Source organism: Streptomyces sp. NPDC032198 (genome assembly GCF_040636975.1).
Classification (GTDB): Bacteria; Actinomycetota; Actinomycetes; order Streptomycetales; family Streptomycetaceae; genus Streptomyces.
The window spans coordinates 230,189-287,859 of sequence record NZ_JBEZVL010000003.1 but is presented as its reverse complement, the minus strand read 5'-3'; the positions used below and the strand labels follow the sequence as shown (position 1 = coordinate 287,859).

The following is a 57,671-nucleotide window of genomic DNA, read 5'->3' as shown; positions in this document are numbered from 1 at the left end:
CGGAGCACGGGATCGCGGTCACGCGGCGCTCGCCGAAGTGGGCCTCGCCGGCCGGGAGGACGCCTGGCCCGCGGACCTGTCCGGCGGTGAACAACAGCGGGTCTCGCTCGCCCGATCGCTGGTCCGTGAGCCCCAACTTCTGCTCGCTGACGAGCCGTTCGGTGCGCTGGACGCGCTCACGCGCATCCGGATGCACGCCCTGCTGCGCCGCCTCTGCGAGGCGCACCGCCCCGCCGTGCTCCTGGTCACCCATGACGTCGACGAGGCGATCGCCCTGGCCGACCGGGTGGTCGTCCTGGACGCGGGGCGCATCGCGGCCGACGTACGGGTGGACCTTCCCGCGCCCCGGGGCCAGGGAAGCCCGGAGTACGCGGCGCTGCGGGGAAGGCTGCTGCGGCAGCTGGGGGTCGACCTGTCCGGCGACGATCCCGTACTGGACGACCCGCCCGGCGGCGACCACGTGCGCGCCGATGGCGCCGGCCGTGCGGCGCAGGAGGAGGTGGCCGTCGCATGAGCCGCCGCGAGCTGCACCTCAACCTCTTCGTCTACCCCGGCGGGCATCACGAGGCCGCCTGGCGGCACCACGGCTCCGACCCCGAGCGGATCCTGGACATCGACTTCTACCAGGACCTCGCACGCCGGGCGGAGGCCGCCACGTTCGACGGGATCTTCTTCGCCGACGGGCCCGCCCTCGCCGACAACGTCCGTTACGCCAGCCGCTTCCGCCTGGAGCCCTTCACCTGGCTCTCGGCGATCGCCGCCGTCACGCGGCGCATCGGCCTCATCGCGACCGCGTCCACCACCTACAGCGAGCCGTACAACCTGGCCCGCCTCTTCGCCTCGCTCGACCATCTCAGCCGGGGGCGTGCGGGCTGGAACATCGTCACCACCGGAGCCCCGCAGGCGGCTCTCAACTTCGGCCTCGACGCGCACCCGGTGCACGCCGAACGGTACGACCGGGCAAGGGAGTTCCTCGACGTCGTCACCAAGCTCTGGGACAGCTGGGAGGACGACGCGCTCGTCGCCGACCAGAAGACGGGGCTCTTCGCCGACACCGACCGCATCCACGCCATCGACCACGAAGGGCCGCACCTCAAGGTGCGCGGCCCGCTCAACACCCCGCGCACACCGCAGGGCCGCCCCGTCTACGTACAGGCGGGCTCCTCGGAGGACGGCCGTGCCTTCGCCGCGCGGTACGCGGAGGCCGTGTTCACCGCGCACCAGACCCTCGGCAACGGCCAGGACTTCTACGCGGACCTCAAGAAGCGGGCCGCGGGGCTCGGGCGCGACCCCGACAAGGTGCTCGTCCTTCCCGGCATCAGCCCCTTCATCGGCTCGACGGAGGCCGAGGCCCGCGCCCTGCACGACGAGTACAACGAACTCACCCAGCCCGAGTACTCGTTGCAGCTCCTGCACCGCATGCTCGGTCTGCGGCTGACCGCCGAGCAGTTGGACGGTCCCGTGCCCCGCGAGCTCATCGAGACCGGCGGGGAGCGCGGCAACGGCAGCCGATTCCAGGTGATCCTCGACATCATCGACCGCGAACAGCCCACCGTGCGCGCCCTGTTGCACCGCCTTGCCGGAGCTCGCGGTCACCGGGTCATCGCGGGCACGCCCGAGCAGGTGGCCGACCAGATCCAGGAGTGGTTCGAGCAGGGGGCCGCCGACGGATTCAACGTCATGCCACCAGGCCTGCCCGGCGGCTTCGACGCCTTCGCCGACCAGGTCGTGCCGATCCTGCGCGCCCGCGGCCTCTTCCGCACCGAGTACACGGGCACGACCCTGCGCGACCACTACGGGCTCTCCCGCCCGGAGAGCCAGTACGCGAGCCGGTCGGCCGAGAGGCGCGCCGGTTAGCGCAGCACGTCCGCCAGGTCGTACCGGACCGGCTCCTCCAGCTGGGCGAACGTACAGCTGTCAGGGGTGCGGTCCGGTCGCCAGGTGCGGAACCGCGCGGTGTGCCTGAAGCGCTGCCCGTTCTCCATGTGGTCGTACGCGACCTCGCAGACGCGCTCGGGGCGCAGCGGCACCCAGGACAGGTCCTTCTTGCCCGACCAGCGGCTCGGCGCGCCCGGCATCCGGGACGTCTCGTGCGCGGCCTCGTCCGCCCAGGCTGCCCAGGGGTGGCCCGCGGCCGACTTCATCAGCAGCGGCTCCAGCTCGTCGACCAGCTCCGCGCGCCGCTGCATGGAGAAGGCGGCGCAGACGCCGACGTGCTGCAGGGTGCCCTCGTCGTCGTGCAGGCCGAGGAGGAGCGAGCCGATGATGGGGCCGCTCTTGTGGAAGCGGTAGCCGGCGACCACGCAGTCCGCCGTGCGCTCGTGCTTGATCTTGAACATGAGGCGTTCGTTCTGCCGGTAGCGCAGGTCGAGCGGCTTGGCGATGATGCCGTCCAGGCCCGCGCCCTCGTACTGCTCGAACCACTCCTGGGCCAGCTCCCGGTCCGTGGTCGCGGGCGCGAGGTGGACGGGCGCCGTCACGCCCTCCAGGGCCTCGGTCAGCCGGGTGCGGCGGTCGGTGAGGGGCGTGTCGACGAGGGGCTCGTCGTCCAGGGCGAGCAGGTCGAAGGCCACGAAGGAGGCCGGGGTCCGCTCGGCGAGCGTGCGCACCCGGGACGCGGCGGGGTGGATGCGCTCCGTGAGCGCGTCGAAGTCGAGCCGGCCGTCCCGGGCGATCACGATCTCGCCGTCCAGGACACAGCGGGCGGGCAGGCGGTCAAGCAGGGCCGCGGCCAGTTCCGGGAAGTAGCGGGTCAGCGGCTTGCCGGTACGGCTGCCGATCTCCAGGTCGTCGCCGTCCCGGAAGACGATCGCGCGGAAGCCGTCCCACTTGGCCTCGTACTGCATGCCCGGCGGGATCCTCGCCACGGGTTTGGCGAGCATGGGCTTGACGGGGGGCATCACCGGCAGATCCATGACTCGATTCTGTGCCCATACGTCAGTCTTCGCCCGGTATGCGGCTCTCGTCCGTTGCGCCTAGCGTGGCCGCATGGGTGGTAAAGCGGTCGAGCTGGACGCGGGCGGGCGCACGGTGCGGCTCTCCAGCCCGGACAAGGTCGTCTTCCCGGAGCGGGGCTTCACCAAGCTGGACGTGGCCCAGTACTTCCTCGCGGTCGGCGACGGGATCGTGCGCGCCCTGCGGGACCGCCCCACGACACTCCAGCGCTTCCCGGACGGGGTCGCGGGCGAGTTCTTCTACCAGAAGCGCATCCCCAAGAACCACCCCGACTGGATCCCCACGGCCACCATCGCCTTCCCCAGCGGGCGCACGGCCGACGAGATGTGCCCCACGGAGATCGCCGCGGTCATCTGGGCCGCCCAGTTCAACACGCTGACCTTCCACCCCTGGCCGGTACGGCGCGAGGACACCGACCACCCCGACGAACTCCGCATCGACCTGGACCCGCAGCCCGGCACGGACTACGCCGACGCGGTGCGCGCCGCGCACGAGCTGCGCGCCGTCCTGGACGAGTACGGCCTCCAGGGCTGGCCCAAGACGTCCGGCGGACGCGGCATGCACGTCTTCGTGCCGATCGAACCGCGGTGGGACTTCACCGGCGTACGACGGGCCGCGATCGCCTGCGGACGCGAACTGGCCCGGCGCATGCCGGACGCGGTCACGACCGCGTGGTGGAAGGAGGAGCGGGGCGAGCGGATCTTCGTCGACTACAACCAGACCGCCCGCGACCGCACGATCGCCTCCGCCTACTCCGTCCGGCCCCGGCCGCACGCCCCCGTGTCGGCGCCGCTGCGCTGGGACGAGGTCGACGACGCGGTGCCGGAGGACTTCGACATCGGCACCATGCCGGAGCGGTACGCCCAGGTCGGCGACGTGCACGCGGACATGGAGAAGCACGCCTTCTCCCTGGAGGCCCTCCTCGAACTCGCCGAGCGCGACGAGCGGGACCACGGCCTCGGCAACCTGCCCTACCCGCCCGAGTACCCCAAGATGCCGGGCGAGCCGAAGCGCGTGCAGCCGAGCCGGGCGAAGCACGAGGACTAGCCCGCGCCACGCCCCGGGCGCGGAGAGGCACTCAGAGGCGAGACGAGGCGAGGCGAAGAGCGGCGAGGCTACGGCTCCAGCGCGGCCACCAGGCGTCGACAGTCGCGCAGCAGGGCCTCGTCACTCGCGACGTCATAGCGCATGTTGCCCTGGGCCCCGGAGTTGTTGTGCCGCCGCGGGGACGCCAGCTCACGCTGGAGCAGCGGGAGGGCGGGAGCCGCCGCCGACCCCATCTCGAGGAGGCACGCGGCCGTCTCCGGGCGGGAGTCCGGGGCCGCCGTCCACTGGTCGATGAGCACCGGCAGGACTTCCGAGACGTCCGCCCGTATGTGCCACAGGGCGATCGCCGTCTCCGTCGTCCGGTTCGCGCCGTCCGTCATCAGCTCGCGCAGGCGGGGGACGAGCGGCGCCGCCTCGGGCCCCAGCCTGCCCGCGATACGCACCGCCCGGGAACGGGTGAACCACCTGTCCGACCCGAGGACGTCGCGCAGCACGGGCAGCACGTCATCCGACGCGCCGGTCACCGACCACAGGGCGTCCGCGGCGTCCAGCCGGAGCAGGTCGCCCTGGGACGCGTCGGACGCCACCTCCCGCAGTCGCGGCGCCGCTTCCGCCGCCGCGCTGCCGTACCGCCCGACGGCCGTGCACGCGGGCCCGCAGTGGTCGCCGTACAGAGCGGCCGTGAGCAGGGGCAGCGACGCGGCGGGCGCGCACGTCCCCAGCGCGCTGATGAGGCGCGACCGGTGGTACCCGTTTGCGATCTGGCCCGGACCGGCGAGACGGCCGTGCAGGACCGGTGCGAGCCGGGCCCCGGCCGCCGGGCCCATCGCCTCGACCCAGTGGTCCAAGTACTCCGGCACGCCCCCGCCGCTTCCCAGCACCGCCGCCAGATACGGCACCGCCCGTGCGTCCCCCTGGAGTGCCAGTGCCTTCAGGGCGCGACCGAACAGGGAATCCTCCCAGTCGGAGGGGTCCCAGTCGTCCTCCCACTCGGTGAGGCACACCTCCAGGACGTCCGCCACGACATGAGCGATCGGGTGCACACACGCCAGTTCGTTCAGCGCCGCCCGGGACAACCGCTCGTCGTGCTCGATCAGTTGCCGGGCGAGCAGAACCACCGCCAGGTCGTTCGGTGCGCGCCAGCCCGTCAGAAGAAGGCCGCTCTCGTGGACCGCGGCCATGCGCTGCCCCCAGTCCGGGGCGCGCAACTGCGCGTGGAGCAGGTCGAACCGCTCCTCCGTGCGGTCGTCCAGGGCGATGTGCAGATCCCTGAGCAGGTCGTCGGCCAGGTGCGCGTCGATGCCGGCCCGGTGAGCGGCCTCCAGGTCGCGCAGGTAGGACACCATCGTGTCCGTACGGGGCCGCTCGGCAGGGGCCTCCTGGGCGCCGGCCCCGTCCTCCTCGGCGGCGGACTCGTCCTCGTGCGCGACCCGCATCACCTCGACGGCGATGTCCACCGTCTCCTCGGGAAGCAAGTCCGGCGCGCATCGGGCTAGTTGCGCAAGGACGGTCAGCCGCAGCTCCGGATCCCCGCCGCCGGATGCGAGGATCTCGGCGAGGAGCCGTCCCGCATCGGGCCGCAGCTCCACGTGGCGGACACCGAGCACACCGACCGCCCGCGCCAGGGACCGTACGGCCTCGCCGTCCCGCTCCACCGGGAGGCGGGCGCGCAGGGCGGCGAACACGCGCGCGGGGTCGGCGTGCAGGTGGGCCAGGGCGCCCGGGGCCGCGGCGCGCAACTCCGGGTCAGGGTCGGTGAGATGGCCCAGGAAGACGTCGGCCCGCCCCCGGATCAGTGCCGCGGCGTCCACGAAGTTCGCCACCCAGGCCGCGTCCTCCTCCTCGTCCTCGAAGAGCCCGCCGACCTCCTCGGGATCGGGCACCTCCTCACCCGCGATGCTCCGCAACAGGCCGACGATCGCGCCCCGGTCCCGGACCGAGGCGTCCGCGACGAGGCCGAAGAGGAAGGGGACGCAGGCGAGCGTCGAGTCGTACACATCGCCCTGGTGGTGCACCGCCCCGTACATCCCGTCCAGTGCCTCGTCACGCTCGGCCGGGTCCGGAGAGGCGAGGCCGCGCAGCAGGTCCGGCACGTCCGACGCGTCGCCGTACGCGTGGTTCATCGACGCCCAGTCGACGTCCTCGATCCCGGTGAGCGTCGTTGTCGTCATGCCAGTTCCCCCGTGCCTCGATCCCGTAGATCTCATGGATCCCGTTGATCAGAAGCATGACGCACGCCACTGACAACGGCCCCCGCGCCCCAGGTCGGGGTGCGGGGGCCGAAGCCGGTCAGGGGAGCCGGTGACTACAGCTCCTTGATCCTGATGTCCCGGTACGAGATCACATCCGTGACCCCGTGCACCTGCACCCCGACATAGCCGGACGAGTAACGCCGCCCGTCCGTGCCCGGGTCGTCGCCACGCGGCGGCGTGAACTCTTGGCCGCCCGTGTTGTCGAACTCGTTGATCAGGACGCCGTTGCGGTAGACCGAGTAGTGCTGGTCCACCACCTTGATCTCGTAGTCGTTCCACGTGCCCTTCGGGGTGACTCCGGCGCCGCCGAGGCCCACCCGGTCGAAGCCGTAGATCGATCCCGTCTTGTACATGTCGCCGTCGGGCCGGTCGAGCATCTGCACCTCGTGCCCGTACTTGATGGCGACCCACTCCGGACGAGACTCCTCCGGGTGGTCGTGGACCTGCGGGAAGCGCACGAAGGCTCCGCCGTTGGCGTTGCCGTTGCCCGGCGCGTCGTCCCGCCACTGGAGCTTGAGCGAGAAATCGCCGTACTTGCGCTCCGGGAACCACAGCATGCCCATGCCCTCGACGGTGGTGCTGCTGGTGATCGAACCGTCCGGGTTCAGGCCGAACTTGCCGCCGCCGACCTGCTCCCACTTGTCCAGGGACGCCTGGGTGCCGTCGAAGATCTTGCGGTAGCCCTCGGTCTGGCCCGGCTTGCCGATGCCGGACTGCTTGGCGGCCTTATTGATCTTGTTGTACTCGCGCTGGTCGATCTCGCCGTTCTTCAGGAGCTTGTCCGTGACGCTCTTGACATGCTTCAGGAAGAGCGCGTGGGACGTCCACTCCTTCTCGTCCTCGATCATCTCGTTGATGCGGCACCGGTTGTTGGTGACGCGGTTCGGGATGCCCGTGTCGACCGTGCCGACGATGACCGTCAACCGCTCGTCGAACTCGGCGCAGTTGGGCGCCGGAACGCCGCCGCCCTCCTTGACCGTGAACGAGACGTCCTTGGCCGCCGAGGTGTTGCCGGCCTTGTCGCTCGCCCGGTAGGCCACCGTGTGGCGGCCCACTCGGTCGACGACGACCGGGGCGGCGTACGCGAGATACGGACCGCCGTCGAGCGAGTACTCGACCTTGTCGACACCGGAGTCGGCGTCGGTCGCGGTGACCGTCACCTTCGCCTTGCCGACGTACGCGCCGTCCGAGTTCTTGTCGCCCTCGACCTTCGCGGTGGTCTCCGGCGGCGTCTTGTCCTCGACGGGCGGCGTGACCACGGTGAACTCGACGGCCTTCTCGGCCGCCGGGTTCCCCGCCTTGTCGGACGCGCGGTAGCGGATCTTGTGCGCGCCCGCCGCGTGGACCATGACCGGCGCGGTGTACGCCGTCCAGGCGCCGCCGTCACCGACCGCGTACTCGATCTTGTTGACGCCGGAGCCGGTGTCGGACGCCGTCACGGTGACGGTCGCCATCCCGAGGTACTCGCCCTTGTCGTTCTTCTCGCCGGTCACCGTGGCCGACGTCTCCGGCGGCGTCTTGTCGTCGGTCGACGGCGGGACCACCGTGAAGTCGACGGCCTTCTCCGCCGCCACGTTGCCCGCCTTGTCGCTCGCTCGATAGCGGATCTTGTGGGTGCCGACCTGGTCGACCACCACGGGCGCCGTGTACGGCTGCCAGGCGCCGTCGGCCCCGACCGCGAACTCGGTCCTGTCGACGCCCGAACCCGCGTCCGTCGCCGTCACCGAGACGGTGGCGGAACCGACGTACGCGCCGTCGGCGTTGGTCTGCCCCTCGACCTTGGCCGCGGTCTCGGGAGCCGTGGTGTCCTCGCCGCCGCCCTCGGTCACCACGAGGATGCCCTGCATGGAGCCGTGGCCGGGGATCGTGCAGTGGTAGCGGTACCGGCCGGGCGTCAGGGTCACCTCGGCGGTGTGCTTGCCGCCCTGGTCGTCGTTCGGGTTGGCCAGGATGTTCAGAGGTACGTCGTTGTTGTACTCCGGGTCCGATACGTCGAACGTCAGCGTGTGCGGCATGCCAGTGTCGTTGCCGGTCGCGGTGCTGTTCTCGAAGACGATCGTCGTCGCGCCCGCGACCGCCGTGGCGGGCGCGGAGGCGTACTTGTCGATGCCGTTGTTCGCGGTCCAGGTCAGCGTCTGGGCGGCCGCGGCACCGGGGTTGTCGGGCTGGCTCGCGGCCGTCGACGTCAGGCCGAGCACCATCAGGAGCGACGCGAGAAGCGCCGTCCAGAGTCTTCGCTTGCGTACGACTGGCATCATCCGGCCTTCCTTGCCAGGTCCTTGGCGGCCGGTGTGGCCTCGCCGCCCGAGTAAGTGACGCGCCACAGCGCCGACTTGGAGTCCGAAGTGAAGAAGCCGCGCCCGTAGTCGAGGACGTAGAGCGAGCCGTCGGGGGCGAACTTCCAGTCCATGAGATTCTTGATGCCGTCGTTGCCGATCGGGATGATCTTCTTCAGGGACTCGGCGTGCACGGGCAGGCCGCCGCTGCCGACCGTCTTCGGGTCGGTCAGGACCGCGTGCCGGGGCTGGTCGGCGTCGTAGAAGTCACCGACGAACCACTTGCCGTCCCAGTACGAAGGCCACTTGTCCGCACTGGTGCTGGCGGCGTCGAAGCGGTACACCGGGCCGTTCATCGTGGCCTGGCCGCCGCCCTTGAGCCACGGCAGGAGAATCCTCTGCTCCGCCGTCTTGTAGCTCGGGATGCCGTTCGCGTCGCGCGGGTAGTCGACGCCGCCGCCCTGCGGCGAGTACCAGATGTTGTTCGGCTCGGCCGGCGGGATGTTCACCAGGCCGTCGTTGTTGGGTGACTCGTTCTTGAGCTTCTTGCAGTCGTACCAGCCCAGCGGCTTCGTCGGGTCCGGCAGATTGCGGTCGCGGTAGGGCTGGTTGTTGCCCATGCAGTACGGCCAGCCGCGGTTGGACGCGTGGGTGATCGCGGCGAACGTGTCGTACTTCGCCGGGCCCCAGGTGGTCGACGGTTCACCGGCGTCGGGGCCGACCCAGCCCGCGTAGAGGGTGTCGGTCTTCTTGTCGACGGAGATGCGCGCCGGGTTCCTGACGCCCATCACATAGATCTCGCCGCGCGTCTTGCCGCCGCCCTCGTCCGGCTCCTTGCCGGTGAAGAGGTTGCCGTCGGGGAGCGTGTACGTCCCGTCGGCCTCCGGGTGGATGCGCAGGATCTTGCCGTTCAGGTTGTTCGTGTTGCCCGCCGTGCGGCGGGCGTCGGCGAAGGAGACGCCCTTGAAGTTCGGCTGCGGGTTGTTGCCCGAGTAGCCGCTGCTGAAGCCCGAGGAGTTGTTGTCGCCGGTCGCGATGTAGAGGTTGTTCTTGGAGTCCCAGGCCATCCCGCCGCCCGCGTGGCAGCAACTGTGGATCTGCACGGGCCACTTGAGCAGGACCTTCTCGCTCGCCAGGTCCAGCTTGTTCGTGGCCTGATCGAGCGTGAAGCGCGATACGTAGCGCTCGGCCATGTGCGTCTCGCGGTTGATCTTCGAGTGGGGTGTGTAGTGCAGATACACCCAGCCGTTCTGCTCGAACTTCGGGTCCAGCTCGATGCCGAGCAGGCCCTCCTCAACCTTGATCAGCTCGTCGCCGCCGCCCTTGTTGCCGAAGATCGTGAGCGCTCCGGCGAGGGTCGACTTCTTGGTCTTCGGGTCGTAGACGTGGATCTCGCCCTTGCCCTTGCCGATGTCGGGGTTGTTCCAGTCGGTGATGACCGGCTGCGAGGAGTCCGCGCCACCGCGGCCGATGTAGAAGACACGTCCGTCGGGCGCGGTGACCAGGCCGTGCGGCTCGCCGATCTGGTCGTTCTGGCCCGGCTGGTTGGGCTGGGTCAGCCGCGACGCCTTGTAGTTGGCGGTGATCGTCGACTTGCAGTCGGCGCGCGCGATGCGGCTCGTCCAGAGCAGGGCGCCCCGCAGGTGCTGGCGGAAGTCGGTCTCGTCGTACGAGGCCGCCGTACCGCCCATACCGGTGTAGAAGGAGCGTCCGCCGTCGTAGTCACGGCACCAGGAGACCGGGTGGTCGGCGCCATTCTTGCTCTCGCCCGGCGCGTACGTCGACTCGCGCACGCGGGCCACGGTGTGGACCTCGCCGGTCGGGTTCTTGGTCCAGTTCAGCCACTGGTCGGGGCGCTTCCACTGAAGGGGCAGGTCCTTGGTGGCCGGATTCTCCCGGTCGCCGACCTCGACGGTGGCGCGCTGCACGTTCGTCGGGCTCGAATCGGCCGGGCGTGCGCCGATCAGGCCGGTGAACCAGGTCGAGTACGGCTCGGCGCGGGCCGCGTCATGGATGCCGACGAAGCCGCCGCCCGCCTCCATGTAGGCCTCGAGGCCCGCCTCCTGCTCGGGGTCGAGGATGTCGCCGCCGCCGGTCAGGAAGGCGACCGCGTTGAACTTGCCGAGCTTGGCCTCGTTCGTGAAGACCGCCGGGTCGTCGGTCGCCTCGATCTTGAACCGCTGGGCGGCCGGGCCGGATTGGCCGATCTTCTCGATGGCCTCGATGCCGGCGTTCACGACCGGCGACTCGTCGCCGCCCGCCGCCGATCCGTGGAAGACGAGCACCCGCACGTTCGCCTGGCCGGGCGGCGAGGGAAGGGACATCGTTGTCAACGGTGGTTCGGGATAAGGCCGCGCGGTGGCGGCCTGTGTGGAGAGCGCACCGGTGACCAGGGCCCCGGAGATCAGCGCGGCGGCCCAGGCACGGCGTGAGCGGGCCCGGTTCCGGTCGTGGCGGTTCGGTCTGCTTCTGGCTCTGCTCAACCCTCGTACAGCCAAGGGCTCTTGATGCGGTGTGAGCCGCATGAGTACACCCACCCCTCGTCGGTCACAGCAACAGGCGCGGATGAAGCTAGACCTCTTTTTGCCACGCGCCAATAGGTAACACCGGAATTCCGCGAACTTTGTCCTGCGTGTGGATAAACGAAGATCCCCCCGATACCGTGTGGCCGTCTCGGGGGCCACCTGCGCCCCGTCAGTCTCCGTACCGCAGTGGGGAGTTCGGCATGGACCGACGCAGCTTCAACCGGCGGATGCTCGTGGGCGGGGTGGCCGCGACGGCGGGGGTGACATCGTTGTCGCTGGCCGCCGCGCCCGAGGCGAGCACGGCCGAAGGGCCGAAGACCGCCCCCGCGGGCGGCGAGGTGCGCCGCATCAAGATGTACGCCGAGAGGCTGCCGGACGGGCAGATGGGCTACGGCCTGGAGAAGGGCAAGGCGTCCATCCCCGGCCCGCTCATCGAGCTGAACGAGGGCGACACCCTGCACATCGAGTTCGAGAACACGACGGACGTCGACGCCAGCCTGCACGTGCACGGCATGGACTACGAGATATCCAGCGACGGCACCCGGCACACCAAGAGCCACGTCGAGCCGGGCGGCAAGCGGACCTACACCTGGCGCACCCACGCGCCGGGCCGCCGCAAGGACGGCACCTGGCGCCCCGGGACCGCGGGCTACTGGCACTACCACGACCACGTCGTCGGCACCGACCACGGGACGGGCGGCGTGCGCAAGGGCCTCTACGGTGCGCTGATCGTGCGCCGCAAGGGCGACCTGCTGCCGGACAAGACCTTCACGATCGTCTTCAACGACATGACGATCAACAACAAGGCGGGCCACGATGCCCCCAACTTCGAGGCCACGGTGGGCGATCGGGTCGAGTTCGTCTCGATCACGCACGGCGAGTACTACCACACGTTCCACGTCCACGGTCACCGCTGGGCGGACAACCGCACGGGCCTGCTGACCGGCCCCGACGACCCGAGCCAGATCCTCGACGACAAGATCACCGGGCCGGGGGACTCCTTCGGCTTCCAGGTCATCGCGGGGGAGGGGGTGGGGGCGGGCGCCTGGATGTACCACTGCCATGTGCAGAGCCACTCCGACATGGGGATGGCGGGGCTCTTCCTGGTGAAGAAGGCCGACGGGACGATCCCGGACTACGAGCCGCATCACGCGGCGGGGGCGATGAAGGAACCCTCCGGAGACGCGAAGAAGTCCTCGGGGGACGCGAAGAAGTCGGCGGACTCCGGGGAATCCGGGGCGGGCCACCACGACCACGGCTAGAGGTCGCGCAGGGCCTCGATGAGGTCGCAGAGCAGCTCGGCCCGGTCGGCGGCGGTCAGGACCTCCACGTTCGGGCGGGCCGAGTCAGGGCTCGGGCTCGCCGGGCCCGCGGCGCCGGGCGCGTCCCGGTCGGCCCAGCCGGAGTCGCGCAGGGCTTCGAGACGTTCGATGAGCGTCTTGCGCACGGAGCGAGAGGGCAGGGTGAAACCGGAGCCCGTGGGCGCGTTCATCAGCCCGGCCAGCAACTGGCCGTGGACGTAAGGGGATTCGAGCTCGGCAAGGAAGCGGTCGTACGCGTCCGGGGCGCCGCGCCGCAGGGCGTCGGCGACGCTGTGCGCCCGGATCTCCGGGTCGGCGGCGTCCGCCTGGCGCTCCAGGGCAGCGGCGCCGACGCGCGCGTGACGGTCCTCGCCGTACTCCAGCCACCGCAGAGCGGTCGCGGCGTGACGGCGGACCGAGATCTCAGGGTCGTGCTCCAGGAGGCCGACGAGTCCCTCCACCGCCCGGCCCTCCGCGGGGGAGCCCGGCGCGATCGGGTCGAGGCCTTCGGCGGCGGAGGCGCGGACGCCGGGGTCGGGGTGGCGAAGACCCTCCAGGAAGAGGTCCAGGGGCGGGGGGTCCAGGGGGAGCATCGCGTGCAGGTTGCTGTAGCAGTCCAGGATCCGGCTCAGGAGGAAAGGGTCCGGGCCCGGCGATGCGGTCGGGCGGGCGCGGTCCCGGCCGGAGTTCGGTGGGGCGTTGTGCGCGGCGCCCGGTGCGGTATTCGGTGCGGTATCCGGTGAGGGTTCCTGAGCGGCGTTCGGGGCAGTGAGGAGGCGGTCGAGTGTCTCAAGCACCTGGTCACGCCGGACCGCCTCGCCGAAGAGCAGCTTGGCCAGAGCTTCCGTGCCGAGTGTCACCGACTCCGGCTTCTCGCTCGCGCAGAGCGCCAGTGCCTCGTCGGCGCGCAGGCCCGCACGCGCGCGGTCGGTCCACGACCCCACCTCCGGATTCCGCGGGAACGGGCCCAGGAGCGCCGCCCGTTCCGGGCTGCCCGGCGCGTGGGGCAGCGCCTTCTCCAGGGTGGCCCGCGCCTCGCCGCGGACCCGGTCCGCCTCCTCCGCGGGGAGCGGCCTGTTCCGGCGCAGCACGAGGGACGCCAGCAGGATCGCGAGGTCGAACGCCAACTCGCGTGCGAAGGCGTCCGGCCGGCCGAGGCCGGAAAGACCCTGCGCCGTCCAGCCTCTGTCCCGCAGGGTGGCGAGGCGGGCTCGCATGTCGTCGCGCAGGTCGGCGGGGACCTCCCGCGGGGCAGGGGCGCCGCCGAGCTCCGCCGTCAGCCCGGTCCAGGCCCGTATGAAGCCTTCGGGGTCGTCGAGATGCGCCGCGAAGATTCGTTCCGTACGTTCGCGGACCGGATCCTCGCGGCGCAGCGCGGCGGCGAAGCCGTCCACCACCGTCTCGTGGAACTCCTCCGTCCACGGCTCGCGCTCGACCGCCTGCGCCAGCTCACGCAGGGCCCACCGCGGATCGGCGCTCACCGCCGCGGTGTCCGCCGCCTTCCGCCGGACCTCCACGTCCGGGTCCCGCAGCCCGGCGGCCAGCCCCTCGTGCAGCTCCGCCTGCTTGCGCGCTCTCCGCTCCTTGAACATGCGGGACAGCCTAAGTTCTCCGCGTCACACGCCGAGCGCGCTGCTGGCGAGCGGGCTGCCCTGCCGACTCCGACGTTCCCCCGTCGAGCCGGGGCCCGTCATCGGTGCGGTCACTTCGTCGAGGGCGCCCACGTCGCATTCGTCGCAGGCGGCTCCGTGGCGGGGGTTGCCTCGTCCATCTCGGCTACGTCCATGTCGACGGCGCAGTCTTCCGGGATCTTCTCGCTGGAAGTCTCGCAGGCCGAGGGATCGGCATCCGGGGCGACTCTGTTCGCCTGGCGCCGGCTCTCCCCCTGCTCGTCCTTGGCCGAGGTGCCCGAAGACGGGCTGCCGTCCGAGGATGACGAGCAGGCCGCCGAGCCCATCACGGTGCACAGGATCAGAACGGCCGAAGCTGCGGCAGTACGAGTACGCACGAAAGTCCCCCCAATGCGGACGCGGAGTGTCCGGCCCACCAGTCGATCAACGATGCCACCTTGAGCCGTGCAGCTGGCGTGGGAAATGTGAAGAGATCGCATGTCCGCTTGACGCGTGCGCGACTAAATCTGGGGGTCGACCCGCGATCGGCTCGGTAACGACGGCGAGCTGGACCGGTCGCGATGCGCGATCGACTCGGCAGGTGTCCCGGCGCTCAGCCCGACCAGTAGTCCGGGGGTATACGGCCGAACCTCCCCGCGTCGTACGGCTTCATCGCGCCACGTCCGGGCCTCGGTCCGTGCGCGGTGAGGAGCCAGTGGGTCTGCCGAAGGCGTCCACGGTGCTGTGCGCGACAGGGCGGTCGTGGTGGCGACGGGGCAGCCGTACGTAAGGGGTGAGCGGTGTCTTCTGCGTGCTGGGAGGCGCGTGGGGCTGCGCGGACGGCTGAGTGCTTGGCTGACTGCCGTGCCGCGTGCGCTGCCGTGTGCCGTGTTCGGCGTCACCCTTTCTGGTCGTCATGTGGAGCTCGTGCAGGACAGGCCGATCCTCGCGCCATCCCTTTACCCAGAGGTCCACGTTGGGTGTACTCCTTGTACGCCTCATCCATGCGCCGCACCGGTACGTCCCCTGTGTGCATCCCTCCGTGAACTGCCATTCAAGGGAGTCGAGTTGAGCAAGGACAGCGTGTACGACTACGTCATCGTCGGTGCCGGTTCAGCGGGATGCGTCCTCGCCGCGCGGCTCTCCGAGGACCCCGCGGTGCGGGTGGCGCTCGTCGAGTCGGGGCCACGCGACCGGAAGCCTGAGATCCGCATCCCGGCGGCCTTCCCGAAGCTGTTCAAGACGCCCTACGACTGGGACTACTCCACCGCGAAGCAGTCCGCGCTCGACGGCCGCGAACTGTACTGGCCGCGCGGCCACGCGCTGGGCGGCTGCTCCTCGATGAACGCCATGATGTGGGTGCGTGGCCACCGGGACGACTACGACGCCTGGGGCGAGGCCGCGGGGCCCGAGTGGTCCTACGACGCGTTCGAACCGTACTTCCGGCGTGCTGAGCGGTGGACGGGCGGGTCCGGCAGGTCCGGCGGGTCCGGCAGCTCGTTCGGAAGTGACGGGCCGCTCTGGATCTCGCCGCCCCGCGCCGTCAACCCGACCACCGTCGCGTTCCTGGACGCCTGCCGCGAGGCGGGCCTGTGCGAGCTGACGGAATTGAACGGGCCCGACCACAGCGGCTTCGCGCTCACCCCGGTCAACCAGCGCCGCGGGCGCCGGTGGAGCGCGGCCGACGGCTATCTGAAACCGGCAAGGCGGCGCCGCAACCTGCACGTTCTGACCGAGTCGCGCGTCCGCAGGCTGGAGTTGGACGGCACGCGCGTGGCGGGAGTCATCGCCGACGGTGTCCCCGGAAAGCTGATCGCCCGCCGCGAGGTGATCCTCAGCGCGGGCACCATCGGCTCCCCGCAGCTCCTCCAGGCCTCCGGCATCGGCGACCCGGACGACCTCGCGAAGGTGGGCATCGAACCGCGCATCGAGTCCCGGGGCGTGGGCCGCCACCTCCAGGACCACCTCGCCTACGCGATCACCATGCGCTGCCCGGAGCCCGTCACGCTGACCGGCGCGGACTCCCTCGCCAACGTCGGCCGCTTCCTGCTGCGCGGCCGAGGCCCGCTCACGTCGAACGTCGGCGAGGCCGTCGCCTTCATCAAGACGAGGCCCGAACTCCAGGCCCCCGACATCGAGTTGGTCTACGCCCCCGTCCCCTTCGTCAACCACGGCCTGACCCCGCCCGTCGAACACGGCATCACGATCGGCGTGGTGCTGCTCCAGCCGGAGAGCGAGGGCCGGATCACGCCGAAGGGCCCGGGAGTCGGCACCCCGCCCTTCATCGACCCTGGCTATCTGACGGCGGACGCCGACATCCGCACGCTCGTCGCCGGGGTGCGCCGCGCGGAGGACATCCTCGCGGGGCGCGCCCTCGCTCCGTACACGTCGGGGCCGCTCGCGCCGCATCCGGGCACGGTCGACGACGCGACCCTCGCGCGGACGATCCGCGCGGCATCCGAGACGCTCTACCATCCGGTCGGCACCTGCCGGATGGGCAGCGACGACGCCTCGGTCACGGACCCGGCCCTGCGGGTGCGGGGCGTGACGGCGCTGCGGGTCGTGGACGCCTCGGTCATGCCGCGGATCACGCGCGGCCACACGCACGCCCCCACGGTGGCGATCGCGGAGAAGGCGGCCGAGCTGATCAGGGCGGACGCGCGGAGGTGACGCGGGCAGGGGGCAGCTCACCGTCCTGACCTCCGGTCGTATCCTGACCGGCGCACCAGCCAGCCGCCCCCGAGGAGCCCCACGTGACCGAGCCGCCGAGCGCCGCCCCGCGCCCCACACTGGAGGCCGTGGCCGCCCGAGCCGGAGTCTCCCGGGCCACGGTGTCCCGCGTCGTCAACGGCGACACGGGGGTACGCGAGGTGCTCGCCGAGAAGGTCAGACGTGCGGTCGACGAACTCGGTTACGTGCCGAACCGCGCCGCCCGCAGTCTGGTGACCCGCCGCCACGACGCGGTCGCCGTGGTGATCGCCGAACCGGAGACGCGGGTGTTCGCCGACCCGTTCTTCGCCCTGCAACTGCGCGGCATCAGCAAGGAGTTGACGTCGCACGACGTCCAGCTCGTGCTGCTGCTCACGGAGGGGCGGGACGATCACGAGCGGGTTGGCCGCTATCTGGCGGGTGGCCACGTGGACGGTGCCCTCGTCTTCTCCCTGCACATGGACGATCCGCTGCCCGGCATCATTCAGGGCGCGGGCGTTCCGACGGTGTTCGGCGGCCGTCCGGGGTGGCCGGACGGCACGGTGACATCCCCGTACGTCGACTGCGACAACCGCGGCGGGGCGCGGGACGCCGTCCGCCACCTGCTCTCGCTGGGCCGCACCCGCGTCGCGCACATCACTGGCGCGCTGGACCAGACGTCGGCGGTGGACCGCCTCGACGGGTTCCGGGACGTCCTGCCGGAGGCGGGGGAGAGGTTCGTCGCGCAGGGTGACTTCACCCCGGCGGGCGGCGAGCGCGCGATGCGCGAGCTCCTGGACCGCGTGCCCGACCTGGACGCCGTCTTCGCCGCCAACGACCTGACGGCGTCGGGCGCGCTCCGGGTGCTCCGGGAGCGGGGCAGGCGGGTGCCGGAGGACGTGGCGGTGGTGGGCTTCGACGACATGCTGGCGGTGGCCGAACAGGTGGACCCACCGCTGACCACGGTGCGCCAGGACATCGAGGAGATGGGCCGACTGATGGCCCGCATGCTGCTGGCGCGGGGCGAGCTGCCGACGGAGAGCGTGGTCCTGCCGACGGAGCTGGTGCGGAGAGGGTCGGCGTAAGGAGTCGGTCGGCGTAAGGGGTGGGTCGAAGTAGGGGGTCGGTCGGCGTAGGAGGGCGGTCGGCGTAGGAGGGCGATGCCCTACCGCCGCCCCCGGGCCGAGGGGCTCCCCCGTTCAGCCGCCCCGTCCCACGAACGGGTGCCCTCGTTCCCCCGCACGGCCCACCGGTGTTTTTGTCGCACCACCGCCGGGTGAGGCTCGCTTCAGCAGTTCCCTTCAACGGAGGTAACACCATGCGCAAGCGCGCGATCCTGGCAGCAGCGACCTTCGCCGCGGTCACCGTCATCGGCGGGGCCGGCTCCGCCGTCGCCGACCCCGACCCCGGCGCCTACGCCGAGGGCACGGCTACGAATTCGCCGGGCGTACTCAGCGGCAACCTCCTGCAGGTCCCCGTCGACATCCCCGTCAACGCGTGCGGCGACTCGATCAACGTCGTCGGTCTCCTCAACCCGGCATCGAACAACAACTGCCAGTAAGTCTGCGGACGGCACACCGCCCCGTCGCGACCAGCGCGCGACGGGGCGGCGTTCGTGGGAGGCACGGGAGGGGGAGGGCCGGGAGGGGGAGGACCGAGCCCGGACGTCAGGAGCCGACGGTCACCGTGAAGCGGCGCGGGTTCCCGTCGTGCGCCGCCCCGGACACGTCGGGCTCGCCGTCCGGCCGGACATCGTCGTACGGGAACGCGTACCCGATGGGCGAGTTCGCGTGCACCACGCGGGCCCAGTGGTTGGTCACGTCACCCTTGTAGTAATCCCCGGCGCCGGCCCCGTTCGGCTGCTCGGGGTGCGTCAGCATGATGCTCCGGTTGAACCCCGCCGCGAGCCGCGCGAGCAGGCCCTTCTTGTCGTCCGGGTCGCCGGGGTTGTTGGTGAAGGGCCCGTGGTTGCAGGTGAAGATGTCCTTCGACGTCGGCTTCGGGAAGGTGTGCCCGCCGTTGAACGTCAGCGTGTCGCCGCTGACCCGGCCCGTGAACACGCCCCGGCCGCCCTGCAGGTCGATCTTCAGGTCGGTGCTCCGGTACTTGTCCCACACCTGGTCGATGTAGCTGTTCCAGACGTCGCGGAACGGCATCTCGTTGGGGCGGTCGAAGTACGGGGCCATGAGATTCTGCGGCGAGATGACCCGGAGTACGTCCCCGCCGTCCCCGCGGATGACCAGATCGCCCCAGGGCTGCCCGTCCTTCTGGCCCTGGGCGACGAGGTCGGCGGCTATCTTGCCCACGGCGCCGTCCGGCAGAGGGGCCACGGTGTGCGTGGCGTCGCCCTCCAGGGTCAGGCCGATGGGGAGGGCCGTGACGAGGTCCACGTAGCTGATGTTGGCGTACAACTGCGAGCTGTTGAAGGTGAATTCGCAGAACGACCAGGTGCGCCCGTAGTTGGCGTCCTCCTTGGTCGCGAAGGCGGGCTCGACCAGCGAAGGGCCGGGGTTCAGGAAGAAGTCCAGCTTGTCGTCCCGTACGAAGTAGACGCGGGCTCCGTACATGTGAGGCAGGGTCAGGACCTTCGGTGCCGAACCCGCCGCGCCGAGCGGAATCGCGCAGTCGACGGGCAGCGGAGTCTGCGGGGCCGACGGCGAGTCGGGCCGGTAGACGCCCCCGTCGGGCTTGAGCAGGACCCAGCGGTCGGTGCCCTGCTCGTGTCCGGTGACGTAGGCCCGCACCTGGCCGGGCAACGACTTGTTCTGGAGGGCGAGTTCACAGGTCGCGGGGGCTGCCTTGGCCCCGGGGCTGAGCGCGCTTCCCCAGACGGGATAGGTGAGGGCTCCGGTGGCAGCGGCGGCAGTGGACAGGAACACGCGGCGCGAAATCACGGAAGGTCTCCCGGGATGTGTGTGGGGGATGCCAGGCGGCGGTGGGGTGTGTGTGGGGGGATGTCACGCGGCCGTGGGGGGTGTTGGCCGTGCGGTGCGACCACTGTCGCGTCGGCGAATTCGACCGTCAAGAGTTGTGACTGAGAGCGCTCTCAGAATCTTGTTTCCTTCACAAGGTGGCAGCGTGCGCGCACTGTCAGTGCCGGGTGGGAGACTCGGCAGGACGGAAGAGGATGCGACAAAGGAGTCGATCATGCTCAATACCCGATATGTCGTGGGTGCCCCGACGTGGGTGGACCTCGGCACCCCGGATCTGGAAGGCGCCCACGCCTTCTACCGCGCGCTCTTCGGCTGGGAGTTCCAGTCGGGCGGCACGGAATTCGGTGGATACGGCATGTATCAGGCGGACGGCAAGACCGTGGCGGGCGGCATGACCGTCACCGCCGACCAGGCGGCTCCGGCCTGGACGATCTACTTCAAGACGACGGACGCCGACGCGACGGCGAAGGCGGTCGAGCAGGCCGGCGGCAGCACGGTGTACGAGGCCATGGACGTCGGCGACCTCGGCCGCATGGCGGTCCTCAAGGACGCCCAAGGCGTCGGCTTCGCCGTGTGGCAGCCGGGCACGAACAAGGGTCTTGACCTGGTCGACGCCCCGAACAGCATGTGCTGGACCGAGCTCTGCACCCCGGACATCACGGCGGCCCAGGAGTTCTACGGCTCGGTGTTCGGCTGGGGCAGCACGACCCAGGCCTTCGAGGGCGGTTCGTACACGATGGTGCACCCCGCCGACGGCACCGCGAACGACATGTTCGGTGGCCTGTGGCCGCTGGCCGACGCCCCGGAGGAAGCCGAGGCCGGGCCGTACTGGACTCCGTACTTCCAGGTGACCGACATCGACGCGGTGCTCGCCAAGGCCGAGCCGTCCGGGGGCACGGTGCGGGTGCCGCGCATGGACCTCGCGGGCGTCGGCAGCTTCGCCAAGCTCGCCGATCCGTCCGGGGCGCGGTTCGCGCTGATGCAGCCGGAGACGCCGAGCAGCGGCTGAGGGCGGTGAGCGGCGGCTGAGGGCGGCGCGGGGAGGCCGAGGCAGCGACGGCCCCGGCCTCCTCCGTCCAGCATCTGAACGCACTCGCGACGTTTCGCCATGCCCCCCGCGGGCAAGCCGAAGGTGCCCCGAAACAGCGCATGTCATGGCGTTGATCGTTCGTTGATCCCCTGTTTCGCGCGCCCTGCCAGCATCGGTGGCATGCAGATCGACATGACAGCCGAGCCGGAACTCGCCTGGCAGGAGCAGGCCCTGTGCGCCCAGACAGGATCCGAGTTCTTCTTCCCCGAACCGGGCAGCTCGGTGCGCGAGGCCAAGTACATCTGCCAGCTCTGCGAGATGCGCCCCGCGTGTCTCGAGTACGCCCTGGCCCACGACGAGCGGTTCGGCGTCTGGGGCGGTCTCTCGGAGAAGGAGCGGCTCAGCCTCAGACGCACCTGAGCCCATAACGGGTACGCGACCGCGCACTTCAGGCGTGCGCGGTCGCACCCACCTCGGGCATGGCCCACCTCAGGCCGAACCGGCACGGGTAGACGTACCGCACCCGCGCGGGCGTGACGAGGTCGTGGAACGGGTTGCGGGTCAGATAGGAGCCACAGATAGGAGCCCGGGTCGTACGAGAAGTCCGGGTTGCCGTACGCGCCGTACTGCTCGGGAGGCGTGTCGAACACCGGGCCCCAGCCGGTGTTGGTCTCCACCCGCCCTTCGTCGGGCAGATGACGCAGCAACGTCAGGCGCCGGTCGGTGATCTGGCGGCCGTTGCGGTCGTGCCGCTGGAAGCCGCTCGGCCCCGCGGGCATGACGGCCGCGCACAGCCAGCCGTCGCGCGGGCGCCCGGTCGCGCTGCCCACGGTCAGCCGGGTCACGACGAGGTCCCGCTGCCGGGGGCCGATGGCCGTCCCGAAGGTCCGCTGCACGAACTCGGTGCCGTCGGCGGTGCGGAACGTCGTCAGAACCACCGGCAGATGAGGCGCCTCCATGCGCTGGCCGACCGCTCCGGCGTCGGTGAGCTGCGGAAGGCGGACGGCGCCGGTCGACGGCGAGGAGAAGAAGAAGGACAGGCAGTACTTGTCGTAGACCGGCTCGATCTCGCCCGCCTGACCGATCAGGGAGTCCTGGCGGTGATCCTCGACGCCCACCATGTGCCAGTAGCGGTACAGGGCGTTGGAGGCGAAGGCGGCCTCCCTGGATTCGTACGTTCCCGAGTCGAAGTCGTCGCGCCAGCGCCGGAAGGCGGCCTGCGCCCACCACGGCACGGGATGGGGCACCTGGGCCCGTGCCGCCCAGCCGCGCCACATGACCTCGTAGAACATCCATTCATGGGGCTGAGCCATGGGTTCCACTCCGTGCCCACCGTTGCACCGGGGCGGACGGTCGTAAATCCGTTCGGCACACGGGTCCTCGCGCGGTTACGATCCGGGATCACGGGCGGACCGGAGTCTCCTGGTCGGCACGTGTGCGGGGTCCTGTAGAGCAGAGGCAGACTCGCCGCTATGCCATGGCGGATACGCCGGTTCGAATCCGGTCGGGACCACGGTACGGGTGGGGCGGGACGGATGACTGAGAGCGGCGGGATCAGCGAGGCGGACCTCGCCGTGTTCCACGACGTGGTCGGCAGGCTCCGCGAGCTGCCGGTCGACGACCCGGTGCGGCTGCGGGCCGAGCAGGTCGCCGCGTCCTTCGCCCGGGACGGACGGCTGCGCAGGCGGAAGGCACGCGGGGCCGAACTCTCCGCCGCCGACGCGGCCGTGATGGCCGCCACCGCCACCGGGGCCGACGACCGCCGTGAGGATACGCCGCTGGTCGCCGAGGGGGCGGCAGGGGTCTTCGTGCGCCCCCGGCCCTGCTACGTCTGCAAGGCGTCGTATCGACAGGTCGACTCCTTCTACCACCGGCTCTGTCCCGACTGCGCCGCCGACAACCGTTCCCGGCGCGCGCTCGCCACCGACCTGAGCGGGCGCCGTGCGCTGCTCACCGGGGGCCGCGTGAAGATCGGCTTCCAGCTGGCCCTGATGATGCTGCGCGACGGCGTCGAGCTCCTGGTCACCAGCCGCTTCCCGCACGACACGGAGCGCCGCTTCCGCGCGGTGCCGGGCAGCGAGAAGTGGCTCGACCGGCTCACCGTGCTCGCCGTCGACCTCCGTGACCCGCGTCAAGTGCTCGGCCTGTGCGCGCAGTTGCGGCAGGAGGGGGAGCCGCTGGACATCCTCGTCAACAACGCGGCCCAGACGGTACGACGGCCGCCCGAGGCGTACGCGGCGCTCGCGGCGGGGGAGTGGCCGGAGCTGCCCGCAGGAGCGCGCGGCGCGCCCGGGTTCCGGCCGATGGGGGCGCGGGATGAGGGCGCCGCGCGGGGCGCGCTCGCCCTGGTCCTGCCTGAAGACGACGCTTTGCGCGAGTCCGAGCTCCTGCCCGAGTCCGAGCTCGTGCCCGAGCCCGACGTCCTGCGCGTCGCCGGCCTCCTGCCCGTCACCGACGAGGCGGGCCTGCTGCGCGACCCCTCGCCGGAGAACTCCTGGTCCGCCCGGCTCGGCGACCTCGACCCCGCCGAGGTCCTGGAGACCCAGCTGGTCAACGCCTTCGCCCCGGCGCTGCTCTGCGACCGGCTGCTGCCCCTCCTGCTCGCCTCGCCGCGCCCCCGCACGTACATCGTCAACGTCACGGCGGTCGAGGGCCGCTTCGCGGTGCGGAACAAGACGGCCGGGCATCCGCACACGAACATGGCCAAGGCCGCCCTGAACATGCTCACGCGCACGAGCGCGGCCGAACTCGCCGAGCGCGGTGTGCACATGTGTGCCGTCGACACCGGCTGGATCACCGATGAGAACCCGGCCCCGCGGAAGGACCGCATCGCCGGTAAGGGCTTCCGCACGCCCCTGGACGTGGTGGACGGCGCGGCCCGGATCTATGACCCCATCGTGCGGGGCGAGGCGGGCGCGCCGGTCTCCGGGGTCTTCCTCAAGGACTACCGGGAGGCCGAGTGGTGAACACCGCTGACGACACGAGAGAGTTCGCGGGTGTGCCCAGGGTCGCCCCACGCCCTGTCGCCGAACTGACCCCCCTCCTCTACTGGTTGCGGGGCGGACGTCCGGCGGGGGAGCGTCTCGACTTCGCGGCCGGGACGGTACTGCCGGACGGGCGGCTCGACCTGTGCAAGCAGTCGCTGGGAGCGGAGGGTGCCGCGCTGGTGGCCGATGCGCTGCGGGGATCCGCCGAACAGCGGCCCGCCGTACGCCACTTGCTGCTCGGCACGGACGGCTTGGGCGACGAGGGAGCGGCGCTCGCGGCGGCGGCCACGACCGGTGAGGCGGGCCCCACAGGCGTCGAGACGCTCTACCTGGGCTGCAACGGCATCACCGCCGGCGGCGCCTGCCGTATCGCGGACCAGCTGCGGGCCTCGCCGCAGGTCGTGACCGGCGTCTGGCTCAAACGCAATCCGCTGGGCCCGCAGGGAGGTGCCGCAGCCACCGAACTGATCGAATCCGTACGTACGTTGCGCACCCTCGACCTCGTCCAGACCGGACTCGACGCGGCCGGAACCGCGGCCCTCGCCGACGCACTGCTCGCCGCGGCCGACACCGGGCGGCGCGTCGAGCGGGTCTTCCTGGGCGGCAATCCGCTCGGCCCGGACGGCGCTGCCCCGCTGGGCGAACTGATCTCCCTGGGTGGAGTGCGTGAACTATACGTATCGGCAGCGCAGTTGGGTGACGGGGGTGCGTCGCTGCTCGCGCGGGCGCTGGAGCGTGCGCCACGCGGTGCGCTGGAACGCCTCGCCGTCGCCAGCAACGGCATCGGGCCGCGGGCCGCCGCCCGGCTGGTCGCGGCCGCCGTGTCCGCCGGGGTGGAGCTGCTCGACCTCGGCCGGGTGCGCGCCGCGGGGACGCTCGGCGCGGCGGACAACCACGTCGACGACGCGGCGGCCACGGCCATCGCCGAGAGCCTGGCCGCCGTCGAGCACCGCCTGGCGCACCTGGTGCTCAGCCACACCGGCCTGCGCAGCCGCGAGGCCCACCGGCTGCTGGACACCGCCGCCCGCGCACTCACGCCCACCCGCTTCGTCCTGGGCCAGGGCATCGCGGCGAGCATCAAGCGTCGCCTCGCGGCGTTCGCCGCGGAGATCGACGGACCGGCCGTCCCGGCGGATGTCGCAGCCGTGCGCAGCGTGCATCGCTGACGACGCCCGGCCGGGGACACCAATAGGGGAGGGCGCATCGAAAACTGACGAAGTTGAGCCTGCTCGGAGCAATTGCCGCAGTATGCAGCGCTGTTCTGGCGGCCCTCGCCTTCCTCGTCCACCGGAAGACTCACTCCTGAAAACCCGCGGAGGGTACGATCCGGCCAAGGGCGGGGCGTAGCGCAGGGGCTGTCGCGCCGGTCTCCAAAACCGGAACACGCTGGTTCGATTCCAGCCGCCCCGCCCCCTCTTCCCGCACCGCCCCCTTTTCCCGCCCTGCCCTCTTCAATTCGCTGTCCCCGGGCCGGTCCCGCCAGGCAGAATCCGCGCATGGCCCAGCCCGAGAAGACCGCCGCCCGCTATCTGCTCTCCGACCTCGACCCCCTGCCGTATCCGCGGCGGATGCGGGAGATCGCCGAGAGCGCCCGGGACTTCGCGGGACGCGGTGCGCTGCGGTCCGTTCTCGAGGAGCTGGAGAGCGGCGGCCCGTACGAGCGCCAGGTGGCCATCATGCTGGCCTGTGCCGGACGGGACGCCGAGTGGACCGGGGCGCGGCTCGCCGACCCCGACGCCTTCGTGCGGGGGCACGCGCTGCGGGTCGCGGAGAGCCATGGGGTGCCGGACACCGCGTTCGAGGCCGCGCTCGACGACGCTCCCGAGGCGGTGCGGCGCCAACTGCTTCGGGCGATCCTCGCCGGGCACCGCACCGCGCTCGCCGATCGCGTCGTCGACCCGCTGCGGCAGCAGTGGGGTGACACCGAGGCGGCCAGGCTGCTGCCCGGATGCTCGGGCCCCGTGGTGGAGCGGCTGCTGCCGGAGCTCTTCCACTCCGTACGGGGATGGCGGCCTTTGGCCAGGCGGCACGCGGGCGTCCTGCTCGATGTCGCGGCGCGCGAGCTCGAAGTGCTGCCCGAGGCGCTGCGGGACGCGTGGTGGCAGCGGTACGCGACGGGGATCGCGGCCGTCACGAAGGCGGAGCCGCTGCGGGTGCTCGACCTGCTGGACCGGTTCGCACCCAGCGCGTTCCCCGTGCGGCTCCGCCCCTGCCTGGGCGTCCTGGCCGACGCGGCGCCGGGGCGCGTGCTCACGATCCTCTCCGGGCCCTGGGGATGGCCGCTGCGCCGCAGCCGTGCCCTCACGGCGTCCGTGCTGCGCAAGCTCGCCCGCTCGGGCGCGCCCGAACTCCTCACGTACGCCCGCACCGTCGCCGAGGATCCCGACGCATCGGAAGGCCTCGCCCGGCTGATGCGCGCCCACGCGCCCGCGGACCGGGCGGCCGTCCATGCGCGGGCCGTCGAGGGGCGCGGCCCGGGATTCACCGGCGTCGACGACGTCATCCTCGGCGCACTGCCCCGCGGCGCCGTGGCCGAAGAGGCGCGGCGGATGGCGGAGCGGGCCAAGGAACAGGGCGCGGAGTGGAGTGCGGTGCTGCTCGCCGAGTCCTTCCTGCCCTGTGCCGAGGTGCGCGACCGGCTAGTGGCGGCGACCCGGCGGCCCTCCGCCGCCGACCGTGCCGAGGCGTGGCCCCTGCTCGTCCGCAATGCCGCCCGGTCCGGGGAGGGGGCCCACATCACCTCTGTACTCGCGGAGATGACCCGGCTCGCGAACGAGCAGGACCCCGTGCGGGCCGCGGCCCTGACCGCGCTCGCCGAGACCCGGCCCGCCCTCTTCGGGGCCGACGCCGAACCGTTCCTCGACCGGATCTCCGCGGACGCCGTCGCGGCCCGCGACTCCTCGTACGCCACCCGCGGCGGCCTCAGCCGGCTGGCCATCGCCGTGCTGCGCGAACACGCGGCCGGCGGACGGCCGGAGCTGGTGAACTGGGCGCTGCGCACCCTCGTCCGGATCTCCGGCAACACCGGCGGCGCCGACCTCGGACGCCTCGACCACACCCTGCGCCGCGGCCAGGAGCACGACGTCTTCGAGGCACTGCGACCCTGGATCGAGGCGGGCGCGGAGAAGGCCGACCACAGCCTCACCTTCGCGCTGGCCCGCGCGGTCGGACGGCGCGCCGCGGGCATGCCCGAACTCCAGGAACTCCTCTGGCAGGCCATCCGGTTCGGCAGCAACGCCACCATGTCGAGGGCGATCGACCTGTGGCTCGAACCGGCCGCGACCCGCGACGCGCGCGTCGCGAGGGTCCTCGCGCAGGAGCCGTCGACGGGCGTGCTGGCCCCGGTCCTCGACATCGTGTGCGGCCGCCGCACGGACCTGCTCGACCCGCTCCTGTCCGGTACGCCCCCGTACGGCAGGTTCCTGGTCAAGGGCGCGGCGTGGACCGTGCGGGCGGATGCCCGGCACATCCACCGCTGGCTCCCACGTCAGCAGACGGCGTACGCACGGCAGTTGGCGCGGACGGCGGGTGACGCGGGACTGCCGCAACGGGACCGGGCGCTGGCGATCGCGCGCGGCGCCCACGTCCCGGGCCCGGGGGAGGATCTCGTGCGCCGCTGGACCGGATCGCCCGACACGGTGCTCGCCGAGGCGGCTCTCGGCGCCCTCGCCCACATCTCCCGGCCCGGTGACGCGCTGCCCGAACTGCTCGCGCACGCGGGCGGCGAGCGGGCGCGGGTCGCGGTGTACGCGGCGACGCAGGCGTCACGTCATGTCGCGCCCTCCCGGCTCGCGGCGCTGCTCCGGGAGGTCCTGTGCAGGCCGGGCAAGAAGGTGACGAGCCGCAAGGAGGCGGCCCGGCTGGCCGCCGTGCGCCTTCCGGCGGCCGAGGCCGCGGCGCTGCTCGGCGACGCCTACGAGGCGCCGGACGCCCACCGCGACGTACGGGCGGCCTGTGTGGCCTTCGCGGCCGGACTGCTCGGCGAGGAACGGGTGTGGGGGCTCCTGAGCGATGCCGCTGGGCGTGAGGCGGTGCTGCGGGCGGCCGTGCTCCGGGTGCGGCCGCTCGACCTGGCGGAGGGGCATCGGGAGCGGTACGCACGCCTCGTACGCGAGACGGTCGGCACGCGGGACGACGACGTGGCGGGCGTCGCGCTCGACGCGCTCGCCCGATGGGCCCCGTGGTCACCGGACGCGGCTGCGGTCCTCGCGGACGCGGTCGCGGACCTCGACCGGCGGGCCACGTGGCAGGTGGCCGCGCGGGGTCTGGTGACGGCGGCGGCGACCGCGCCCCGCGGCACCGAGGCCCTGTGCGGGGCGCTCGCGGCCCTCGCGGGTTCCGATGTGCCCGCGTCGCCTGACCGGGACCTGCCCGCGCGGCGGCGGATCGAGTACGTGGCGCAGACGCTGGCGGAAGGGGGCGAGGCGTACCGGGCGCCCGGTCTGGCCGCGGGCGGTCTCCTCGCCGGGTACGCGGACTACGTGCCGCAGGCCGCGGAGATCCTGGTGGCGGCGGTGGACGTGGACGGGGAGCCCGAAGAGGTGGGCGAGGCGCTGCTGCGGCTGGCCCGGTTGCACGAGGGGCGACCGGCGCTGGCGATGCGGTCCGCGACGGCGCTCACGGAGCGGCTCGCGGACACGGAGTACACCGGCAGGGCGGCCGGCTGCCTGCTGCCGGTGACCCACCGCCTCGCGGATACGGGCGGCCACGCGAACGGGCTCTTCGCCCTGGCGGTGACCGACGCGCTGGGCGAGCGGACGAACTGGTCCGAGCCGTGGCGGGGCCTGCTGATGTCCTTGCGGGCCCACGCCGTCCCGGACGTCCGGGACGCGGCGCTGACGGTGTGCACGTCGTACGAGTGACCACGGGGTGGTCGGCCGGGTGGGCGGGAGAAGATCCGCCGCTGAAGCGGCGGATCACGGCTCGCCCACCCCGCGGGGGGTTACTTCCCCCGAGCCGCCATCCGCGCCTTGCGGGTGGCAAGCTTCTCGTCGAACTTGCTGGCCTCGGTGTCGAGCCCGTTCATGTACAGACCGAGCTCCTCCTGCGCCTTGAGACCATCGGGGCCGAGCCCGTCGATGTCCAAGACCTTCAGGTAGCGAAGGACGGGCTGGATCACGTCGTCGTGGTGGATGCGCATGTTGTAGATCTCGCCGATCGCCATCCGCGCGGCGGCCCGCTCGAAGCCGGGCATGCCGTGTCCGGGCATCCGGAAGTCGACCACGACGTCACGCACGGACTGCATGGTCAGATCCGGGGCGAGCTCGAAGGCCGCGCCCAGGAGGTTGCGGTAGAAGACCATGTGCAGGTTCTCGTCGGTGGCGATGCGCGCCAGCATCCGGTCGCAGACCGGGTCGCCCGACTGGTGGCCGGTGTTGCGGTGCGAGACGCGGGTCGCGAGCTCCTGGAAGGCCACGTACGCGACCGAGTGCAGCATCGAGTGCCGGTTGTCGGACTCGAACCCCTCGGCCATGTGCGCCATGCGGAACTGCTCGAGCTTGTCCGGGTCCACGGCGCGCGACGCCAGGAGGTAGTCGCGCATCACGATGCCGTGGCGGCCCTCCTCAGCGGTCCAGCGGTGCACCCAGGTGCCCCAGGCGCCGTCACGGCCGAAGAGGGAGGCGATCTCGTGGTGGTAGCTGGGGAGGTTGTCCTCGGTCAGCAGGTTGACGACAAGGGCGATCTTGCCGATGTCGGTCACCTTGGACTGCTCGGGCTCCCAGGCCTGGCCGTCCTCGAAGTAGCCGGGGAAGTTCCGGGCGTCGGAGAACGGCACGTACTCGTGCGGCATCCAGTCCTTCGCCACCTTCAGGTGGCGGTTGAGCTCCTTCTCGACCACTTCTTCCAGGGCGAACAGCAACCGGGCATCGGTCCAGTCGTCCGTGCTGCCGAGATGAGGAGAGGTGATCGTCACGGGGGCTCCAGGGGGGACGGGAGTTTTTTTGCGGATTACGTGCGTAGGGGTTACGCGGCAGCACGAGCGGGTGCTACCTACCTACGGTGTCGTAGGTTACGTTGCCGTAGGTTAAGCCCTCCGTAAAGTGGCTGAGTCGGCGGGGCCCAGAGGCCTCTCGTGTCCCACCCGCCCCAGGACTGGTCAGGCGTACAGCTCCCTGAGCCGCACTGAGAGGCATGTCACACAGCCCTCGAGCTTCTCGAACTCGCTGATATCCACCACGACCGGATCGAAACCGAGGTCCGCGAGCAGCTCGGCGCTCTTCGGGGCGCTCGCCGCGAGCAGCAGTTTCGAGCCACCGAGCAGCACCACGTGGGCCCCGGACTCCTCGGGCACCGGCAGGAAGCGCGGGAAGAGCGAGGGGGAGTCCACGAGCGGCGGGTGGCCGATGACCGTGCCGTCCGGCAGCGCCGTCACCGCCGACTTCAGATGCAGCACCTTGCTGACGGGGACGGCCACGACCCGCGCCCCCAGCGGCTCGAAGACGGCCCGCAGCTGCCGGATGCCGTCGGCGTTCGTACGCCCGCCACGGCCCACGTAGATCGTGTCGCCGACCTTGAGGATGTCTCCGCCGTCCAGCGTGCCCGGCTCCCACACCCAGTTCACGGAGGCGCCGAGCCGGGCCACGGCCTCCTCCACGGCGGCCGTCTCCGGCCGCCGCGACTCGGCGCCCGGCCGGGCGATCAGCGCGACGTTGCGGAAGACGACGACCGTGTCCTCGACGAAGACCGAGTCCGGGCAGTCGTCGGCGGGCTCCACCTCGACCGTCTCCCAGCCGTGCGCCCGCAGCGCCCCGGCGTACGCCACCCACTGATCGAAAGCGAGCGCCGTGTCGACCGGGGTCCGCTCGGCATGCGTGACCAGGCCTTCGGCGAGGCGCGGTCCTGGCCGGCGGATCAGCGCTTTCGTGCTGGGCACGGGATGTTCTCCGTAGGGGTGGAACGGCGGGGGGCGCTCCCCGCCCGGCGTGCGCCGGGCCGGGGTGCTGTCGCACATCATGCAGCGTGGGAGGGGTCCAGGCCCAGGTCTCGTCGCAGATGATCGGCGGTGAACGAGCCGTCCGCCTCGATCAGCTGTCCCGGCGTGCCCTCGAAGACGACCTGCCCGCCGTGCTTGCCGCCGTCGGGCCCGAGGTCGATCACCCAGTCCGCGTGCTTGACGACCTCCAGGTTGTGCTCGACGACCAGCACGGTGTTCCCGGCGTCGACGAGCCGGTCCAGGAGGCCGAGCAGACCCTCCACGTCGGCCATGTGCAGGCCGGTCGTCGGCTCGTCAAGGACGTACGTGGTGCCGGTGCGGTGCAGCTGGGTGGCGAGCTTGATCCGCTGGCGCTCGCCGCCCGACAGGGTGCTCAGGGGCTGCCCGAGCGTCAGGTAGGTGAGCCCCACGTCGTGCAGGGCCCGCAGCCGGCGCCGCATCGCCGTGTCGTCGACCGCGGCGAAGAAGCCGAGGGCGCGCTCGGCCGTCATGTCGAGCACATCGGCGATGGAGCTGCCGCCGACGGTCAGCCGGAGCACCTCGTCCTTGAAGCGGCGCCCCTCGCACGCCTCGCAGGTGGTCGTCACCGGATCCATGAAGGCGAGGTCGCTGTAGATGATCCCGCGGCCCTGGCAGCTCTCGCACGCGCCACTGGAGTTGAAGCTGAAGAGCCCCGCCTCCCGGCCGGTCTCCCGCGCGAAGAGCTTGCGCAGCGAATCCATGATCCCGAGGTACGTCGCCGGGGTGGAGCGGCCCGAGATGCCGATGCCCGACTGGTCCACGACAACGGCGTCCGGGTGCTCGGCGACGAACGCCCGCGACACCAGCGTGCTCTTGCCCGAGCCCGCGACGCCCGTCACCGCCGTGAGCACCCCCGTCGGCACGCGCACGCTGACGTCCTTGAGGTTGTGCAGGGCGGCGCCCTTGACCCACCGCCCGCCGATGGCCTCGCGCGGGCTCTCCTTGACGCCCGTCGAGCGCCGCAGATGCCGGCCCGTGAGCGTGTCGGCGTGCCGCAGCTCGTCCGGCGTGCCCTCGAAGACGACCAGACCGCCGCCCGTGCCCGCCGCCGGGCCCATGTCGACGACGTGGTCGGCGACGGCGATCACGTCAGGGTCGTGCTCGACGACGAGGACGGTGTTCCCCTTGTCGCGCAGGCGCAGCAGCAGGTCGTTGAGCCGCCCCACGTCACGCGGATGCAGGCCGACGCTCGGCTCGTCGAAGATGTACGTCATGCCGGTCAGGCTGGAGCCGAGGTGCCGCACCGTCTTCAGGCGCTGCCCCTCGCCGCCGGAGAGCGTGGACGTCTCGCGACCCAGGCTCAGGTAGCCGAGGCCGATCGCCTCGATCCGTTCGAGCGCCGCCACGGCCGCCGCCGCGATCGGGCCCGCCACCGGGTCGTCGATCCGCTCCAGGGCGGCGATGAGGTCGGTGACCTCCATGCGCGAGGCCTCGGCGATGTTCATGCCGCCGATCCGGGTGGCGAGCGCCGCCGCGTTGAGCCGCGCCCCGTCGCAGAGGTCGCACGCGCCCTCGATCAGGAAGCGCTGCACGAGGTCGCGGGTCTTCTGGGAGAGCGAGGACAGATCGCGGTTGAGGTAGAGCCGTTCGAAGCGGTCGGCGAGGCCTTCGTAGTCGATGTCCCGCGCGCCGCCGGTGTTGTCGACGCTGACCTTGCGGCCGTGCTTGCCGCCGCGCAGGAGGAACCCCCGCTCCCGCGCGTCGAATTGGCCCACCGGCTTGCGCGTGTCCAGGTCGGTGGTGTGGGTGTACGTCTGGCCCTGCCAGGTCCCCGCGGCGAACGGCGGGAAGAGGATCGCGCCGTCCGCCAGGGACTTGGCGGGGTCCAGGATGCGGTCGTAGTCGGGCCGCACGGTCCTGCCCAGGCCGTGGCATCGCGGACACATGCCCGCCGGGTCGTTGAACGAGTACGCGGTGGCCGGACCGGCACTCGGTGTGCCGTGCCGCGAGAACAGCACGCGCATCACCGCGTAGATGTCCGTCATCGTGCCCACCGTGGACCGGGAGTGGCCGCCGACCGGCCGCTGGTCGACGACGATCGCGGGCGAGAGATCCTCGATGCTCTCCGCATGCGGCCGCTCGTACTTCGGCAGCCGGTTGCGGACGAACCACGTGAAGGTCTCGTTCAGCTGACGCTGCGACTCGACCGCGATCGTGTCGAACACGACCGATGACTTCCCCGATCCCGATACGCCGGTGAAGACCGTGAGCCGGTCCTTCGGGATGCGCAGGCTCACCTCCTTGAGGTTGTTCTCACGGGCTCCTGTGATGGTGATGTACTGGTGCATACAGGCGAAGCTAGTCAAAATACCCGACAGCTTCTGTCGTGATTTCCTTCATTTCTCCGTCGAGAAGCAGCCAGCGTGTGATGCCGATCGACTCCAGGAACGCCACGTCGTGACTGGCCACGATCAGCGCTCCCTCGTACGACTCCAGGGCCGTGGCCAGCTGCTTCGCGCTCGCCATGTCGAGGTTGTTCGTCGGCTCGTCGAGCATCAGGAGCTGCGGCGCCGGTTCCGCGAGCAGCAGGGCGGCCAGTGCCGCCCGGAACCGCTCGCCGCCCGACAGGGTCGCCGCCCGCTGGTCGGCCCGTGCCCCCTTGAACAGGAAGCGGGCCAGGCGGGCCCGGATCCGGTTGTTGGTGGCGCCGGGGGCGTAGCGTGCCACGTTCTCGGCCACGGTCAGTTCTTCGTCGAGTACGTCGAGCCGCTGCGGCAGGAAGCGCAGCGGGACGTGCGCCAGTGCCTCTCCTTCCATGGCCGCCAGCTCTCCGGCGATGGTCCGCAGCAGTGTGGTCTTGCCCGCGCCGTTGCGGCCGACCAGCGCGACCCGCTCGGGTCCGCGCAGCTCGAACTCGCCCTGTACGCGCGCTCCGTAACGCAGGGACAGATTGCTCAGCGTGAGGACCGTGCGGCCCGGCGGGACCGCGGTGTGCGGCAGGTCGACACGGATCTCGTCGTCGTCCCGCACCGCCTCGACGGCATCGTCCAGGCGCTCCTTGGCCTCGCTGAGCTTCTCCTCGTGCATGATGCGGTGCTTGCCCGCGGACACCTGGGCCTGGCGCTTGCGCTCGCCCATGACGACCTTCGGCTCACGCTTGGTGTCCCACATCTTCTGGCCGTACCGCTTGCGGCGTGCCAACTTCACCTGAGCGTCGGCGAGTTCACGCTTCTGCTTCTTCAGGTCGGACTCGGCGACGCGCACCATGCGCTCCGCCGCCTCCTGCTCGGCGGCGAGGGCCTCCTCGTAGGCGGAGAAGTTTCCTCCGTACCACTTGAGCTCCCCGTCCCGCAGGTCGGCGATCTGGTCGACCAGATCGAGGAGTTCACGGTCGTGGCTGACCACGACCAGGACCCCGGACCAGGCGTCGACGGCCGCGTACAGGCGCCGACGGGCGTACAGGTCCAGGTTGTTGGTGGGTTCGTCGAGAAGGAGCACATCGGGCCGGCGCAGCAGCAGCGCGGCGAGACGCAGCAGCACGGACTCACCGCCCGACACCTCGCCGGTGGTGCGGTCCAGGCCGATGTGGCCGAGGCCGAGCTGGTCGAGGGTCGCCACGGCGCGCTCCTCCACGTCCCAGTCGTCACCGACCGCGGTGAAGTGCTCCTCGGCCACGTCACCCGCCTCAATCGCGTGCAGAGCAGCGCGAGTTGCCGCGATGCCGAGCACCTCGTCAACGCGCAGAGCGGTGTCGAGGGTGATGTTCTGTGGCAGATACCCGATGTCGCCCGCGACGCGGACGGCGCCCTCGCTCGGTGTGAGCTCACCGGCCAGAAGCTTCAACAGGGTTGATTTTCCTGACCCGTTGACACCGATGAGGCCGGTCCTGCCGGTCCCGAAGGCCGCCTGGAAACCGTCGAAGACGCCGGTCCCGTCCGGCCAGGTGAAGTCGAGCGACGTGCAGGTGATGGAGGTGGGGGAAGTAGACATGTGGTCCTCGCGGTTGCGTGAGATGAAGCGCGGTCAGGGGCAACGCGTTTCGGGACACCGCGGGGCGCGACAGCAGGACGGGAGCGACGTCGTCAGGGGGTGAGGGCAGAAAAAAGGGCCCTGCGCCGGGGGACGGCTCGTACGCCGAGGTCGCACGCTACGCACACGGCCGAGCCGTGTGACGCGGTGACACCAGACCTCAGACGAGCAACGTCCTACTCCTATCGGCGACAACAGAACCGTTATACACCGTAGGGTGCGGCCTGATCGGTGTCAACGGCTTATCGTGACCGCGAACAAGGAGGCCCCATGCCCTACGGCTCGCTCTCCCTGCCGAACCGGATCTTCCTGCTCGCCTGGGACACCGGCAAGGACCGGATCGCCGGCGCCCCTGACCTGCACTACGCGGTACGGGCCTGCGCGCTGGCGGAGCTGGCCCAGCGCGGACTCGTCTCGGACGTGGACGGCATCGTCACTCCGGTCTTCGGGGCACGCACCGGAGATCCGGGGCTCGACGTCGTCATCGAACTCATCGAGGAGTCGAGGCCCCGCAAGTGGCGCGGCTGGATCACCCACAAGTCCCGCCACACGATGGACGCGGTACGCGATCAGCTCGCGTCCGAGGGGTATCTGCGCACGGAGCGCACCCGGGTCCTGGGGATCTTCCCCTCCCGGCGCTACGAGCTGGAGCGCGCCGGATACGTCGAGGTCCTGCACGCCGAGGCGCTCGCGGTCCTGCGCGGTCCGGTGCCGGTCTCCGAGGTTCCCGCGGGCGACGCCGCCCTGGTGGTGTGCGCGGCGACGGGCAAGCTGCGCGGCGTCATCTCGGGCAAGGACCGCAGGCAGTACAAGGAGCGGCTCGAAGCGCTCACCGACCGCAGCGGGGCGCCGGGCCCCGAGCTCCCCGAGCTGATGCGGGCGCTGCGCAAGGCGCTGGCGTCGGCGGTGTCGTCCGCGGAGGCCGCCAGGTCGGGCGGCTGAGCCGCTCGCCGCAGCGGATCAGCAGGCGTCCCGCATCAGGTCGGCGAGGTCCTGGTCCAGGTCGAGGTGGAGATGCTCGTCGCCCGTGGGCACCAGGACCTGGGAGCGGTGCAGGAAGCGGCGCAGCTCGCCGGTGCGGATGTGCACGATCGCCGTGCCCTCGGGGGCGTGGAACTCCACGACGGTGCGGTCGAAGCCGTACGGGCGGACGCGGACGTCGCCGTCGCCCACCGTCTGCTCCATGCCCTGGGCGAGCAGCTCGCGAGCGAAGGTCCAGTAGACCTCGATGCCCTCGAGGGTCGCCGGGGCGGGGAAGCTCATCCGGACGGCGAACGGATCGCCCCGGTCGTAGTGCAGCGTCGCGGGAATGGTCGACATCCGCGGTGCGGCGGCGACGAGGCGGGCCTCTACGGCTTGCTCGATGCTGGTGGACAACGCCTGCTCCCTCACTGACAGCTGGACGACTCGGGTCGGCACTTGGATAGACGTCGGAATGACGGAATCCGTGCACGCGAACACGGAGTGACCTCGGTCACCGCACGCTCTTCACCGTCTTCACAGGAATCCCGGAAGGAATCCTGCGTTCCGGTGGTAACTTCGCCCGCCATGAAGTCTTTGGGGAAGACGAGGTGGGCGCGGTCCGTGGGCCGCGCGGTGTCGGTGGGACTGTGCGGGGCGGCTCTCGCCGCGACGGCGCTGTCCGTGCCGGGGTCCGCCCAGGCGGCGTCCGGGGAGCAGTCGTCCCCGCGGGGCGGGGGCGAGGACCTCGGCGGAGGCGGGGACCTCGCCCGGGGCGGGGACCTCGGCGGGGGCTGGGACCTCAAGGAGAGCGGCACCGACGCCCGCTTCCGCGGTCTCGCCGCCGTCAGCCGGAACACAGCCTGGGTGGCCGGGGCGAAAGGGACCGTGCTGCGTACGTCGGACGGCGGCGGGCACTGGCGGAACGTATCGCCGCCCGGAGCCGGAGAGCTGGAGTTCCGGGACATCGAGGCCTTCGACGGCCGCCGCGCCGTGGTCCTCGCCATCGGTGAGGGCGAGGCGTCGCGGGTCTTTCGCACGTCGGACGGCGGAGCGACCTGGACGGAGTCCTTCCGCAACACCGACCCGAAGGCCTTCTACGACTGCATGACGTTCTTCGACGGCCGCCACGGCCTGGCCATGAGCGACCCGGTGGACGGCAAGTACCGCATTCTGTCCACCGCCGACGGCGGCCGCTCCTGGAAGGTCCTGCCCAGCAAGGGCATGCCCGCCGCCCAGGAGGGGGAGTCGGGCTTCGCGGCGAGCGGCCAGTGTCTGGTGAGCTCCGGCTCCCGCGACGTGTGGCTGGCCACCGGGGGCGCGTCGCGCGCGCGTGTGCTGCACTCCACCGACCGCGGGCGCACCTGGCAGGCCACGGACGCGCCGATCCCGGCGGGCGACCCGGCGCGCGGTGTCTTCGGCCTCGCCTTCCGCGACCGTACGCACGGCATCGCGGTCGGCGGCGACTACCGCGCCGGCCAGCCGTCCCCGAAGGCCGCGGCCACCACCCGCGACGGCGGCCGCAGCTGGACCACGGCCACCGAGCCGCCGCCCGCCTACCGCTCCGGGGTGGCCTGGCTGCCCGGCAGCCGCCGTGGCGCGCTCGCGGTCGGGCCCACCGGTACGGACGTCACGTCGGACGGCGGCCGCAGCTGGCGGACGGTCGACCCGGGGTCGTACGACACAGTCGACTGCACTCGGGACCGGGCCTGCTGGGCGTCCGGCGAGAAGGGCCGGATCGCTCGCTGGGAGCGGGACTAGGGCAGCTGCTGCCGGTAGGGGGCGAGTGCCGGGGCCGTCTTCGTGGCGATGAACTCGGTGATGCGGTACTCGCACACCTCCGCGAGCACGAAGGGGTCGTTCGCCGCGATCTTCTCGATCGCCGCACGGTCGTCGGCCACGGCCAGGATCACACCGCCGTCGCGCGGGTTCTTGCGCCCGGAGGCGATGAAGACGCCCTGCGCGTACAGCTGGTCGAGCCAGGCGACGTGGGCCTCCAGCTCCTTGTCGACGGCGGACACGGGCGCGGTGTAGGTCAACTCGAGAACGAACATGATCGCGAGGCTACTGCGAATCCAGCCCGTCCGGCGGTCGAAGGGTGAGGGCCGCCTAGGCTTGCCCGCACGATGACAACGCACACGGTCACCTCCGAAACCCCCGCCGACTGGCCCACCGACGAACCGGCCGCCCGCGCGGTCCAGGACGGGCTCCGTGCCCGGGTCGTGCTCGACGAGGCGGGCCCCGAGCCAGGCACGGGACGTGTCACGGGTGTCGACGTCGCCTACGACGACGAGCGCGACCTGGTCGCCGCCGCGGTCGTCGTCCTGGACGCCGCGACGCTCGACGTCGTCGAGGAGGCCACCGCGGTGGGCCGCGTGGCCTTCCCGTACGTGCCGGGTCTGCTCGCCTTCCGTGAGATCCCCACCGTCCTCGCCGCCCTGGACGCGCTCGACGCGGCACCGGGCCTCGTCGTCTGCGACGGCTACGGCATCGCGCACCCCCGCAGGTTCGGCCTCGCGAGCCACCTCGGCGTCCTCACCGGCCTGCCCACGATCGGCGTCGCCAAGAACCCCTTCACGTTCACGTACGACGCTCCGGACGCGGCGCGGGGCAGCGCGGCCCCGCTCCTGGACGGAGACGAGGAGCTCGGCCGCGCCCTGCGCACCCGCGAGGGCGTCAAGCCGGTCTTCGTCTCCGTCGGCCATCGCGTGAGCCTGGACAATGCCTGCGCCCACACGCTCCGGCTGACGCCGCGCTACCGTCTTCCGGAGTCGACGCGCCGCGCGGACGCCCTGTGCCGCGCGGCCCTGCGCGAGGCGACCGGCGCGGCACCGGGCGAGGCGGCCGCTACCGCGACGCCGCCACCCGGAAGCTGAGCCCCGCCGCCGTCAGCCGCGCCGTCAGCGCGTCGCCCATCGCCACGGCGGTGGTCAGCTGCCCCGCCACGTCCGGCAGGTCGTCGTCGACGGCCAGGCACAGCGCCGCCTCGCCCAGCATCTTCGCCGTCTCGTCGTACCCCGGATCGCCGCCCGAGACCTCCGTGAACACCCGCTTGCCGCCGCCCTCGCCGACGAACCGTACGGAGAACCAGCTGTCCGCGCGCCGCTGCTCGCTCGGCCCCTCGCCCGGCTTCAGGCGCGACGACAACCAGCGCCGCGCGGGCGGCAGTTGGGCCGCGGCCACCAGACCGCTGACGGCCGCCGCGCCGCCCACCGCGAACGGCAGGGTCTTCACGGCCGCGTAGTGCCGGTAGCGGAAGTCGGGCCCGTAGCGCTCCAGGGCCCGCGCCGAGCGCTGCACCACCTGGGGGTCGATCGTCGGCAGGGGGAGGGCCCAGGCACCGACCTCGCCCGCGTACCGGGGAGCGCTCGGCGGCGCGTACGCCTTGCGGCCCACCAGGCGCGGCTCGTGCCGCCGCCGGTCGCGTGCGGCGGCCACCATCTGCGGCCCCCGGGCGAACTGGGCGAGCGCGGAGGCGAACGTACCCCCGGAGAACGTCGCGTTGCTGCGCACGAACCCGTCCACCCGCAGCGGCACACCCTCCGGGAGCTGGCGCACGGTGAAGTACGCGCCCAGGTCGTGCGGGACCGAGTCGAAGCCGCAGGAGTGCACGAGGCGCGCGCCGGTCTCCCGGGCGCGGGCGTCGTGCCGCACGTACGTGAGGTCGACGAACTCCGGCTCACCGGTGAGGTCCACGTAGTCCGTGCCCGCCTCGGCGCACGCGGCGACGAGTTCCTGGCCGTACTGGAGATAGGGCCCGACGGTCGTGGCCACCACGCGCGCGTGGCCCGCCATCTCCCGCAGGGTCACCGGGTCCGCCACGTCCGCGCGGACGAGGGGGAGCTCCGCGCAGGCCGGGTGGGCTTCGGCGAGCTTGTGCCGCAGCCGCTCCAGCTTCCCGGTGTCACGCCCCGCGATCGCCCAGCGCAGCCCTTCCGGGGCGTTCGCCGCGAGGTACTCCGCGGTGAGGACGCCCACGAAACCGGTGGCCCCGAAGAGCACGATGTCGTACGTGCGGTCCGCCGCACGCTCCTTGCCGTTGCCGTGCTGACTGGTCATGGCACCTCTCTGCCGTGCGCCCCGTGCCGATGTCGGTGGCCGAGGCTAGCGTGCGGAACAGGAGGGGTTACCAGGCGGTACCCCTGGACATTCCGCCGTCGAAGGGCCCGGCACCCCGGGTTCTCTCCCCACTTTTGTCTAAGCGCTTGCTTGCTAGGGTCTTGTGCGGAGTGGAACACGTTCTTAGCATCACTGGTGTTACATCAGTTGTGTCATAGCGCTGGGGGCTCAATGGCAGTGCCGGACAAGGGCGTTCACGGACCGCTCGCAGGAGTGCGCGTCGTCGAGCTGGCGGGCATCGGCCCGGGCCCGTTCGCGGCCATGCTGCTGGCCGACCTGGGCGCCGACGTCGTACGCGTCGATCGACCGGGCGGCGGCGGCCTCGCGATCAATCCCGAGTACGACGTCACCAACCGCAACAAACGCTCCGTGATCGTCGACCTCAAGGCGCCGGACGGCGCGGACCGCGTCCTCGACCTGGTCGACCGCGCAGATGTCCTCATCGAGGGCTACCGCCCCGGAGTCGCCGAGCGCCTCGGTGTCGGCCCCGACACCTGTCACGCCCGCAACCCCAGGCTCGTCTACGGACGGATGACCGGCTGGGGCCAGGAGGGGCCGCTCGCCCAACGCGCCGGGCACGACATCGCGTACATCGCGATCACCGGCACCCTCGGCATGATCGGCAACCCCGACGAGCCGCCCACCGTCCCCGCGAACCTCGTCGGCGACTACGCGGGCGGCTCGCTCTACCTCGTCGTCGGCATCCTCGCGGCGCTGCACCACGCGCGCGAGCACGGCACGGGCCAGGTCGTGGACGCCGCGATCGTCGACGGCACCGCCCACCTCACATCGATGATCCACGGCATGCTCGCGGCCGGCGGCTGGCAGGACCGGCGCGGCGCCAACCTCCTGGACGGCGGCTGCCCCTTCTACGGCAACTACGAGACCGCCGACGGCGGATACATGGCGGTCGGCGCGCTCGAGCAGCAGTTCTACGATGAGTTCATCGCACTGCTCGGCCTGACGGAGCAGGCGCCCGCGCGCAAGGACCTCGCCCGTTGGGGCGAGCTGCGCGAGGCGGTCGCCACCCGCTTCAAGGCCCGCACGCGTGCGCAGTGGACGGCCGTCTTCGAGGGCTCCGACGCGTGCGTCGCGCCCGTCCTCTCGCTGCGCGAGGCTCCGGACCACCCCCATCTCGCCGCCCGCGGCACCTTCGTCGACCACGGCGGCATCACGCAGCCCGCCCCCGCGCCCCGCTTCTCCTCGACCCCGACCCACGTCCGCGGCGGCCCCGCCCAGCCGGGCGCCGACACCGAGGCCGTGGCCCGCGACTGGGACGTACCGGCCCTCGTCCAGCAGTCCGCCACACCCACGAAGGAAGACAGCTGATGCAACTCTCCGCACCTCTCGCCTACGCGGGCGACCCGCGCCAGGCCGCCGACGACGTCGCGGCCCTGGAGTCCGCCGGTCTGGACGCCGTCTGGGTGGCGGAGGCGTACGGCTTCGACTCGCCCACCATCATGGGCTACCTGGCCGCGCGCACGGAGCGTATGAAGATCGGCGCCGCGATCCTCAACGTCTACTCGCGCACCCCGGCCCTCATCGCCCAGACGGCGGCCGGACTCGACGCGATCTCCGGCGGCCGGGCGATCATGGGGCTCGGCGCCTCGGGGCCGCAGGTCGTCGAGGGCTGGCACGGAAAGCCCTACGACAAGCCGCTGGCCCGCACCCGCGAGACCATCGAGCTGACCCGCCGCATCCTGCGCCGCGAGGTCATCGACCACCACGGCATCACGGACATGCCGCTGCCCAAGGAAAAGGGCGGCAAGCTGGGCAAGCCGCTGAAGATCCTCACCAAGCCGGTCCGCTCCGAAGTGCCCCTCTACGTGGCGTCCCTGGGCCCGGCCAACGTGCGCATGACCGCCGAGATCGCCGACGGCTGGCTCCCCACCCTGTTCATCCCGGAAAAGGCCCACCAGGTGTGGGGCGCCCCGCTCGCCGAGGGCAAGGAGAAGCGCGATCCGGCGCTCGGCCCGTTGCAGACGGTCGCGGGCGGCCTGCTCGCCATCGGTGACGACGCGGCGGCCGTACGGGATTTGGCCCGCCCCCAAATCGCCCTCTACGTAGGCGGCATGGGAGCGGTGGGGAAGAACTTCTACAACGACCTCGCGGTCGCGTACGGCTACGAGAAGGAAGCCAAGCTCATCCAGGAGCTGTATCTCTCCGGCAAGAAGAAGGAAGCCGAGGCAGCCGTCCCGGCCGAGTTCTGCGAGCTCATGTCGCTGTGCGGCCCGGAGAGCTACGTCCGCGAGCGCGTCGAGGCCTTCCGCGCGGCGGGCGTCGACATGCTCAACGTCATTCCCGTCGGCCCCGAGCCGGCCACATTGATCGAGACCGTCAAGGGCTGGCTCTAGGAGGCCGAACGTGAAGCGACAGATCTTCTCCGCCGAACACGAGGCGTTCCGCGAGACCGTCCGCACCTTCCTCGCCAAGGAGGTGCTGCCCCACTACGAGGAGTGGGAGAAGGACGGCATCGTCAGCCGTGACGCCTGGCTCGCAGCGGGCAAGCAGGGGCTGCTCGGGCTCGCCGTGCCCGAGGAGTTCGGCGGCGGCGGGAACACCGACTTCCGCTACAGCGCCGTCCTCGCCGAGGAGTTCACCCGCGCGGGCACGGCCGGGCTCGCGCTCGGCCTGCACAACGACATCATCGGCCCCTACCTCACCTCCCTGGCCACCGACGACCAGAAGCGGCGCTGGCTGCCCGGCTTCTGCTCCGGCGAGATCATCACGGCCATCGCGATGACGGAGCCCGGCGCGGGCTCCGACCTCCAGGGCATCCGCACCACCGCCACCGACCAGGGCGACCACTGGCTGCTCAACGGCTCCAAGACGTTCATCTCGAACGGCATCCTCGCCGACCTCGTGGTCGTCGTCGCCAAGACCTCCCCGGAGGGCGGCGCCAAGGGGCTGTCCCTCCTGGTCGTCGAGCGCGGCATGGACGGCTTCGAGCGGGGCCGCAACCTCGACAAGATCGGCCAGAAGTCCCAGGACACCGCCGAGCTGTTCTTCAACGACGTACGCGTCCCCAAGGAGAACCTCCTCGGCGACCTCGACGGCGCCTTCATCCACCTGATGACCAACCTCGCGCAGGAGCGCATGGGCATCGCCGTCGCGGGGATCGCCGCCGCCGAGCACCTCCTGGACATCACCACGACGTACGTCAAGGAGCGCGAGGCCTTCGGGCGCCCGCTCTCCAAGCTCCAGCACATCCGCTTCGAGATCGCCGAGATGGCCACCGAATGCGCCGTCACCCGTTCGTTCCTCGACCGCTGCATCGTCGATCACTCGAACGGGGAACTCGACGCCGTGCACGCGTCGATGGCCAAGTGGTGGGCCACCGAACTGCAGAAACGCGTCGCGGACCGCTGCCTGCAACTGCACGGCGGGTACGGCTACATGACCGAGTACCGCGTCGCCAAGGCCTTCACCGACGGCCGCATCCAGACGATCTACGGAGGTACGACCGAGATCATGAAGGAGATCATCGGCCGCTCCCTGCTCGCCTGAGCCTTCCCCACCCTCACCTGCACAGTTCTTTGCGAAAGGCTGCTGTCTTGACCACCGAAGCGTACGTATACGACGCGATCCGCACCCCGCGCGGACGCGGCAAGGCCAATGGCGCCCTGCACGGCACCAAGCCGATCGACCTCGTCGTCGGCCTGATCCACGAGATCCGGGCGCGGTTCCCCGCCCTGGACCCGGCGGCCGTCGACGACATCGTCCTCGGCGTCGTCGGCCCCGTCGGCGACCAGGGCTCCGACATCGCGCGGATCGCGGCCATCGCCGCGGGGCTCCCCGACACCGTCGCGGGCGTCCAGGAGAACCGCTTCTGTGCCTCGGGTCTCGAAGCGGTCAACATGGCCGCGATGAAGGTGCGCTCGGGCTGGGAGGACCTCGTCCTGGCGGGCGGCGTCGAGTCGATGTCGCGCGTCCCGATGGCCTCGGACGGCGGCGCCTGGTTCGCCGACCCGATGACCAACTACGAGACGGGCTTCGTGCCGCAGGGCATCGGCGCCGACCTCATCGCCACCGTCGAGGGCTACTCGCGGCGTGACGTCGACGAGTACGCCGCCCTGTCCCAGGAGCGCGCCGCGGCCGCCTGGAAGGACAACCGCTTCGAGAAGTCCGTCGTGCCGGTGAAGGACCGCAGCGGCCTGGTCGTCCTCGACCACGACGAGTACATGCGCCCCGGCACCACCGCCGACTCGCTCGCCAAGCTGAAGCCGTCCTTCAAGGACATCGGCGACCTCGGCGGCTTCGACGCCGTCGCGCTGCAGAAGTACCACTGGGTCGAGAAGATCGACCACGTCCACCACGCGGGCAACTCCTCCGGCATCGTGGACGGCGCCGCCCTGGTCGCCATCGGCACCAAGGAGGTCGGCGAGCGCTACGGTCTCACGCCGCGCGCCCGGATCGTCTCCGCGGCCGTCTCCGGCTCCGAGCCGACCATCATGCTCACCGGTCCCGCCCCTGCCGCGCGCAAGGCGCTCGCCAAGGCGGGTCTGACCATCGATGACATCGACCTCGTCGAGATCAACGAAGCGTTCGCGGCGGTCGTCCTCCGTTTCGTCAAGGACATGGGCCTGTCCCTGGACAAGGTCAACGTCAACGGCGGCGCGATCGCGTTGGGCCATCCCCTGGGTGCGACCGGGGCGATGATCCTGGGGACGCTGGTCGATGAGCTGGAGCGTCAGGACAAGCGGTACGGCCTGGCCACGTTGTGCGTCGGCGGAGGCATGGGCATCGCCACGATCGTGGAGCGGGTCTCTGGCTAAGCGCCGGTAGGGCTGTTGACCATCGCCGACTGCGGGCACGTCGTGGCTGGTCGCGCAGTTCCCCGCGCCCCTGAGAGGCGCACTTCGTGCGGCATCTCATCGGGGAAGGCTGCGCGCAGCGCATGCCTTCAGGGGCGCGGGGAACTGCGCGAGCAACCCACCACGACCCGCAGACGGCGACGGAGCACGGCAGCCCACCCCAGTAGCCGCTCACCCCGCCCCAAAGACTTCACGGAGACAAGACCATGACCGAAAGCACGACCATCCGCTGGGAACAGGACGACACCGGCGTCGTCACGCTCGTACTCGACGACCCCAACCAGTCCGCGAACACCATGAACCAGGCGTTCAAGGACTCCATCGCGGCGATCGCCGAACGCGCGGAGGCCGAGAAGGACTCCATCCGCGGCATCATCTACACCTCCGCCAAGAAGACCTTCTTCGCGGGCGGTGACCTCAAGGACATGATGCAGGCGGGCCCCGAGAACGCGCAGGACGCGTTCGAGGCGGGCGTCGCCATCAAGAGCTCCCTGCGCCGCATCGAGACCCTGGGCAAGCCGGTCGTCGCCGCCATCAACGGCGCGGCCCTGGGCGGCGGTTACGAGATCGCCCTGGCCAGCCACCACCGCGTCGCGCTCGACGCGCCCGGATCCAAGATCGGCCTGCCCGAGGTCACCCTCGGCCTGCTCCCGGCGGGCGGCGGCGTGACCCGCACCGTACGCCTGATGGGCATCGCGGACGCGCTCCTCAAGGTGCTCCTCCAGGGCACCCAGTACTCCCCGAAGCGCGCCCTGGAGAACGGCCTCGTCCACGAAGTGGTGGCCGACCGCGACGAGATGCTCGCCAAGGCCCGCGCCTTCATCGACGCCAACCCCGAGTCACAGCAGCCCTGGGACAAGCCCGGCTACCGCATCCCCGGAGGCACCCCGGCCAACCCGAAGTTCGCGGCGAACCTGCCCGCGTTCCCGGCCAACCTGAAGAAGCAGATCAACGGCGCCCCCTACCCGGCCCCGCGCAACATCCTCGCGGCGGCCGTCGAGGGCTCGCAGGTCGACTTCGAGACCGCGCTGACCATCGAGGCCCGGTACTTCACCGAGCTGGTCACCGGGCAGACCGCGAAGAACATGATCCAGGCGTTCTTCTTCGACCTCCAGGCCGTCAACTCCGGCGCCAACCGCCCCAAGGGCATCGAGGCCCGCCCGGTCCGCAAGGCCGCCGTCCTGGGCGCCGGGATGATGGGCGCGGGCATCGCCTACTCGTGCGCCCGCGCGGGCATCGAGGTCGTCCTGAAGGACGTCTCCGCCGAGGCCGCCGCCAAGGGCAAGGCCTACTCCGAGAAGCTGTGTGCCAAGGCGGTGCAGCGAGGGCGTACAACCCAGGAGAAGGCCGACGCGCTCCTCGCCCGCATCACGCCGACCGCCGATCCGCAGGATCTCGCGGGCTGCGACGCCGTGATCGAGGCGGTCTTCGAGGACACCTCGCTCAAGCACAAGGTGTTCCAGGAGATCCAGGACGTCATCGAACCGGACGCGCTGCTCTGCTCCAACACCTCGACGCTGCCGATCACCCAGCTCGCCGAGGGCGTCACGCGGCCCGTCGACTTCATCGGCCTGCACTTCTTCTCGCCCGTCGACAAGATGCCGCTCGTCGAGATCATCAAGGGCGAGCGGACCGGGGACGAGGCGCTCGCCCGCGCCTTCGACCTCGTCCGCCAGATCAACAAGACGCCGATCGTCGTGAACGACTCGCGTGGCTTCTTCACCTCGCGCGTCATCGGGCACTTCATCAACGAAGGCGTCGCGATGGTCGGCGAGGGCATCGAGCCCGCGTCGATCGAGCAGGCCGCGGCCCAGGCGGGCTACCCGGCGAAGGTCCTCTCCCTGATGGACGAGCTGACCCTCACCCTGCCGCGCAAGATCCGCAACGAGACCAAGCGCGCCGTCGAGGAGGCCGGCGGCACGTGGGCCGGGCACCCCTCGGACTCCGTCATCGACCGCATGGTCGACGAGTTCGAGCGCCCCGGCCGGAGCGGGGGAGCGGGCTTCTACGACTACGTGGACGGCAAGCGCGCGGGCCTGTGGCCGGGGCTGCGCGAGCACTTCACCAAGCCGGGCACGGAGATCCCGTTCAAGGACATGCAGGAGCGCATGCTCTTCTCCGAGTCGCTCGACACCGTGCGCCTGGTCGAGGAGGGCGTCCTGACGTCCGTCGCGGATGCCAACATCGGCTCCATCTTCGGCATCGGCTTCCCCGGCTGGACCGGTGGTGTGCTCCAGTACATCAACGGCTACGAAGGCGGCCTGCCCGGCTTCGTGGCCCGCGCGCGTGAGCTGGCCGACCGTTACGGGGAGCGGTTCACGCCGCCCGCGCTCCTTGTCGAAAAGGCCGACAAGGGCGAGAAGTTCAGCGACGCCTGACCCTCTTCACCTGCGGTTCCACCCCCTCGGGGGCGGAACCGCAGGTCTTCGCGCCCGCGTCGCCAAGGCGATCCTGCCGCCCGCCGACACCATGCCCGCCGCTCTGCGCACCGTCAGCACGGAACTGCACAGCCGCGCCAAGGCACCTTCCGTGTGCAAGGACCCGGGCGGCAGGTGCAAGAACGCCGTCGCCAACGGTCAGGTCGGCTACCGCAGCAACGGCAGGACCTGGGCGTTCTCGCCGAGGTCTGCGCACAGTGGCTGCGGCAGGCCTCGCAGGGCGAGACGCCGACCGCCACCGCGGCCAACGCCACGGTCTAGCAGACGGCGCAGCAACCGGACGGCGAGTGGCTCAGGTCTCCTTGAGCCACTCCCGCAGCTCCTCCTTGAGGGAGCGCTGGAACGCCGTCACCAGGGCCTGCACCACCATCGGCTGCATATGGGCCGACAGGGAGCGCATCGCCGCCACGTGCTCCGGGTCCGACTCCCGGTCCCGGTAGGGCCCCCACACCTCGTCGCGGAAGAGCCGGGAGAGCTCGACCGCGGCCGAGCGGGTGTGCTCCATCAGGACCGTGCGCGCCGCCAGGATGGTCTCGTGCGCGATGGGCACGTCGAGCAGTTCCACGCCCAGGCGCAGCAGCCCCGGATCCACGCGGTACGACCCCTGGTGCTCCGTCGGCGCGACGACCCCCATCGCCGAGAGCCGGTCCAGGTCCGCCCCGTTCAGCGCACGCCCCGCCCTGCGCTCCAGCTCGGCGTGGTCGGTTTCCTCGGCCGAGTCGGGAGCCCAGGAGGCCACCACCGCACGGTGGATGGCCAGATCGTGGGCGCTCAGATCAGGCGGCAGCTGTTCCAGGTACCGCTCGATCGCGGCCAGCGTCATGCCCTGGTGCTGCAGCTCCTCGATGAGCCCGAGCCGCGACAGATGCTCCTGGCCGTAGTGACCGACCCGGCGCGGGCCGATCACGGGTGGCGGCAGCAGACCCTTGGTGCTGTAGAAGCGGATCGTGCGGACGGTGACACCCGCGCGCGCGGCCAGCTCGTCGACCGTGAGCGTCGGCTCGGTCGGCTCGTCGGTGTCTGACGTCGTCGTCATCGTCATGGCAGCGCATCGCCTCCCCAGTTGTGCACCGATCAGGTGCAACAGTATTGCTGTCTCACCACTGTTGTGAAAGCGTCCGGCCCCGTCACTTGCTTCGTCGATGACGCCAGGAGGCGGTCATGACCACGATCCTGCGACTTCCCGGGGAACCCGCCGACATCACCCTCCCCGCCCTGCTGCTCCGCAACGCCGAGGACCATGGTGACCGCCCCGCGCTCTCCTGGCGCGCCACCCCCGAAGGGGAGTGGACGACCCTGACCTGGCGCGAAGCACGCCGCAAGGTCGCCGTCCTCGCCGCCGGGTACACGGCGCTCGGCGTACGGCGCGGCGAACACGTCCTCATGATGATGGGCAACCGCCCCGAACACTGGCTGAGCGATCTCGCCCTCGTGCACCTCGGCGCGGTCCCCGTCACCGTGTACGGCACGTCGGCCCCCGAGCAGATCGCGCACATCGTCCGGCACAGCCGCGCCCGCTTCGCGATCATCGAGGGCGCCCGCGAGCTGGAACGCTGGGAGCCGCTCCTGTCGGACCCCGACAGCCCGATCGAGCGCCTAGTGGTCGTCGAGGCGGCCGACGCGGGCCCGCACCGCACGTACGGCTCCCTGCACGCCACCGGTAGCCGGCTGTTCGACCCGGACACCTTCGAGAAGGCCTGGCGCGAGTCCCGGGCCGAGGACCCGCTGACCGTCGTCTACACCTCGGGTACCACCGGCGACCCCAAGGGCGTCCGCATCACGCACCGCAACGTCGTTCTCAACGGCGTCGCCCTGGACGCGGTCGTCGAGCTGCCCGACTTCGTGGAGCACATCAGCTACCTCCCGTTCGCACACGTCGCCGAGCGCATGCTGGGCATCTACCTGCCCGTGTTCCGCGTCTCGCACGTGTACCTGTGCGCGGATCCGGCGGCCGTCGCGGCGACCGCGCGCGAGCTGCGGCCCGCGCAGTTCTTCGGGGTCCCGCGCGTGTGGGAGAAGCTGGCCGCGTCCGTGAAGGCCGTGCTCGCGGGGCTGCCGCAGGAGCAGCGGGAGGCGATCGAGGCGGCGAACGAGACGGCACGCGCGCGTGTGGACTGCGTCGAGCGCGGTGAGGAACCGCCGGCCGGCCTGGAGGCGGCGTACCGGGAGGCCAAGGCGAAGACCATCGACCCGCTGCTCTCCCTGGCCGGCTTCGACCGCCTGGTGTGGACCGCGAGCGCGGCGGCCTCGATGCCCCTGGACGTCGTGCGCTTCTGGGCGGGCTTCGACATCGTGATCATGGACGCGTGGGGTCTCACGGAGACGACCGGCGTCGTCACCATCAACACCCCGGCCGCCTTCCGGCTCGGCTCGGTCGGCAAACCCCTGGACGGCCTGGAGATCCGCACCACCGACGACGGCGAGATCCTGGTGCGCGGCGCGACGGTCTTCGACGGCTATCTGCTGCCCGACGGCGGCGTCGATTCGGCCTGCGACGCGGACGGCTGGTTCGCCACCGGTGACGTCGGGCGGATCGACGAGGACGGCTTCCTCTGGCTCACCGACCGCAAGAAGGAACTGATCGTGACGTCGACGGGAAAGAACGTCTCGCCCGCACTCGTCGAGAACACCCTCAAGGAGCACCCCCTCATAGGCCAGGCCCTCGTCCACGGCGACGGCCGTTCCTACCTGGTCGCGCTGCTCGTCCTGGACGCCGAGATGGCCCCGGTGTGGGCGGCCTCCCGGGGGATCACGGGCGACCTGATGGCGAGCGAGGCCGTACAGGAAGAGGTCGCGCGCGCCGTCGAGGCGGCCAACGCACGCCTCAACCGCACCGAGCAGATCAAGCGCTACCGGCTCCTGGGGGAGGAGTGGGGCCCCGAGACCGGGGAGCTGACACCCTCACTGAAGCTGCGCCGCAGGGTCATCCGGGAGAAGTACGCGGACGCCATCAGCGCGCTGTACCCCCAGTGATTCACGAGCCCTACACCTGGTGATCATCGGGTGTACAGCCCCTGCCCACCATGTGAGAAGTTCCGCTATGTGACGTGCGCCACCGCATGTCCGGCGATCTCTGGGGGAAGGTGTCGCGTCGGTCCACGCACATCAGGGGTGTCGTGGACCGGAGCACATCCGGACACCGGAGTTTTCCGGGCACCAGAGAGTAGACCCCCCACGTGAGCAAGGAAGCCGTAGACACGGCCGCTGCGGACGCATCCCGCACAGATGCGTCCCAGGCCCCCGCGGACGCGGGCGACGCCGGTTACAGCAAGGACCTCAAGGCCCGCCACGTCAACATGATCGCGATCGGTGGCGCGATCGGAACTGGACTCTTTCTCGGTGCGGGCGGCCGCCTGCACTCCGCGGGCCCCGCGCTCGCCGTCGCGTACCTCGTGTGCGGCATATTCGCCTTCTTCGTCGTGCGCGCCCTCGGCGAGATGGTCATCTACCGGCCGTCGTCGGGTTCGTTCGTCTCGTACGCGCGTGAGTTCCTCGGCGAGAAGGGCGCCTACGTCGCCGGCTGGATGTACTTCCTCAACTGGTCGACCACCGGCATCGCCGACATCACCGCGATCGCGCTCTACACGCACTACTGGAGCTTCTTCACCGACATCCCCCAGTGGGTGCTCGCACTGATCGCCCTCGCCGTCGTCCTCGTGATCAACCTGATCTCGGTGAAGTACTTCGGCGAGATGGAGTTCTGGTTCGCGATCGTCAAGGTCGCGGCCCTGGTCGCCTTCATGCTCATCGGCATATTCCTGCTGGTCACCCAGCACGACGTCGACGGCCAGACGCCCGGCCTGAGTGTGATCACCGACAACGGCGGCTTCCTGCCGCACGGCCTGATGCCGGTCGTGATCGTCATGCAGGGTGTCGTCTTCGCGTACGCCTCGCTCGAACTGGTCGGCGTCGCGGCGGGCGAGACCGCCGAGCCGCAGAAGGTCGTCCCGCGCGCGGTGAACTCCATCATGTGGCGCGTGGGCCTCTTCTACGTCGGCTCGGTCATCCTCCTTGCGCTGCTGCTCCCGGGGTCGGTGTACTCGGCGGACCAGAGCCCGTTCGTGACGGTCCTCTCCAAGATCGGCGTCCCCGCGGCCGGTGACGTGATGAACCTGGTCGTCCTCACGGCGGCGATGTCCTCGCTGAACTCGGGCCTGTACTCCACGGGCCGCATCCTGCGCTCGATGGCGATGGCCGGTTCGGCGCCGAAGTTCACCGCGAAGATGAACAAGAGCCAGGTCCCCTACGGCGGCATCCTGCTCACCTCCGCGGTGTGCGTGCTCGGCGTCGGCCTGAACTTCCTCATGCCGAGCCAGGCCTTCGAGATCGTCCTGAACGTGGCGTCCCTCGGCATCATCAGCACCTGGGTGATCATCATGATCTGTCACCTGGCGTTCGTCCGCCGCGCCAAGGAAGGCGTGATCACCCGCCCGAGCTTCCGGCTCCCGGGCAGCCCGGTCACGGAGATCGTCACGATCGCCTTCCTGCTGGCCGTGCTCGGCCTGATGTGGAAGGACCCCGAGATCGGCCGCAAGACGCTCTACCTCATCCCGATCATCGGGGCGGCGCTTGCCGTGGGCTGGTACGCCATCCGCAAGAGGGTGGACCGCGAGGCGGCGGGCCTCACGAAGTAGCAGTTCAACGGCCACGGCCAGTGGCAGCGCCCACGGTGGCGTCACGTCGGACACCACACATGTCCGAGGTGGCGCCACCGCGCTGTTCGGGGGCGGCACGGCGGGGGAGTGGCGGGAATCACTCAACTGCCGTGCAGATGCGCGTTGTTGTGCACGGATGAGCGGGTAGATCGGCGGCATGCAGCTCATTCCCATGGAGATCGGTCCCCTCAACCCGGATGTCGAGAGTCTCGTGGTCGGAGCCGTCCTGTTCGGCCCCGTCTACTTCTTCGTCCGGCGCATGGTCCTGCGCGTCAATCGCGTACTCGACGAACGCGCCACGATCCTCGAAGGGGTCACCGGCGGACCGGCGGCGGAACTGCGCCGCGAGGCCGAGCGGATACGCGCCGAGCACGAGGCGACGCTGGCCGAGGCCCGGCACGAGGCCGCGCGGCTGCGCCAGGGGGCCCGCGAGGAAGGCGCAGCCCTGATCGCCGCCGCCCGGGTGGACGGCGTGCGGGAGCGCGATGAACTACTGGCCGACGGGAAGGCCGGGATCGAGTCCGAGCGGGCGTCGGCGGACATCGAACTGCGCCTCCACGTACCGGAGTTGGCCTCCGAGCTGGCGAGCAGGATCGTGGGGGAGCCGGTCGTCACGGCGACGGGTTCCGGCCGCTAGGGGGACACTTTCGCGTCCCGCCCGGCGCCGGACGGCCCACCGGTCTGGCGCCGCGCGTGCCGTCACGTCAGGCTCGCGGCATGGAACTCATGGTGCCGGTCAAGGACGGCGAGGTCTGGGCGGAGGACTCGGGAGGCCCAGGAGGCCCGGGTGGTCCTGGCGGTGATGCGCCGCCGTTGGTCCTGTTGCATCCGGGGGTCGCGGACTCGCGCGTCTGGGACCGGATCCTGCCGCGCCTGGCGAGGGGCCGCCGGGTCATCCGCTACGACGCGCGGGGATACGGCAGGTCTCCCGCCCCCACCGCGCCGTTCTCGCTTGTCGACGACCTCGTCGCGGTCCTCGACCACTTCGACGTCGCACGGGCGTTCCTCGCGGCTTCGAGCATGGGCGGCACCACGTCCATCGGCCTCGCGCTGAGCGACCCCGCCAGGGTGGCCGGGCTCGCCCTGCTGGTCCCCGGCATCACCGGCAACCCGGACTTCACCATGGCGGAGTTCACCGCGGAGGTGGGCCGGCTCGCGCAGGCGGGCGACATGGACGGCCTGGTGGCCCTGGTGAGGCGCACGTCGGCCGCCGCCGGAACCGGTGACGACCCCGTGGCGGAGGCGCTCATCAGGGCGGTGCTCCCGGCCTGGTTCGCCGTCCACCCCCACCAGGTGCCCGACCCGCCCGCCTTCGACCGGCTCGGCGAGCTCGACGTGCCGTGCGTCCTCGCCCTGGGGGAGCGCGACGCCCCCGAGGTGGTCCGCTGCAACGAGGAGATGGCGGCCCGTATCCCGGGCTGCCGGCTTGTGCGGCTGCGCGACAGCGACCACTTCCCGACGCTGCGCGAGCCGGACGCGGTCGTCGACATCATCCTGGAGTCGTACGCGGTCGCGCGGTAGTAAGTGCGGCAGTCGGTGCGGCAGGCAGTGCGGCAGTGAGGGTGGAGAAGCGCCGGCCGGTGCCGCTCCCGTCTTGGTGGCCCGGGTCGGGATGGCTGGGGTGCCGCCGCCCCTGCTGATCGCCGTGACCGTGGGCGTCGCATACTGGAACACAGACAGTCCGGGCACCGACCGGCGGGCCCGCCGACGTCTGGGAGCCGCGTGATGCCAAGCCGCCGCCGGACTCCCGAGGAGCCGCCACCCCCGCCTCCGCCCGACGGGATCCTATGGGACATCGCGGGCGACGTCCGCGCCCTGCTCGCCCTGCCCGCGGCGCTCACGATGCAGGTCGCGCACCCCGCGGTGGGCGCCGGCGTCGACACGTACTCCGCCTTCCGCACTGACCCCTGGGGGCGCGGCGAGCGCTCGCTGCGGTCGCTGCAGACCTGGGTGTACGGGGGCGAGAGCGCGGCCGAGGAGGGGCGCAGGCTGCGCGAACTGCACCAGCACATACGGGGCACGGACGCGCACGGCCGTGATTACCACGCGCTGACGCCCGCGTACTACGCGTGGGTGCACGCCACGGGGTTCCCCGTCTACCACCACGCTCAGAAGTACCTGGGCCGGCCCTTCACCGAGGCGCAGGAGCGGCAGCTGTACGCGGAGTGGCTTCAGGTCGGCCGGATCCTCGGCATCCACGACCGGGACATGCCGCAGACGATCGAGGAGTTCTGGCCGTACTACGCGAAGGTCCTGGCCGATGAGCTGGAGGAGACGGAGGTGGTGCGCGACCTGGTCGCCACGGATCGCCCGGTCCCGCCCCCGGACCGCGGCCCTTACCTGCTGAGGGTGACGCTGCGCGCCCTGTGGCCGCTGCTCCTGCCGCCCCTGGCCCGCTTCCGCCGCTTCATCACGATCGGCCTGATGCCGCCGGACGCGAGGGCGGCGATCGGCCTGCCGTGGACGGACGCCCAGGAGCGCCGCCTGTGCCGCCTCGGCCGGGTGATCCGCACGGTGGCCCCGCGCCTGCCGGAACGCCTCCGCTACTTGCCCCTGGCACGCAGGGCCAGGGCGCACAGGAGAATCACCGGCTCCGCCGAGCTCGTCCTCAATCGCCGGACGGACTGATGCCGCCACCCACCCGCCCTGCCCGGCGGGTGAGTGGGAAAGCATCCGTCGCGAAGCGGCGGTTCAGTGTCAGTGACCGTGCACACCGTTCGTCGCAGCGATCGACTTCCACGACTTCGGCGCAGCCGGGACCCCCGCGGCACGCGCGACCCCGGCACGGGCCGCGGCCGGAGCGGACGGCTTCGACGGCTGGTACAGCCACGCATCGAACAGCGCAGCGAGTGGCTTACCGGAAACCTTCTCCGCGTACTTCACGAAGTCCCCCACCTTCGCGTTCCCGTACGCATGCTCCTTCGGCCACCCCTTCAGGATCGCCGAGAAGGACTTCTCGCCGACCTTGTTGCGCAGCGCCTGCAGGGCCAGCGCCCCGCGGTCGTACACGGCGATGTCGAACTGGTTGTCCGGACCCGGGTCACCCGGCTTGACCTTCCAGAACGGGTCGTCGGCGGGGTGCTGCGCGTACACGTAGTCCGCCAGCTCCTGCGCCGTACCCTCGCCCTCCTTCTCCGACCACAGCCACTGGCTGTACCGCGCGAAGCCCTCGTTGATCCAGATGTCCTTCCAGCCGTCGACGGACACGCTGTCGCCGTACCACTGGTGGGCCAGCTCATGGACCACGACGGACACGTTGGAGCCGTTCGCGAACTGCCTCGGGCTGTAGAACGGCCGCGTCTGCGTCTCCAGGGCGAAACCGCTCGTCACGTTCGGGACGTACCCGCCCAGGGCGTTGAAGGGGTACTTGCCGAAGACGGTCTCCAGCCACTCCGTGACCTCGACCGACCGCTCGATGCTCGCCCGCGCGGCCCCCGCGTTGTCGCCGAGGTCCTTGCTGTAGGCGTTCAGGACGGGCAGGCCGTCCGCGGTCTTGTCCGTCGTGATGTCGAACTTGCCGACGGCGAGCGTCGTCAGATAGCTGGCCTGCGGCTTGTTCGAGCGCCAGTTGAAGCGCGTCCAGCCGAGCTTCGAACTCTGCGACTGCAGCACGCCGTTGGAGATGGCCTGCGAGCCGTCGGGCACGGACACCGAGACGTCGTACGTCGCCTTGTCCAGCGGGTGGTCGTTGGACGGGAACCACCAGGCGGCCGAATCCGGCTCCTGCGCGGCCACGCCGCCGTCCGGCGTGCGCGCCCACGCCGTGAAGCCGTTGATCTTCACCTCGGACGGCTTGCCCGCGTAACGGACGACGACGGTGATCGGCGTGCCCTTGGGCAGTCCGGCCGCCGGAGTGATCTCCAGCTCCTGCTCGCCGGACTTCTTGAAGGCGGCCTTCTTGCCGTTGACGCGTACCTCGCTGACCTTCAGGCCGAAGTCGAGGTTGAAGCGGGAGAGGTCCTGCGTCGTGGTGGCGTTGAGGGTCGCCGTGCCTTCGAGCAGATCGGTCTTCGGCTGGTACTTCAGCCGCAGGTCGTAGTGCGAGACGTCGTAGCCGCCGTTGCCGCTGGCCGGGTAATAGGGATCGCCGATACCCGGGGCCCCGGGCGTGAAGTCGGCGGCCGATGCCGGGATCGCCAGCAGCAGAGAGGCCGCGAGCGCGCCAGGGGCGATGAGTCTGCGGTGCACAAGAGCTCCAAGTCGTAGGGGCACTTCGGTAGGTGGCTCGACCTTATTGAGCCCTCTGGCCACGCGTCATGTCCACGGTCGCTGCTGTCACACGATCGCCATTCGGCCGACATGTGCCAAATCGCCCCATGAACCTGTCGTCGTCGCGTACTGCCCTCTGTCGCGCAGGAGTTGACCCGTGTACCTTCCGCGCCATGCCGATACGTGCGCGACGCACGCGCTTGATCTGGAGATCACTGCTGACGGCGGCCCTGGCCGCCCTGCTTGCCACGCTCGTGTCCCCGGGCGCCGCCCAAGGGGCGCCGAGCGCCCCGCGCGAGAGCAAGCCCGTCTACTCGTACGAGAGCGCGATCCGCGAATCCGTCTGGGTCGACACGAGGATCGACGGTGACGGCGACGGGAAGACCGACCGGGTCGCCGTCGACATCGTCCGGCCCCGCGAACCCGCCCAGCAGGGGCGGAAGATACCCGTGATCATGGACGCCAGCCCGTACTACTCCTGCTGCGGGCGCGGCAACGAGAGCCAGAAGAAGACCTACGACGCGGACGGCAACCCCGTCCAGTTCCCGCTCTACTACGACAACTACTTCGTGCCCCGCGGCTATGGATTCGTCGCCGTCGACCTCGCGGGGACGAACCGCTCCGACGGCTGCGTGGACGTCGGGGGCCGCTCCGACATCCAGTCCGCCAAGGCCGTCGTCGACTGGCTGAACGGCCGGGCCCGCGGCTACACCACCCGCACCGGGGGCAAGAACGCCGAGGCGTCCTGGACGAACGGCGCCACCGGCATGATCGGCAAGAGCTACGACGGGACCATCGCGCAGGGCGTGGCCGCCACCGGGGTGCGAGGTCTCAAGACCATTGTCCCGATCGGCGCGATCTCGTCCTGGTACGACTACTACTTCGCCAAGGGCGCCCCGCTCTACGACAGCGGCCCCGAGTGGCTGTCGGACTACGTGGAGAGCCCGGAGGCCAGGGCCCGCTGCGCCGCCGTACAGAAGCGACTTGTCGACGAAGCGCCCCGCACCGGGGACTGGACCCGGCTGTGGAGCGAGCGCGACTACACCCCGGACGCGGACAAGGTGAGGGCCAGCGTCTTCGCCGTACACGGCATGCAGGACCTCAACGTCCGCACGAAGCACTTCGGTCAGTGGTGGGACGCCCTCGCCGACGAGGGCGTGGACCGCAAGGTGTGGCTCAGCCAGACCGGTCACGTCGACCCGTTCGACTTCCGGCGCGGTGACTGGGTGCGCACCCTGCACCGCTGGTTCGACCACGAACTCCTCGGCTACGACAACGGCATCGACCGCGAGCCGATGGCCGACATCGAGCGTGCCCCCGGGCAGTGGACCACCGACCGCGTCTGGCCGCCGCGCGGCACCGACACGGTGAAACTCCGCCCAGGCAAGGGGACCGCACCCGGCGTCGGCACCCTCGGCACGCGCCCCGGCACCGGCAGTGAGACGTTCACCGACGACCCGAAGCTGAGCGAGACCGACTGGGCCGCCCGGGTCGACACCTCGACCCCGTCGAAGGCCGGCTTCATCAGCAGGCCGCTGGGCAGCGACCTGCGCCTGTCGGGCTCCTCCGAGGTGACCGTCACCGCCACCCCGACGACCCGCACCGCCCACCTCTCCGCGGTCCTCGTCGACCTCGGCCCCGCCACCATCCGCGACTACGCCGGCGCGGGCGAGGGCATCACCACGCTCCCCGAACGCACCTGCTGGGGTGCGAGCACCGCCGGTGACAGCTCCTGCTTCAAGGAGACGGCGCCGAAGACCGCCGACGTCGACTACACGGTGTTCAGCCGCGGCTGGGCCGACCTGGGCAACTGGGCCGACGACCACAAGGGCCGCCCCCTCACGCCGGGCAAGAAGCGCACGATCACCCTCGACCTGGCCGCGAGCGACCACGTCGTGCCGAAGGGCCACCGCCTCGCGCTGATCGTCGCGGGCACCGACAAGGACCT

Annotated in this window: 43 protein-coding genes and 2 tRNA genes (2 of these 45 running past the window's edge); 29 read left to right on the top strand and 16 right to left on the bottom strand. The window is 71.1% G+C overall.

The features are described from left to right. Both AB0E78_RS09405 and AB0E78_RS09400 read left to right on the top strand, forming a co-directional pair. A protein-coding gene (locus tag AB0E78_RS09405) for an ABC transporter ATP-binding protein (RefSeq protein ID WP_361829956.1) crosses the window boundary here: on the top strand, nucleotides 1-514 show its 3' portion. 314 nt of this gene lie to the left of the window's left edge; 514 of the gene's 828 nt are visible here — the last part of the coding sequence; its start codon lies off the left edge, out of view; its stop codon occupies nucleotides 512-514. Next, nucleotides 511-1,857, top strand: coding sequence for an LLM class flavin-dependent oxidoreductase (locus tag AB0E78_RS09400; RefSeq protein WP_361829954.1), 1,347 nt, complete (start codon nucleotides 511-513; stop codon nucleotides 1,855-1,857). Before AB0E78_RS09405 ends, AB0E78_RS09400 begins: the two co-directional genes overlap by 4 nt. On the opposite strand, the gene AB0E78_RS09395 is transcribed toward AB0E78_RS09400, so the two are convergent. Continuing rightward, nucleotides 1,854-2,915 (bottom strand): ATP-dependent DNA ligase, encoded by a 1,062-nt coding sequence (locus AB0E78_RS09395; RefSeq protein WP_361829953.1) that lies wholly within the window; start codon nucleotides 2,913-2,915, stop codon nucleotides 1,854-1,856. The two genes, AB0E78_RS09400 and AB0E78_RS09395, sit on opposite strands and share 4 nt — an antisense overlap. Nucleotides 2,916-2,988: 73 nt before the next feature. Between AB0E78_RS09395 and ligD the strand changes: the two genes are divergently transcribed. Beyond that, entirely contained in the window at nucleotides 2,989-4,002 is a 1,014-nt protein-coding gene (gene ligD, locus AB0E78_RS09390; protein ID WP_361829951.1) for a non-homologous end-joining DNA ligase, read from the top strand. Nucleotides 4,003-4,070: 68 nt separating this feature from the next. On the opposite strand, the gene AB0E78_RS09385 is transcribed toward ligD, so the two are convergent. The 3 genes from AB0E78_RS09385 to AB0E78_RS09375 all read right to left on the bottom strand — a co-directional run bounded on the left by AB0E78_RS09385 (nucleotide 4,071) and on the right by AB0E78_RS09375 (nucleotide 11,055). Next, entirely contained in the window at nucleotides 4,071-6,173 is a 2,103-nt protein-coding gene (locus AB0E78_RS09385; protein ID WP_361829949.1) for a HEAT repeat domain-containing protein, read from the bottom strand. Between the two features lie 134 nt (nucleotides 6,174-6,307). Further along, on the bottom strand, nucleotides 6,308-8,512 hold the full coding sequence (locus AB0E78_RS09380; RefSeq protein ID WP_361829947.1) for a family 16 glycoside hydrolase: 2,205 nt from the start codon (nucleotides 8,510-8,512) through the stop codon (nucleotides 6,308-6,310). Then, nucleotides 8,509-11,055, bottom strand: coding sequence for a ThuA domain-containing protein (locus AB0E78_RS09375; RefSeq protein WP_361829945.1), 2,547 nt, complete (start codon nucleotides 11,053-11,055; stop codon nucleotides 8,509-8,511). Before AB0E78_RS09375 ends, AB0E78_RS09380 begins: the two co-directional genes overlap by 4 nt. A 200-nt stretch (nucleotides 11,056-11,255) precedes the next feature. Here AB0E78_RS09375 and AB0E78_RS09370 point away from each other — a divergent pair, with 200 nt between their 5' ends. Then, nucleotides 11,256-12,317, top strand: coding sequence for a multicopper oxidase domain-containing protein (locus AB0E78_RS09370; protein ID WP_361829944.1), 1,062 nt, complete (start codon nucleotides 11,256-11,258; stop codon nucleotides 12,315-12,317). Here the strand turns inward: AB0E78_RS09370 and AB0E78_RS09365 are convergent. Together AB0E78_RS09365 and AB0E78_RS09360 are read right to left on the bottom strand one after the other, a co-directional pair. Continuing rightward, complete coding sequence (locus tag AB0E78_RS09365; protein WP_361829942.1) at nucleotides 12,314-13,948, bottom strand: HEAT repeat domain-containing protein; 1,635 nt, start codon at nucleotides 13,946-13,948, stop codon at nucleotides 12,314-12,316. The two genes, AB0E78_RS09370 and AB0E78_RS09365, sit on opposite strands and share 4 nt — an antisense overlap. A 110-nt stretch (nucleotides 13,949-14,058) precedes the next feature. After that, entirely contained in the window at nucleotides 14,059-14,364 is a 306-nt protein-coding gene (locus AB0E78_RS09360; protein ID WP_361829941.1) for a hypothetical protein, read from the bottom strand. Nucleotides 14,365-15,034: 670 nt separating this feature from the next. On the opposite strand from AB0E78_RS09360, the gene AB0E78_RS09355 reads away from it, so the two are divergent. The 3 genes from AB0E78_RS09355 to AB0E78_RS09345 all read left to right on the top strand — a co-directional run bounded on the left by AB0E78_RS09355 (nucleotide 15,035) and on the right by AB0E78_RS09345 (nucleotide 18,215). Continuing rightward, nucleotides 15,035-16,636: a GMC family oxidoreductase N-terminal domain-containing protein gene (locus tag AB0E78_RS09355; protein ID WP_361829940.1), complete on the top strand. Its 1,602-nt coding sequence runs from the start codon at nucleotides 15,035-15,037 to the stop codon at nucleotides 16,634-16,636. Between the two features lie 83 nt (nucleotides 16,637-16,719). Then, a complete protein-coding gene (locus AB0E78_RS09350; RefSeq protein WP_361829938.1) occupies nucleotides 16,720-17,739 on the top strand; it encodes a LacI family DNA-binding transcriptional regulator in 1,020 nt (339 codons plus the stop codon). A 233-nt stretch (nucleotides 17,740-17,972) separates the two neighbouring features. Then, nucleotides 17,973-18,215, top strand: a complete 243-nt coding sequence (locus AB0E78_RS09345; protein ID WP_361829936.1) for a chaplin — start codon at nucleotides 17,973-17,975, stop codon at nucleotides 18,213-18,215. A 106-nt stretch (nucleotides 18,216-18,321) separates the two neighbouring features. On the opposite strand, the gene AB0E78_RS09340 is transcribed toward AB0E78_RS09345, so the two are convergent. Continuing rightward, nucleotides 18,322-19,548, bottom strand: a complete 1,227-nt coding sequence (locus AB0E78_RS09340; protein WP_361829934.1) for a glycoside hydrolase family 64 protein — start codon at nucleotides 19,546-19,548, stop codon at nucleotides 18,322-18,324. Between the two features lie 253 nt (nucleotides 19,549-19,801). Between AB0E78_RS09340 and AB0E78_RS09335 the strand changes: the two genes are divergently transcribed. The 7 genes from AB0E78_RS09335 to AB0E78_RS09305 all read left to right on the top strand — a co-directional run bounded on the left by AB0E78_RS09335 (nucleotide 19,802) and on the right by AB0E78_RS09305 (nucleotide 28,466). After that, nucleotides 19,802-20,596, top strand: a complete 795-nt coding sequence (locus tag AB0E78_RS09335) for a VOC family protein (RefSeq protein ID WP_361829932.1) — start codon at nucleotides 19,802-19,804, stop codon at nucleotides 20,594-20,596. A gap of 201 nt (nucleotides 20,597-20,797) precedes the next feature. Further along, entirely contained in the window at nucleotides 20,798-21,037 is a 240-nt protein-coding gene (locus tag AB0E78_RS09330) for a WhiB family transcriptional regulator (protein WP_160508634.1), read from the top strand. Between the two features lie 1,021 nt (nucleotides 21,038-22,058). After that, nucleotides 22,059-22,130, top strand: a tRNA-Gly gene (locus tag AB0E78_RS09325). A 22-nt stretch (nucleotides 22,131-22,152) separates the two neighbouring features. Next, nucleotides 22,153-23,583 carry an SDR family NAD(P)-dependent oxidoreductase gene (locus AB0E78_RS09320; RefSeq protein ID WP_361829930.1) on the top strand — a complete coding sequence of 477 codons (1,431 nt, stop codon included), beginning with the start codon at nucleotides 22,153-22,155 and terminating at the stop codon, nucleotides 23,581-23,583. Continuing rightward, the gene (locus AB0E78_RS09315; RefSeq protein ID WP_361829928.1) at nucleotides 23,580-24,770 is read left to right on the top strand and encodes a ribonuclease inhibitor; all 1,191 of its coding nucleotides are present in this window, start codon (nucleotides 23,580-23,582) and stop codon (nucleotides 24,768-24,770) included. The genes AB0E78_RS09320 and AB0E78_RS09315 overlap by 4 nt, the downstream gene beginning before the upstream one ends. Before the next feature lie 171 nt (nucleotides 24,771-24,941). Beyond that, nucleotides 24,942-25,014: transfer RNA gene (locus AB0E78_RS09310), tRNA-Trp, on the top strand. Between the two features lie 86 nt (nucleotides 25,015-25,100). Beyond that, a complete protein-coding gene (locus AB0E78_RS09305; protein WP_361829926.1) occupies nucleotides 25,101-28,466 on the top strand; it encodes a hypothetical protein in 3,366 nt (1,121 codons plus the stop codon). Nucleotides 28,467-28,546: 80 nt separating this feature from the next. Here AB0E78_RS09305 and AB0E78_RS09300 read toward each other — a convergent pair whose 3' ends face one another. The 4 genes from AB0E78_RS09300 to AB0E78_RS09285 form a co-directional block, all read right to left on the bottom strand. Then, on the bottom strand, nucleotides 28,547-29,518 hold the full coding sequence (locus tag AB0E78_RS09300; RefSeq protein ID WP_361829924.1) for an acyl-ACP desaturase: 972 nt from the start codon (nucleotides 29,516-29,518) through the stop codon (nucleotides 28,547-28,549). 183 nt (nucleotides 29,519-29,701) lie between these two features. After that, a complete protein-coding gene (ddaH, locus tag AB0E78_RS09295; RefSeq protein WP_361829922.1) occupies nucleotides 29,702-30,478 on the bottom strand; it encodes a dimethylargininase in 777 nt (258 codons plus the stop codon). Nucleotides 30,479-30,555: 77 nt separating this feature from the next. Next, the gene (locus tag AB0E78_RS09290; RefSeq protein ID WP_361829920.1) at nucleotides 30,556-32,847 is read right to left on the bottom strand and encodes an excinuclease ABC subunit UvrA; all 2,292 of its coding nucleotides are present in this window, start codon (nucleotides 32,845-32,847) and stop codon (nucleotides 30,556-30,558) included. A gap of 10 nt (nucleotides 32,848-32,857) precedes the next feature. Next, nucleotides 32,858-34,489 (bottom strand): ATP-binding cassette domain-containing protein, encoded by a 1,632-nt coding sequence (locus AB0E78_RS09285; protein WP_361829918.1) that lies wholly within the window; start codon nucleotides 34,487-34,489, stop codon nucleotides 32,858-32,860. Nucleotides 34,490-34,798: 309 nt separating this feature from the next. On the opposite strand from AB0E78_RS09285, the gene AB0E78_RS09280 reads away from it, so the two are divergent. Further along, entirely contained in the window at nucleotides 34,799-35,470 is a 672-nt protein-coding gene (locus AB0E78_RS09280) for a GPP34 family phosphoprotein (protein WP_361829916.1), read from the top strand. 18 nt (nucleotides 35,471-35,488) lie between these two features. Here the strand turns inward: AB0E78_RS09280 and AB0E78_RS09275 are convergent, their stop codons facing one another. Continuing rightward, nucleotides 35,489-35,905 carry an SsgA family sporulation/cell division regulator gene (locus AB0E78_RS09275; RefSeq protein WP_361829914.1) on the bottom strand — a complete coding sequence of 139 codons (417 nt, stop codon included), beginning with the start codon at nucleotides 35,903-35,905 and terminating at the stop codon, nucleotides 35,489-35,491. Between the two features lie 171 nt (nucleotides 35,906-36,076). Between AB0E78_RS09275 and AB0E78_RS09270 the strand changes: the two genes are divergently transcribed. Next, nucleotides 36,077-37,249 (top strand): oxidoreductase, encoded by a 1,173-nt coding sequence (locus AB0E78_RS09270; RefSeq protein WP_361829912.1) that lies wholly within the window; start codon nucleotides 36,077-36,079, stop codon nucleotides 37,247-37,249. Here AB0E78_RS09270 and AB0E78_RS09265 read toward each other — a convergent pair. Next, a complete protein-coding gene (locus AB0E78_RS09265) occupies nucleotides 37,246-37,542 on the bottom strand; it encodes a YciI family protein (RefSeq protein ID WP_361829910.1) in 297 nt (98 codons plus the stop codon). The genes AB0E78_RS09270 and AB0E78_RS09265 overlap by 4 nt on opposite strands. A 72-nt stretch (nucleotides 37,543-37,614) precedes the next feature. On the opposite strand from AB0E78_RS09265, the gene nfi reads away from it, so the two are divergent. Then, nucleotides 37,615-38,364 carry a deoxyribonuclease V gene (gene nfi, locus AB0E78_RS09260; protein WP_361829908.1) on the top strand — a complete coding sequence of 250 codons (750 nt, stop codon included), beginning with the start codon at nucleotides 37,615-37,617 and terminating at the stop codon, nucleotides 38,362-38,364. On the opposite strand, the gene AB0E78_RS09255 is transcribed toward nfi, so the two are convergent. Further along, nucleotides 38,336-39,547 carry a saccharopine dehydrogenase NADP-binding domain-containing protein gene (locus tag AB0E78_RS09255; RefSeq protein WP_361829906.1) on the bottom strand — a complete coding sequence of 404 codons (1,212 nt, stop codon included), beginning with the start codon at nucleotides 39,545-39,547 and terminating at the stop codon, nucleotides 38,336-38,338. The two genes, nfi and AB0E78_RS09255, sit on opposite strands and share 29 nt — an antisense overlap. A gap of 231 nt (nucleotides 39,548-39,778) precedes the next feature. On the opposite strand from AB0E78_RS09255, the gene AB0E78_RS09250 reads away from it, so the two are divergent. From AB0E78_RS09250 to AB0E78_RS09225, 6 genes are all read left to right on the top strand, one after another. After that, entirely contained in the window at nucleotides 39,779-40,936 is a 1,158-nt protein-coding gene (locus AB0E78_RS09250; protein WP_361829904.1) for a CaiB/BaiF CoA-transferase family protein, read from the top strand. Beyond that, entirely contained in the window at nucleotides 40,936-41,961 is a 1,026-nt protein-coding gene (locus tag AB0E78_RS09245) for an LLM class F420-dependent oxidoreductase (protein ID WP_361829902.1), read from the top strand. The genes AB0E78_RS09250 and AB0E78_RS09245 overlap by 1 nt, the downstream gene beginning before the upstream one ends. A gap of 10 nt (nucleotides 41,962-41,971) precedes the next feature. Further along, nucleotides 41,972-43,114, top strand: coding sequence for an acyl-CoA dehydrogenase family protein (locus tag AB0E78_RS09240; protein WP_361829901.1), 1,143 nt, complete (start codon nucleotides 41,972-41,974; stop codon nucleotides 43,112-43,114). A gap of 47 nt (nucleotides 43,115-43,161) precedes the next feature. Then, the gene (locus tag AB0E78_RS09235; RefSeq protein ID WP_361829899.1) at nucleotides 43,162-44,382 is read left to right on the top strand and encodes an acetyl-CoA C-acetyltransferase; all 1,221 of its coding nucleotides are present in this window, start codon (nucleotides 43,162-43,164) and stop codon (nucleotides 44,380-44,382) included. Nucleotides 44,383-44,627: 245 nt separating this feature from the next. Next, nucleotides 44,628-46,799 (top strand): 3-hydroxyacyl-CoA dehydrogenase NAD-binding domain-containing protein, encoded by a 2,172-nt coding sequence (locus AB0E78_RS09230; protein ID WP_361829897.1) that lies wholly within the window; start codon nucleotides 44,628-44,630, stop codon nucleotides 46,797-46,799. 174 nt (nucleotides 46,800-46,973) lie between these two features. After that, nucleotides 46,974-47,120 (top strand): hypothetical protein, encoded by a 147-nt coding sequence (locus tag AB0E78_RS09225; RefSeq protein WP_361829895.1) that lies wholly within the window; start codon nucleotides 46,974-46,976, stop codon nucleotides 47,118-47,120. A 31-nt stretch (nucleotides 47,121-47,151) separates the two neighbouring features. Here the strand turns inward: AB0E78_RS09225 and AB0E78_RS09220 are convergent, their stop codons facing one another. Further along, on the bottom strand, nucleotides 47,152-47,895 hold the full coding sequence (locus AB0E78_RS09220) for a MerR family transcriptional regulator (protein ID WP_361830433.1): 744 nt from the start codon (nucleotides 47,893-47,895) through the stop codon (nucleotides 47,152-47,154). 125 nt (nucleotides 47,896-48,020) lie between these two features. Between AB0E78_RS09220 and AB0E78_RS09215 the strand changes: the two genes are divergently transcribed. The 5 genes from AB0E78_RS09215 (at nucleotide 48,021) to AB0E78_RS09195 (ending at nucleotide 54,142) form a co-directional block, all read left to right on the top strand. Beyond that, entirely contained in the window at nucleotides 48,021-49,832 is a 1,812-nt protein-coding gene (locus tag AB0E78_RS09215) for an AMP-dependent synthetase/ligase (RefSeq protein WP_361829893.1), read from the top strand. A 203-nt stretch (nucleotides 49,833-50,035) separates the two neighbouring features. Beyond that, nucleotides 50,036-51,493: an amino acid permease gene (locus AB0E78_RS09210; protein ID WP_361829892.1), complete on the top strand. Its 1,458-nt coding sequence runs from the start codon at nucleotides 50,036-50,038 to the stop codon at nucleotides 51,491-51,493. 178 nt (nucleotides 51,494-51,671) lie between these two features. Continuing rightward, the gene (locus tag AB0E78_RS09205; protein WP_361829890.1) at nucleotides 51,672-52,151 is read left to right on the top strand and encodes a hypothetical protein; all 480 of its coding nucleotides are present in this window, start codon (nucleotides 51,672-51,674) and stop codon (nucleotides 52,149-52,151) included. 80 nt (nucleotides 52,152-52,231) lie between these two features. Further along, nucleotides 52,232-53,035 (top strand): alpha/beta hydrolase, encoded by an 804-nt coding sequence (locus tag AB0E78_RS09200; RefSeq protein ID WP_361829889.1) that lies wholly within the window; start codon nucleotides 52,232-52,234, stop codon nucleotides 53,033-53,035. 204 nt (nucleotides 53,036-53,239) lie between these two features. Next, nucleotides 53,240-54,142 (top strand): oxygenase MpaB family protein, encoded by a 903-nt coding sequence (locus AB0E78_RS09195; RefSeq protein ID WP_361829887.1) that lies wholly within the window; start codon nucleotides 53,240-53,242, stop codon nucleotides 54,140-54,142. Nucleotides 54,143-54,211: 69 nt separating this feature from the next. Here AB0E78_RS09195 and AB0E78_RS09190 read toward each other — a convergent pair whose 3' ends face one another. Then, nucleotides 54,212-55,702: a M1 family metallopeptidase gene (locus AB0E78_RS09190; protein ID WP_361829885.1), complete on the bottom strand. Its 1,491-nt coding sequence runs from the start codon at nucleotides 55,700-55,702 to the stop codon at nucleotides 54,212-54,214. A 194-nt stretch (nucleotides 55,703-55,896) separates the two neighbouring features. Here AB0E78_RS09190 and AB0E78_RS09185 point away from each other — a divergent pair, with 194 nt between their 5' ends. Further along, nucleotides 55,897-57,671, top strand: the 5' portion of a protein-coding gene (locus AB0E78_RS09185) for a Xaa-Pro dipeptidyl-peptidase (protein WP_361829883.1). 190 nt of this gene lie beyond the right edge of the window; only the first 1,775 of its 1,965 coding nucleotides appear in the window; the start codon lies at nucleotides 55,897-55,899; the stop codon falls past the right edge of the window.

Excerpts from the sequence above, each read along its gene's own strand:
- AB0E78_RS09385 (WP_361829949.1), bottom strand. The coding sequence starts at position 6,173 with ATGACGACAACGACGCTCACCGGGATCGAGGACGTCGACTGGGCGTCG.
- AB0E78_RS09380 (WP_361829947.1), bottom strand. The coding sequence starts at position 8,512 with ATGATGCCAGTCGTACGCAAGCGAAGACTCTGGACGGCGCTTCTCGCG.
- AB0E78_RS09400 (WP_361829954.1), top strand. The coding sequence starts at position 511 with ATGAGCCGCCGCGAGCTGCACCTCAACCTCTTCGTCTACCCCGGCGGG.
- AB0E78_RS09255 (WP_361829906.1), bottom strand. The coding sequence starts at position 39,547 with ATGACCAGTCAGCACGGCAACGGCAAGGAGCGTGCGGCGGACCGCACG.
- AB0E78_RS09375 (WP_361829945.1), bottom strand. The coding sequence starts at position 11,055 with ATGCGGCTCACACCGCATCAAGAGCCCTTGGCTGTACGAGGGTTGAGC.
- AB0E78_RS09305 (WP_361829926.1), top strand. The coding sequence starts at position 25,101 with ATGGCCCAGCCCGAGAAGACCGCCGCCCGCTATCTGCTCTCCGACCTC.
- AB0E78_RS09280 (WP_361829916.1), top strand. The coding sequence starts at position 34,799 with ATGCCCTACGGCTCGCTCTCCCTGCCGAACCGGATCTTCCTGCTCGCC.
- AB0E78_RS09345 (WP_361829936.1), top strand. The coding sequence starts at position 17,973 with ATGCGCAAGCGCGCGATCCTGGCAGCAGCGACCTTCGCCGCGGTCACC.
- AB0E78_RS09335 (WP_361829932.1), top strand. The coding sequence starts at position 19,802 with ATGCTCAATACCCGATATGTCGTGGGTGCCCCGACGTGGGTGGACCTC.
- AB0E78_RS09395 (WP_361829953.1), bottom strand. The coding sequence starts at position 2,915 with ATGGATCTGCCGGTGATGCCCCCCGTCAAGCCCATGCTCGCCAAACCC.
- AB0E78_RS09195 (WP_361829887.1), top strand. The coding sequence starts at position 53,240 with ATGCCAAGCCGCCGCCGGACTCCCGAGGAGCCGCCACCCCCGCCTCCG.
- AB0E78_RS09320 (WP_361829930.1), top strand. The coding sequence starts at position 22,153 with ATGACTGAGAGCGGCGGGATCAGCGAGGCGGACCTCGCCGTGTTCCAC.
- AB0E78_RS09205 (WP_361829890.1), top strand. The coding sequence starts at position 51,672 with ATGCAGCTCATTCCCATGGAGATCGGTCCCCTCAACCCGGATGTCGAG.
- AB0E78_RS09365 (WP_361829942.1), bottom strand. The coding sequence starts at position 13,948 with ATGTTCAAGGAGCGGAGAGCGCGCAAGCAGGCGGAGCTGCACGAGGGG.
- AB0E78_RS09330 (WP_160508634.1), top strand. The coding sequence starts at position 20,798 with ATGCAGATCGACATGACAGCCGAGCCGGAACTCGCCTGGCAGGAGCAG.
- AB0E78_RS09220 (WP_361830433.1), bottom strand. The coding sequence starts at position 47,895 with ATGACGACGACGTCAGACACCGACGAGCCGACCGAGCCGACGCTCACG.
- AB0E78_RS09215 (WP_361829893.1), top strand. The coding sequence starts at position 48,021 with ATGACCACGATCCTGCGACTTCCCGGGGAACCCGCCGACATCACCCTC.
- AB0E78_RS09250 (WP_361829904.1), top strand. The coding sequence starts at position 39,779 with ATGGCAGTGCCGGACAAGGGCGTTCACGGACCGCTCGCAGGAGTGCGC.
- AB0E78_RS09265 (WP_361829910.1), bottom strand. The coding sequence starts at position 37,542 with ATGTTCGTTCTCGAGTTGACCTACACCGCGCCCGTGTCCGCCGTCGAC.
- AB0E78_RS09200 (WP_361829889.1), top strand. The coding sequence starts at position 52,232 with ATGGAACTCATGGTGCCGGTCAAGGACGGCGAGGTCTGGGCGGAGGAC.
- AB0E78_RS09285 (WP_361829918.1), bottom strand. The coding sequence starts at position 34,489 with ATGTCTACTTCCCCCACCTCCATCACCTGCACGTCGCTCGACTTCACC.
- AB0E78_RS09245 (WP_361829902.1), top strand. The coding sequence starts at position 40,936 with ATGCAACTCTCCGCACCTCTCGCCTACGCGGGCGACCCGCGCCAGGCC.
- ligD (WP_361829951.1), top strand. The coding sequence starts at position 2,989 with ATGGGTGGTAAAGCGGTCGAGCTGGACGCGGGCGGGCGCACGGTGCGG.
- AB0E78_RS09290 (WP_361829920.1), bottom strand. The coding sequence starts at position 32,847 with ATGCACCAGTACATCACCATCACAGGAGCCCGTGAGAACAACCTCAAG.
- AB0E78_RS09270 (WP_361829912.1), top strand. The coding sequence starts at position 36,077 with ATGAAGTCTTTGGGGAAGACGAGGTGGGCGCGGTCCGTGGGCCGCGCG.
- AB0E78_RS09370 (WP_361829944.1), top strand. The coding sequence starts at position 11,256 with ATGGACCGACGCAGCTTCAACCGGCGGATGCTCGTGGGCGGGGTGGCC.
- nfi (WP_361829908.1), top strand. The coding sequence starts at position 37,615 with ATGACAACGCACACGGTCACCTCCGAAACCCCCGCCGACTGGCCCACC.
- AB0E78_RS09230 (WP_361829897.1), top strand. The coding sequence starts at position 44,628 with ATGACCGAAAGCACGACCATCCGCTGGGAACAGGACGACACCGGCGTC.